Source organism: Marinomonas hwangdonensis (assembly GCF_003721245.1).
Classification (GTDB): domain Bacteria; phylum Pseudomonadota; class Gammaproteobacteria; order Pseudomonadales; family Marinomonadaceae; genus Marinomonas; species Marinomonas hwangdonensis.
The window spans coordinates 1-55,939 of sequence record NZ_RIZG01000012.1; the positions used below are offsets into that span (position 1 = coordinate 1).

The 55,939-nt window shown below is 45.6% G+C and carries 62 protein-coding genes and 4 tRNA genes (1 of these 66 cut by a window edge); 59 read left to right on the plus strand and 7 right to left on the minus strand.

Going from position 1 to position 55,939, the window contains the following annotated elements; all coding sequences use genetic code 11:
• Positions 1-978: CPBP family intramembrane glutamic endopeptidase (locus tag EBI00_RS14485; RefSeq protein WP_206612596.1), on the plus strand; the 978-nt coding region annotated here is incomplete at its 5' end.
• Positions 979-1,047: 69 nt separating this feature from the next.
• Here EBI00_RS14485 and EBI00_RS14490 read toward each other — a convergent pair.
• From EBI00_RS14490 to EBI00_RS14500, 3 genes are all read right to left on the minus strand, one after another.
• Positions 1,048-2,289: a uracil-xanthine permease family protein gene (locus tag EBI00_RS14490; protein ID WP_123096670.1), complete on the minus strand. Its 1,242-nt coding sequence runs from the start codon at positions 2,287-2,289 to the stop codon at positions 1,048-1,050.
• Positions 2,290-2,455: 166 nt separating this feature from the next.
• Positions 2,456-3,799, minus strand: a complete 1,344-nt coding sequence (locus EBI00_RS14495; protein WP_123096671.1) for a GH1 family beta-glucosidase — start codon at positions 3,797-3,799, stop codon at positions 2,456-2,458.
• A gap of 118 nt (positions 3,800-3,917) precedes the next feature.
• Positions 3,918-4,412, minus strand: coding sequence for a GNAT family N-acetyltransferase (locus tag EBI00_RS14500; RefSeq protein ID WP_241557057.1), 495 nt, complete (start codon positions 4,410-4,412; stop codon positions 3,918-3,920).
• A 60-nt stretch (positions 4,413-4,472) separates the two neighbouring features.
• Here EBI00_RS14500 and EBI00_RS14505 point away from each other — a divergent pair, with 60 nt between their 5' ends.
• The 48 genes from EBI00_RS14505 (at position 4,473) to rplQ (ending at position 38,904) form a co-directional block, all read left to right on the plus strand.
• Positions 4,473-5,666 carry an alpha/beta hydrolase gene (locus EBI00_RS14505; protein WP_123096726.1) on the plus strand — a complete coding sequence of 398 codons (1,194 nt, stop codon included), beginning with the start codon at positions 4,473-4,475 and terminating at the stop codon, positions 5,664-5,666.
• 88 nt (positions 5,667-5,754) lie between these two features.
• Positions 5,755-6,708 (plus strand): biotin--[acetyl-CoA-carboxylase] ligase, encoded by a 954-nt coding sequence (locus tag EBI00_RS14510; RefSeq protein ID WP_123096673.1) that lies wholly within the window; start codon positions 5,755-5,757, stop codon positions 6,706-6,708.
• The gene (locus tag EBI00_RS14515) at positions 6,692-7,426 is read left to right on the plus strand and encodes a type III pantothenate kinase (protein WP_123096674.1); all 735 of its coding nucleotides are present in this window, start codon (positions 6,692-6,694) and stop codon (positions 7,424-7,426) included. The genes EBI00_RS14510 and EBI00_RS14515 overlap by 17 nt, the downstream gene beginning before the upstream one ends.
• Positions 7,423-8,127, plus strand: coding sequence for an SPOR domain-containing protein (locus EBI00_RS14520; RefSeq protein ID WP_123096675.1), 705 nt, complete (start codon positions 7,423-7,425; stop codon positions 8,125-8,127). Before EBI00_RS14515 ends, EBI00_RS14520 begins: the two co-directional genes overlap by 4 nt.
• Positions 8,128-8,201: 74 nt before the next feature.
• Positions 8,202-8,285, plus strand: a tRNA-Tyr gene (locus EBI00_RS14525).
• Positions 8,286-8,289: 4 nt separating this feature from the next.
• Positions 8,290-8,364 (plus strand) — tRNA-Gly (locus tag EBI00_RS14530).
• 2 nt (positions 8,365-8,366) lie between these two features.
• A tRNA-Thr gene (locus EBI00_RS14535) sits at positions 8,367-8,442 on the plus strand.
• A gap of 116 nt (positions 8,443-8,558) precedes the next feature.
• Positions 8,559-8,634 (plus strand) — tRNA-Trp (locus EBI00_RS14540).
• A gap of 40 nt (positions 8,635-8,674) precedes the next feature.
• Positions 8,675-9,043, plus strand: a complete 369-nt coding sequence (gene secE, locus EBI00_RS14545) for a preprotein translocase subunit SecE (RefSeq protein ID WP_123096676.1) — start codon at positions 8,675-8,677, stop codon at positions 9,041-9,043.
• A 9-nt stretch (positions 9,044-9,052) separates the two neighbouring features.
• Complete coding sequence (gene nusG, locus EBI00_RS14550) at positions 9,053-9,586, plus strand: transcription termination/antitermination protein NusG (protein ID WP_123096677.1); 534 nt, start codon at positions 9,053-9,055, stop codon at positions 9,584-9,586.
• 48 nt (positions 9,587-9,634) lie between these two features.
• Complete coding sequence (gene rplK, locus EBI00_RS14555) at positions 9,635-10,069, plus strand: 50S ribosomal protein L11 (protein ID WP_111608618.1); 435 nt, start codon at positions 9,635-9,637, stop codon at positions 10,067-10,069.
• Positions 10,069-10,770 (plus strand): 50S ribosomal protein L1, encoded by a 702-nt coding sequence (gene rplA / locus EBI00_RS14560; protein ID WP_123096678.1) that lies wholly within the window; start codon positions 10,069-10,071, stop codon positions 10,768-10,770. The genes rplK and rplA overlap by 1 nt, the downstream gene beginning before the upstream one ends.
• Before the next feature lie 230 nt (positions 10,771-11,000).
• Positions 11,001-11,501: a 50S ribosomal protein L10 gene (gene rplJ, locus EBI00_RS14565; protein WP_123096679.1), complete on the plus strand. Its 501-nt coding sequence runs from the start codon at positions 11,001-11,003 to the stop codon at positions 11,499-11,501.
• A gap of 82 nt (positions 11,502-11,583) precedes the next feature.
• Positions 11,584-11,955: a 50S ribosomal protein L7/L12 gene (gene rplL / locus EBI00_RS14570; RefSeq protein ID WP_123096680.1), complete on the plus strand. Its 372-nt coding sequence runs from the start codon at positions 11,584-11,586 to the stop codon at positions 11,953-11,955.
• A gap of 188 nt (positions 11,956-12,143) precedes the next feature.
• Complete coding sequence (gene rpoB, locus EBI00_RS14575) at positions 12,144-16,244, plus strand: DNA-directed RNA polymerase subunit beta (protein WP_123096681.1); 4,101 nt, start codon at positions 12,144-12,146, stop codon at positions 16,242-16,244.
• Between the two features lie 65 nt (positions 16,245-16,309).
• Positions 16,310-20,512, plus strand: coding sequence for a DNA-directed RNA polymerase subunit beta' (rpoC, locus tag EBI00_RS14580; protein WP_123096682.1), 4,203 nt, complete (start codon positions 16,310-16,312; stop codon positions 20,510-20,512).
• Positions 20,513-20,649: 137 nt separating this feature from the next.
• Complete coding sequence (gene rpsL, locus EBI00_RS14585) at positions 20,650-21,021, plus strand: 30S ribosomal protein S12 (RefSeq protein ID WP_013659444.1); 372 nt, start codon at positions 20,650-20,652, stop codon at positions 21,019-21,021.
• Positions 21,022-21,120: 99 nt separating this feature from the next.
• Positions 21,121-21,594: a 30S ribosomal protein S7 gene (rpsG, locus tag EBI00_RS14590; RefSeq protein ID WP_123096683.1), complete on the plus strand. Its 474-nt coding sequence runs from the start codon at positions 21,121-21,123 to the stop codon at positions 21,592-21,594.
• A 21-nt stretch (positions 21,595-21,615) separates the two neighbouring features.
• Complete coding sequence (gene fusA / locus EBI00_RS14595) at positions 21,616-23,709, plus strand: elongation factor G (protein WP_123096684.1); 2,094 nt, start codon at positions 21,616-21,618, stop codon at positions 23,707-23,709.
• A 35-nt stretch (positions 23,710-23,744) separates the two neighbouring features.
• Positions 23,745-24,968 (plus strand): elongation factor Tu, encoded by a 1,224-nt coding sequence (gene tuf / locus EBI00_RS14600; RefSeq protein WP_123096685.1) that lies wholly within the window; start codon positions 23,745-23,747, stop codon positions 24,966-24,968.
• A gap of 207 nt (positions 24,969-25,175) precedes the next feature.
• Complete coding sequence (rpsJ, locus tag EBI00_RS14605) at positions 25,176-25,487, plus strand: 30S ribosomal protein S10 (RefSeq protein WP_012071937.1); 312 nt, start codon at positions 25,176-25,178, stop codon at positions 25,485-25,487.
• Positions 25,488-25,613: 126 nt separating this feature from the next.
• Positions 25,614-26,252 carry a 50S ribosomal protein L3 gene (rplC, locus tag EBI00_RS14610; RefSeq protein WP_123096686.1) on the plus strand — a complete coding sequence of 213 codons (639 nt, stop codon included), beginning with the start codon at positions 25,614-25,616 and terminating at the stop codon, positions 26,250-26,252.
• A 12-nt stretch (positions 26,253-26,264) separates the two neighbouring features.
• Complete coding sequence (rplD, locus tag EBI00_RS14615; RefSeq protein ID WP_123096687.1) at positions 26,265-26,870, plus strand: 50S ribosomal protein L4; 606 nt, start codon at positions 26,265-26,267, stop codon at positions 26,868-26,870.
• A complete protein-coding gene (gene rplW, locus EBI00_RS14620) occupies positions 26,867-27,163 on the plus strand; it encodes a 50S ribosomal protein L23 (protein WP_012071934.1) in 297 nt (98 codons plus the stop codon). The genes rplD and rplW overlap by 4 nt, the downstream gene beginning before the upstream one ends.
• Before the next feature lie 14 nt (positions 27,164-27,177).
• Complete coding sequence (gene rplB, locus EBI00_RS14625) at positions 27,178-28,002, plus strand: 50S ribosomal protein L2 (protein WP_123096688.1); 825 nt, start codon at positions 27,178-27,180, stop codon at positions 28,000-28,002.
• Positions 28,003-28,017: 15 nt separating this feature from the next.
• On the plus strand, positions 28,018-28,293 hold the full coding sequence (rpsS, locus tag EBI00_RS14630) for a 30S ribosomal protein S19 (protein WP_036163121.1): 276 nt from the start codon (positions 28,018-28,020) through the stop codon (positions 28,291-28,293).
• 14 nt (positions 28,294-28,307) lie between these two features.
• Positions 28,308-28,640, plus strand: coding sequence for a 50S ribosomal protein L22 (gene rplV / locus EBI00_RS14635; RefSeq protein ID WP_110577367.1), 333 nt, complete (start codon positions 28,308-28,310; stop codon positions 28,638-28,640).
• A gap of 14 nt (positions 28,641-28,654) precedes the next feature.
• The gene (gene rpsC, locus EBI00_RS14640; protein WP_123096689.1) at positions 28,655-29,335 is read left to right on the plus strand and encodes a 30S ribosomal protein S3; all 681 of its coding nucleotides are present in this window, start codon (positions 28,655-28,657) and stop codon (positions 29,333-29,335) included.
• A gap of 10 nt (positions 29,336-29,345) precedes the next feature.
• Positions 29,346-29,759 carry a 50S ribosomal protein L16 gene (rplP, locus tag EBI00_RS14645; RefSeq protein WP_123096690.1) on the plus strand — a complete coding sequence of 138 codons (414 nt, stop codon included), beginning with the start codon at positions 29,346-29,348 and terminating at the stop codon, positions 29,757-29,759.
• Entirely contained in the window at positions 29,760-29,951 is a 192-nt protein-coding gene (gene rpmC / locus EBI00_RS14650) for a 50S ribosomal protein L29 (protein WP_110577370.1), read from the plus strand.
• A gap of 1 nt (position 29,952) precedes the next feature.
• Positions 29,953-30,213 carry a 30S ribosomal protein S17 gene (rpsQ, locus tag EBI00_RS14655; RefSeq protein ID WP_013797833.1) on the plus strand — a complete coding sequence of 87 codons (261 nt, stop codon included), beginning with the start codon at positions 29,953-29,955 and terminating at the stop codon, positions 30,211-30,213.
• 51 nt (positions 30,214-30,264) lie between these two features.
• Entirely contained in the window at positions 30,265-30,633 is a 369-nt protein-coding gene (rplN, locus tag EBI00_RS14660; protein ID WP_123096691.1) for a 50S ribosomal protein L14, read from the plus strand.
• A gap of 17 nt (positions 30,634-30,650) precedes the next feature.
• Entirely contained in the window at positions 30,651-30,968 is a 318-nt protein-coding gene (gene rplX, locus EBI00_RS14665) for a 50S ribosomal protein L24 (RefSeq protein ID WP_123096692.1), read from the plus strand.
• A 17-nt stretch (positions 30,969-30,985) separates the two neighbouring features.
• Positions 30,986-31,525: a 50S ribosomal protein L5 gene (gene rplE / locus EBI00_RS14670; RefSeq protein ID WP_123096693.1), complete on the plus strand. Its 540-nt coding sequence runs from the start codon at positions 30,986-30,988 to the stop codon at positions 31,523-31,525.
• Between the two features lie 12 nt (positions 31,526-31,537).
• Positions 31,538-31,843, plus strand: a complete 306-nt coding sequence (gene rpsN, locus EBI00_RS14675) for a 30S ribosomal protein S14 (protein ID WP_123096694.1) — start codon at positions 31,538-31,540, stop codon at positions 31,841-31,843.
• Positions 31,844-31,972: 129 nt separating this feature from the next.
• Positions 31,973-32,365, plus strand: coding sequence for a 30S ribosomal protein S8 (rpsH, locus tag EBI00_RS14680; RefSeq protein WP_123096695.1), 393 nt, complete (start codon positions 31,973-31,975; stop codon positions 32,363-32,365).
• Positions 32,366-32,373: 8 nt separating this feature from the next.
• The gene (gene rplF / locus EBI00_RS14685; protein WP_123096696.1) at positions 32,374-32,907 is read left to right on the plus strand and encodes a 50S ribosomal protein L6; all 534 of its coding nucleotides are present in this window, start codon (positions 32,374-32,376) and stop codon (positions 32,905-32,907) included.
• Between the two features lie 10 nt (positions 32,908-32,917).
• Positions 32,918-33,268, plus strand: a complete 351-nt coding sequence (gene rplR / locus EBI00_RS14690) for a 50S ribosomal protein L18 (protein ID WP_024023513.1) — start codon at positions 32,918-32,920, stop codon at positions 33,266-33,268.
• A gap of 10 nt (positions 33,269-33,278) precedes the next feature.
• The gene (gene rpsE / locus EBI00_RS14695; RefSeq protein WP_110577377.1) at positions 33,279-33,779 is read left to right on the plus strand and encodes a 30S ribosomal protein S5; all 501 of its coding nucleotides are present in this window, start codon (positions 33,279-33,281) and stop codon (positions 33,777-33,779) included.
• A gap of 6 nt (positions 33,780-33,785) precedes the next feature.
• The gene (gene rpmD / locus EBI00_RS14700; protein ID WP_012071918.1) at positions 33,786-33,971 is read left to right on the plus strand and encodes a 50S ribosomal protein L30; all 186 of its coding nucleotides are present in this window, start codon (positions 33,786-33,788) and stop codon (positions 33,969-33,971) included.
• Between the two features lies 1 nt (position 33,972).
• The gene (gene rplO, locus EBI00_RS14705) at positions 33,973-34,407 is read left to right on the plus strand and encodes a 50S ribosomal protein L15 (RefSeq protein ID WP_123096697.1); all 435 of its coding nucleotides are present in this window, start codon (positions 33,973-33,975) and stop codon (positions 34,405-34,407) included.
• Positions 34,408-35,739, plus strand: a complete 1,332-nt coding sequence (gene secY, locus EBI00_RS14710; protein ID WP_123096698.1) for a preprotein translocase subunit SecY — start codon at positions 34,408-34,410, stop codon at positions 35,737-35,739.
• Positions 35,740-35,759: 20 nt separating this feature from the next.
• Complete coding sequence (rpmJ, locus tag EBI00_RS14715) at positions 35,760-35,873, plus strand: 50S ribosomal protein L36 (RefSeq protein WP_123096699.1); 114 nt, start codon at positions 35,760-35,762, stop codon at positions 35,871-35,873.
• A 124-nt stretch (positions 35,874-35,997) separates the two neighbouring features.
• Complete coding sequence (rpsM, locus tag EBI00_RS14720) at positions 35,998-36,354, plus strand: 30S ribosomal protein S13 (protein WP_123096700.1); 357 nt, start codon at positions 35,998-36,000, stop codon at positions 36,352-36,354.
• A gap of 64 nt (positions 36,355-36,418) precedes the next feature.
• Entirely contained in the window at positions 36,419-36,811 is a 393-nt protein-coding gene (rpsK, locus tag EBI00_RS14725) for a 30S ribosomal protein S11 (protein ID WP_009836290.1), read from the plus strand.
• Between the two features lie 14 nt (positions 36,812-36,825).
• Positions 36,826-37,446, plus strand: a complete 621-nt coding sequence (gene rpsD / locus EBI00_RS14730; RefSeq protein WP_123096701.1) for a 30S ribosomal protein S4 — start codon at positions 36,826-36,828, stop codon at positions 37,444-37,446.
• Between the two features lie 33 nt (positions 37,447-37,479).
• Positions 37,480-38,484 carry a DNA-directed RNA polymerase subunit alpha gene (locus EBI00_RS14735; protein ID WP_123096702.1) on the plus strand — a complete coding sequence of 335 codons (1,005 nt, stop codon included), beginning with the start codon at positions 37,480-37,482 and terminating at the stop codon, positions 38,482-38,484.
• Between the two features lie 42 nt (positions 38,485-38,526).
• A complete protein-coding gene (gene rplQ / locus EBI00_RS14740) occupies positions 38,527-38,904 on the plus strand; it encodes a 50S ribosomal protein L17 (protein WP_123096703.1) in 378 nt (125 codons plus the stop codon).
• A 180-nt stretch (positions 38,905-39,084) separates the two neighbouring features.
• Here the strand turns inward: rplQ and uvrA are convergent, their stop codons facing one another.
• Positions 39,085-41,907, minus strand: a complete 2,823-nt coding sequence (gene uvrA / locus EBI00_RS14745) for an excinuclease ABC subunit UvrA (protein ID WP_123096704.1) — start codon at positions 41,905-41,907, stop codon at positions 39,085-39,087.
• Between the two features lie 152 nt (positions 41,908-42,059).
• Between uvrA and EBI00_RS14750 the strand changes: the two genes are divergently transcribed.
• The 6 genes from EBI00_RS14750 (at position 42,060) to EBI00_RS14775 (ending at position 49,880) form a co-directional block, all read left to right on the plus strand.
• Positions 42,060-43,418, plus strand: coding sequence for an MFS transporter (locus EBI00_RS14750; protein ID WP_123096705.1), 1,359 nt, complete (start codon positions 42,060-42,062; stop codon positions 43,416-43,418).
• Positions 43,419-43,458: 40 nt separating this feature from the next.
• The gene (ssb, locus tag EBI00_RS14755) at positions 43,459-44,187 is read left to right on the plus strand and encodes a single-stranded DNA-binding protein (RefSeq protein WP_123096706.1); all 729 of its coding nucleotides are present in this window, start codon (positions 43,459-43,461) and stop codon (positions 44,185-44,187) included.
• Between the two features lie 94 nt (positions 44,188-44,281).
• Positions 44,282-44,863: a DNA endonuclease SmrA gene (gene smrA, locus EBI00_RS14760; protein WP_123096707.1), complete on the plus strand. Its 582-nt coding sequence runs from the start codon at positions 44,282-44,284 to the stop codon at positions 44,861-44,863.
• 165 nt (positions 44,864-45,028) lie between these two features.
• Positions 45,029-47,950 (plus strand): insulinase family protein, encoded by a 2,922-nt coding sequence (locus EBI00_RS14765; protein ID WP_123096708.1) that lies wholly within the window; start codon positions 45,029-45,031, stop codon positions 47,948-47,950.
• Positions 47,951-48,001: 51 nt separating this feature from the next.
• Positions 48,002-49,114: a 1-acyl-sn-glycerol-3-phosphate acyltransferase gene (locus EBI00_RS14770; RefSeq protein ID WP_123096709.1), complete on the plus strand. Its 1,113-nt coding sequence runs from the start codon at positions 48,002-48,004 to the stop codon at positions 49,112-49,114.
• 13 nt (positions 49,115-49,127) lie between these two features.
• Positions 49,128-49,880 carry a lysophospholipid acyltransferase family protein gene (locus tag EBI00_RS14775; RefSeq protein ID WP_123096710.1) on the plus strand — a complete coding sequence of 251 codons (753 nt, stop codon included), beginning with the start codon at positions 49,128-49,130 and terminating at the stop codon, positions 49,878-49,880.
• Between the two features lie 86 nt (positions 49,881-49,966).
• Here the strand turns inward: EBI00_RS14775 and fabB are convergent, their stop codons facing one another.
• Positions 49,967-51,181 carry a beta-ketoacyl-ACP synthase I gene (gene fabB, locus EBI00_RS14780; protein ID WP_123096711.1) on the minus strand — a complete coding sequence of 405 codons (1,215 nt, stop codon included), beginning with the start codon at positions 51,179-51,181 and terminating at the stop codon, positions 49,967-49,969.
• A 26-nt stretch (positions 51,182-51,207) separates the two neighbouring features.
• Positions 51,208-51,723: a bifunctional 3-hydroxydecanoyl-ACP dehydratase/trans-2-decenoyl-ACP isomerase gene (gene fabA / locus EBI00_RS14785; protein WP_123096712.1), complete on the minus strand. Its 516-nt coding sequence runs from the start codon at positions 51,721-51,723 to the stop codon at positions 51,208-51,210.
• 300 nt (positions 51,724-52,023) lie between these two features.
• On the opposite strand from fabA, the gene EBI00_RS14790 reads away from it, so the two are divergent.
• Positions 52,024-52,926, plus strand: a complete 903-nt coding sequence (locus EBI00_RS14790; protein ID WP_123096713.1) for an alpha/beta fold hydrolase — start codon at positions 52,024-52,026, stop codon at positions 52,924-52,926.
• Here EBI00_RS14790 and ispB read toward each other — a convergent pair.
• Complete coding sequence (gene ispB, locus EBI00_RS14795; RefSeq protein WP_123096714.1) at positions 52,910-53,890, minus strand: octaprenyl diphosphate synthase; 981 nt, start codon at positions 53,888-53,890, stop codon at positions 52,910-52,912. The two genes, EBI00_RS14790 and ispB, sit on opposite strands and share 17 nt — an antisense overlap.
• A gap of 282 nt (positions 53,891-54,172) precedes the next feature.
• On the opposite strand from ispB, the gene rplU reads away from it, so the two are divergent.
• The 3 genes from rplU to cgtA form a co-directional block, all read left to right on the plus strand.
• Positions 54,173-54,481: a 50S ribosomal protein L21 gene (rplU, locus tag EBI00_RS14800; protein WP_123096715.1), complete on the plus strand. Its 309-nt coding sequence runs from the start codon at positions 54,173-54,175 to the stop codon at positions 54,479-54,481.
• 31 nt (positions 54,482-54,512) lie between these two features.
• Positions 54,513-54,770: a 50S ribosomal protein L27 gene (rpmA, locus tag EBI00_RS14805; RefSeq protein WP_123096716.1), complete on the plus strand. Its 258-nt coding sequence runs from the start codon at positions 54,513-54,515 to the stop codon at positions 54,768-54,770.
• 108 nt (positions 54,771-54,878) lie between these two features.
• Positions 54,879-55,939 carry the 5' portion of an Obg family GTPase CgtA gene (gene cgtA, locus EBI00_RS14810; protein ID WP_123096717.1) on the plus strand. 130 nt of this gene lie beyond the right edge of the window, so only the first 1,061 of its 1,191 coding nucleotides appear in the window; its start codon is at positions 54,879-54,881; its stop codon lies beyond the right edge, outside the window.

The window sequence follows — 55,939 nt, forward strand, 5'->3', positions numbered from 1 at the left end:
GGCTCAACGCGTCAGCGCGCATCGGCGACTAAGGGGAGAGACTATACCAAAGAGCTGAATGTGCCGTACCTGCGACCTACGCTGCAGTATGTAAGGTCTTTTAACTTTAATGTGAGAAAAAGTATGTCGTTTTATCTCTTAGGGTTGTCTATCCTGTTAGTTTTTGTGCCTTATAGGTTCTCGTTTTTAAGAGTGCCTTTATGGTGTATGTCGTTTTTTGTAACGGTAATATGTGCTTTTTACGAAGGCGTGCTCGATGTTCAAGGCGTGGCTATTTTGGCGACTTACTGTCTGCTCTTATATGGGGCGATTCATCTCCGGAAAGACCTTCTACGTAAGTTATGTGTAGTGGTGTTTGGTGTTGTCTCTTTAGCGCTTGCGATGCATTTACTGCCAGGCTTTTATAACCTTCTTATTGTTCAACCTCATAATATTACTGACGATGCTGTGCCATTTAAGTTGTACGCTAATTTTGATAAAGGGTTAGTTGGTTTGTTTTTACTTGGGTATATTTTCAGAGGCCAAATTAACCGAAACTATTACCAAAAACGACCGAACGTTAAATTAATAGGGGCGATATTTTGCGTTACACCGATTCTTGTATTTGCGTGTGCGTTTCTGCTGGGGTTGATTCAATTTGATCTTAAATGGCCTAGTTTTTGGCTGTATTTTTTGGGTACCAATTTGCTTTTTACGTGTGTTGCAGAAGAGGCCTTTTTTCGGGGGTATCTACAGCAAGGGCTGTCCAGTTGGCTACATGAAAAGCCTTACTTATTTATAGTGCCTTTCATATCAGGTGTGACTTTTGGTGTTGCCCACTTTGGTGGTGGGGCGGGGTATGTGCTTACAGCGAGTCTAGCAGGAGTGGGTTATGCTTTGCTTTACCATAAAACACACAGAATTGAGCTGTCTATCTTATGCCATTTTTTGCTTAATGTTTTGCATCTGTTTTTGCTTACGTACTCTATGCTTGCATAGTTAATATGTACAAAAAAGCGGCTCCTCTCGAGCCGCTTTTTTGTACGCATTGAAAATTAGTTTGGTGCGCTATTCTTCCATCTGTGCATTATCAACAAGCTGACTGTCACCAATATCTTTTGGAAGGATTAAGTTCAAGGTGATGGCAACAATTCCGCATAAGCTGATGCCCTGCAGGCTAAATTCGCCAATACCAAACGCCATGCCACCGATACCAAATACCAGAGTGACGCCCACAATAATGAGATTGCGTGATTTATGTAGGTCGACTTGGTTTTTAATAAGCGTATTAAGCCCGACAGCAGCGATAGAGCCAAACAGCAAAATCATGATGCCTCCCATGACCGGGAGAGGGATAGTTTGCAGTACTGCTCCTAGTTTACCCACCCAGGCAAGAATAATAGCGGCGATAGCGGCCCAGGTCATGATGACTGGGTTAAAGGCTTTAGTGAGCATAACAGCACCTGTCACTTCACTGTAGGTGGTGTTTGGAGGAGCACCAAACATGGAGGCTGCCATTGTTGCGACACCGTCTCCTGTCATCGTTCTATGTAGGCCAGGCTTTTTCAGGTAATTTTTTCCGGTAACGTTTGAAATGGATAAAATATCTCCGACGTGTTCCACTGCTGGAGCAAGTGCGACAGGTAACATGAACAAGATGGCGTTTATGTTAAATTCTGGCGCCGTAAAGTTAGGAACAGCGAACCATGCCGCTTCACTGACGGAGGTGAAATTGACTATGCCAAAGAATAAGCTAAGTATGTAGCCTACCAATATGCCAGCAAAGACAGGGAGCAGTCTAAAAAAACCTTTGGCAAACACGCTGACAAGAATCGTGGTTAGCAAGGACGCTAGGGCGATCCATATTGCGATGCTACCGTCCACTATTTGTATGGCACCATCGCCGCTTTTACCCAGGGCCATATTGACAGCGACAGGCGCTAAACCAAGTCCAATCACCATAATAACAGGCCCTATGACGACGGGAGGTAAAAGTTGATGAATGAATCCAGCCCCTCTGATGCGAATAAGTCCTCCTAGAAGGACGTAGACGAATCCTGCCGCTATTAATCCCCCCATGGTGGCGGGGATGCCCCAAGTTTGTACGCCATACATGATAGGGGCAATAAAAGCGAAAGAAGAGGCCAGAAAGATAGGGACGGTACGTCGAGTGATAAATTGAAAGATCAGCGTGCCAACTCCCGCCCCAAACAAGGCGACACTGGGATCAAGACCGGTTAGTAGAGGAACAAGTACAAGGGCGCCAAATGCCACAAACAACATTTGAGTGCCTAAGAGGGCATTTTTCATAAGATAGGTCCAAGCAAGCTATATTGAGTGCGTGGATTTTATAGACAACTTGATTTGAGCGCCATAAAACGCTTCAAATTACTCAGAATAAGGCGTTTTAAATAAGACGGGACTGCTGCTATGAACTGACGCCATCCGTCATGGAAATGACGGATGGCGTAGGTATTTATCGTATACGAGCATTTAGCATGGCCTGATAAGCATAACCACTTCGCTTTATGGTTCTTTGCTGGGTGTGGTAGTCCACATAGGTCAACCCAAATCGTTTGCTATAGCCTTCTGCCCATTCAAAGTTATCCATTAAGCTCCAAGCAAAATACCCACGAATATCAACGCCAGCGTCAATGGCTCGATGTACGGCGTTGAGGTGCCCATCGAGATAGCGAACACGTTGTTCATCATTGATTTCACCCGCAATAATATGATCATCACACGCGGCACCATTTTCGGTGATGTAAATAGGTGGTAGCTCATATTGTTGGTGAAGGGTGACTAATAGCTCAGTGAAAGCCTGTGGCGCAATCTCCCAACCTATATCTGTAAATTCAACATTTTGGCTACTTTGAACATTTTTGAATAGGCTATCGGCGTCGTACGCGTTGTGATTGCAGGTATAAAAGTTCAATCCTAAAAAGTCGATGGGTTGTGAGATGATTTCCATGTCGCCGGGCAAGACAGTTGGTAAATATTGTGGCGCAACAGTTTTGAGTAACTGAGGGTATTGTCCTTTCATTAGCGGTTCAATAAAGAATTGATTGTCTAGTGTTTCGCGTAGCAAACAGGCAAATTGGTCTTCTACTTTTTCACTGGCAGCGTAAGAGCGATTCATATTGAGCACTATGCCCACTTTTGAATGCGGTGCGTTTTTGCGGATGATCGGCAGCGCGAGGCCATGAGCAAGCAAGATGTGGTGAGCGGCTTGTCTGCCGTATTCCGGTTTATTTAAACCAGGAGCATGTATGCCTAATTCGTAGCCTAGAATAGCGGCGCAAAAAGGCTCGTTAAAGGTTGCCCAGCTGTCGACCCAGTCTGCGAATTCTGTCGTGACTAAATCTGCGTACTGTTGGAATCGGTATGCGGTTTCACGACTTAACCAGCCCCCTTTGTCTTCAAGATGCTGTGGTAGATCCCAGTGATATAGAGTGACAAATACCGTTAAACCTTCAGCCTTAAGTTTTTTGAGCAGGTTGCGATAGAAGTCGAGCCCAGCTTGGTTGGCCTCTCCTTGTTCATTCATGACTCTAGGCCATGCAATGGATAAGCGGTAAGCGTCAACGCCTAGTTCTTTGATTAGTTGGATATCTTGTTCCCACAAATGATAGTGGTCACACGCTATATCACCATTGTCCATGCCTTTGACCTTGCCAGGCGTTGCACAAAAGGTGTCCCAAATCGATGGAAGGCGATTGTCCGCTTTTGCTGCTCCTTCTATTTGGAAGGCCGCTGTGGCGACCCCGAAGATAAAATCGGGTGTAAGCATTTTCGAGTTTGATGGTAAAGTAATCGACATGATTTCCTCGGTGTTCTTAAGAGTTCCCTGAAGGGAACGTGAGTAATGTCATCAAAGGTACTGGAGGAGACAGAAAAGGGTCAACAACGACCGGGTTGTTTTAGTGATTTAAAGATTTTTAAGTGCTTTTTAAGTACTTTTCATCACAAATATACCGCATTGGGGTGAGGTTGCGGCCTTGGGATGTGTAGGCTTGAAAGCGGCTCCTGAGCTCTTCTGGTAAGATGCTGGCCGAAATCACGGTAAAATGGTTAGCTTGATAAAAAGGCACAAGATGAGAGAACGCAAAGCAATAACTTTGTTTTGTGCTTAATGCGTTATGAATGTTGTGAATTAAATGACTGCCTAGACCCATATTGCGATGGGAAGGCTCTGTCACCATCGCGGTCAGAAGTTGAGCGTCGGTAAACTGTTTTAGCCTCACCGCACAAAGGATTTTGCCATTGTTTCGGATTACCCAAATAGGGTCTGCTTTGTTAGGTTTTCCGCTAGGATAATGGCTCTGGTAAAACTTTTTTACTAACGGAAACCAAAACGATGGCACTTGTTCGGCATCAGGATAAACAGTCTTCATATTGCCAAAGTGTGATGAGTGAATGAGCGATATTAGCATGGCTTAGGCTTGTCGAAAACGTAAGTTAGATTGAATTATTTTATGATGAGAGAAATGATCATGCGGCAAAAAATAGGGTTGTGGTGCTTTTGTCTTTTGATGCTGTTGATTTCCGTAAAAGGAAGCGCAGCAGAAAAACACGCGTCGTTTGTTTTTGAACAGGGAGAATCTTTTGCAGATTACTTGGTGAGAGCCGAGCGATACATTACTGACAATAAAGTGTGGTTGAACGAAGAGGATAAGCCGCGAGAGCTCAGTGCGGTGATGCCATTCGAGCTATTACCAGATACAAAGGCCTGTGCTGGACGACCAAATATAGGGGTATTATTGTCCCATGGCTTATCGGATTCGCCTTTTTCTATGCGAGATTCTGCTCTTGCATTACAAGCCGCTTGCTTTCAAGTTCGAGTCATTTTATTGCCAGGTCACGGTACGAAAGCAGAGGATTTATTGCACGTATCTCGTCAGGATTGGCGGAATACGTTTCGCCATGCCGCTGACCAATTTGCTAAAGAAGTCGATGCGCTATACGTCGGAGGCTTTTCTACAGGCGGCGCATTAGCGACCGAGTACGCTTGGCAGAATAGCGATAGCGTGGCTGGCGCTGTGTTGTTTTCTCCTGTATTTAAAGTAAACAGCGGTATTGATTGGCTTGCCCCTTGGCTGGCTCTGGTTAAAGATTGGTTAGATCAGGATTCCAGTGATGATTTTGCCAAGTACGCCTCCATTCCACTTCCTGCGATTGCTCAGGTGTATAAGTTGTCCAAAGAAGTGCGTCATCTCGTGTTAGATAATCCGAAAGACGTCCCTGTTTTTATAGCGCTGTCAGAAGACGATCAAACGGTTGATTCATCGGTAACGGAAGAGGTGTTTAAGCAAGGGATGATAGGGTTAAAAAGTCAGATGCTGGTGTATAGCAGAGATCAAGTCAGCGCTAATACAGACCGCATTAAGGTTTATAATACCGATTGGCCTGAGTTAAAAATATTTGGACTTTCGCATATGGCGGTCCATGGAAACCCGAACAATCCCTACTATGGTGAGTCAGGTGAATATCGAGTTTGTGGTTGGCATAGGTCGGATGACGCCTTATATCAAACGTGTCGTTCTGATCAAGCTAATTGGTTTGGTGAGAAGTCGGATGCTCTGCTAGAAAAAAGCCCTCATGCAGCAAGGGTATCTTGGAACCCAGAGTTTGATTCTTTAATGCAATCGCTAAAGCGATTTATTGAAGAAAATGTTCGCGCGGATTAGTCACGAAGACGCCCATAGTAAGAGGCAAGGTAAACGCATTTTGGGAGATCAATTTTAATATGACGCAAATAAACCTGGAGAAACATCAATGCAAGCGGTTTTAGCTCTGCTCAGCGATAATCAATTCCACTCTGGAGAAGAGCTGGGTGCGACTTTAGGGGTAACCCGTGCTGCTGTCTGGAAGCAGCTGAAGAAGCTAGAATCTATCGGTGTGACCGTCCATTCGGTCAAAGGACGAGGGTATCGTCTTCCATCGACCATGGAGTTGTTGTCAGAAGATGCACTACGATTGAATGGCTTGCCGAGCAGTGTGAATCTTCAATTGGCATTTGAGACCGAATCGACCAATGGGGACGCGAAGCGCTACTTGGCTCAGGGATTGCCTCTGCCAGCGCTATTTGCTGTAGAGCGCCAAACCCAAGGAAAGGGGCGTCGTGGACGTCAATGGGAATCGGGTGTTGCAAAAAATATTACCTGCTCATTTGTATGGCGCTTTGAGAATGGCCCTAGTGTGATCGAAGGATTAAGTCTTGCGGTGGGTGTAGCGGTAGCGAGAGTGCTGAAAAAAGTAGGGATCCCAAACCCAGGTTTAAAATGGCCAAATGACGTGCAGGTCGATGGACAAAAAATGTGTGGCATTTTACTGGAGATGGTGGCTGATCAAGACGTGTGCCATGTGATTATTGGTGTTGGGCTGAATGTTGAGATGGATAGTGCCGTCATGGCTCATGTTGATCAACCCTGGACGGATCTGGTCTCTCGTCTACCAAATCGCCCAAGCCGTAACCACATTTTGGCCGAACTATCGAAAGAGCTTATAGAGGTATGTCAACGGTTTGAGGACGGTAACGGAATGAAGCACTTTCGACATCAATGGCAGGCTTATGATGTGTTATTTAATCAAGCCATTACGGTCAGTACTGTCTCTCAGCAACGACAGGGCATTGCAAGAGGAATTGATGATAAGGGTGCCTTGATTCTTGAGGAGAACGGCAAGCTAGAGGCTTTACACGGGGGAGAAATCAGTGTCCGTCGTACCTAATGTGCTGGTCGTTGATGCCGGTAATACAAGTATTAAATTTACCGCTTGGGTAGAAAATCAAGTTGTGTGGGTTGAGCGTGGTGACACTTGCCCACTTGATTCAGGCTTCATTCCTGACAGAATTTATTTTGCCAGTGTGCGATCAAAAGAGTTAAGTGCTTTGCTGCACGCGGATATTCAGGCGCAATTTCCGCAAAGTGAGTGGCTGACGCTAAGCAGTCAGGCGCAAGCTTGTGGTGTGCGCAATGCTTACTTTGAGCCTGAACGTTTAGGTATTGATCGTTGGCTGGGTGTGGTCGCTGCACATCATCTAATACAGCATGATGTTGTTACAGTGGACGCAGGAACGGCCATTAAAATAGATATCGTTAAGCAGGATGGGGCGCATTTAGGTGGTTACATTACACCTGGGCTCGTTATGATGGAAAACGCTTTGCTGTCCAAAACAGCAAGAATACGCTATGACGCACATGAAAAAATAGCAGGTTGCGGCGTGCCTAACTCAACAGCAAGGGCGGTGACAGAGGGATGTCAGGAAATGGCGCTGGGCTTTTTGGAGCGTATTTACCATCGTTATCCGACGTTTAAGTGGGTAGTGACAGGGGGCGATGCTGAAGCGTTACTCAATTCGCTTGGGATTGCATTAGAATGTCAGCCTAATCTTGTGGCTTTAGGGGCAAAGCTGGTTGGCGATGAGTTCATGAGAGGCAACAAATGAAGTGGCTGTTTCTTTTTATAGTGTTGCTTAATGCTGCGTTTTTGAGTTGGCATAGTTTTGTGCAAGACACGACTGAGAGAACAACAGAAGTGGTATATGCGCCGCCTGTGAGTGAAAAGGTGTATTTGCTTTCCGAGAGAGTCGCCAATGACGTACCACAAGAGCTTGTGAGTAGTGATCAAAGGGTGAGTTTAGAAGAGGCTTTAAAGAAGGCGATGGATCAGTCTAAGACGGATCAAAATATCGCCTTTTGCGCGCGTATTGAAACAGAAAAAACGGAAGACGCTAAGCAGGTTGTTCAGGCCTTAACGGCGTTTAACTGGGCTTATGAAAAGACGGAAGTATCAGGTAAACGCTCGAAGTTTTGGTTGTACATTGCAGCGCCTGAAACGCCTGAAATGGCGAGAAATATAGTATCAGACTTGTCATCAAAGTCGATTGACAGCTTTGTGATTAATCGAGCAGAAATGAAAAATCGCATTTCTTTAGGGTTGTATTCATCGAGTGAGCGAGCTGAGCAAGCAAGACAGCGTATTCAAGATGTATCGGGTTATCAAGTAGACATCTACGAACATCTACGCACCGTGCCATTAGAGCAGTTTGATGTGACACAATCCATTCAAGAGAAAGAGTGGGAACGTTTTGTCTCAAGGCTTGATTTAAGTAAAATGATGATTAAATTAGAAAAAAAGTCTTGCTAACGCTTGCAATTGAGAAAGCGATAAATATAATGGCACCCACCTTTAGAGGTGTTGCGTTGTAGCGCTGAGTACGTGGAGGGGTTCCCGAGTGGCCAAAGGGAGCAGATTGTAAATCTGCCACGAAAGTTTCGGTGGTTCGAATCCACCTCCCTCCACCAAATTGCGGGTATGGTATAGTGGCTATTACCTCAGCCTTCCAAGCTGAAGAGGCGGGTTCGATTCCCGCTACCCGCTCCAAAGCTCATGTAGCTCAGTTGGTAGAGCACACCCTTGGTAAGGGTGAGGTCGGCAGTTCAAATCTGCTCATGAGCTCCAGCATTTCAAATGCAAAAGATAGGTGGTGAAACCACCTTTTTTATTGTCTGTTTTTTGGGCAGATACCCTTGCTTAATAAAGCTTGTTTAGGTATCATCCTCCGCCCATACGAATGTAGGCCAATAGTTCAATTGGTAGAGCACCGGTTTCCAAAACCGGCTGTTGGGGGTTCGAGTCCCTCTTGGCCTGCCATCTTTCGTATCCTATTTCTTAGTTAGGGATCACCTGAAGTATGAGTTCGAGTACTGAAGCTCAATCATCTCGCGGAGATGTGTTAAAGTGGGCGATTGTTGTTCTGCTGATTGCGGTAGGCGTGATTGGTAATAACTATTATTCTGCTGAGTCACTATTGTATCGCTTAATCGCTATCTTAGTGTTGGCTGGTGTCGCTGGTTTTGTTGCGTTGCAAACTGCTAAAGGGAAAGCTTTTTTTACTCTTGCAAAAGAAGCTAAAACTGAAATACGCAGAGTTGTATGGCCGACAAGACAAGAGACGACGCAGACGACCTTGATTGTGTTAGCGGTTGTTATTTTTATGTCTCTCGTGCTGTGGGGGGTGGATTCGCTCCTTGGTTGGATCGTTTCCTCGGTAATTAGTTAGGAGTTGCTCGTGACCAAACGATGGTATGTAGTACAAGCGTACTCAGGGTATGAAAAGCACGTAATGCGTTCGCTAATAGAGCGAGTGCAGGTTATGGGGCAGGAAGAGAATTTTGGTGACATCTTGGTGCCGACTGAAGAAATAGTTGAGATTCGAGATGGTAAAAAGCGCAAGAGTGAAAGAAAGTTCTATCCAGGTTATGTATTGGTTCAGATGGATATGAATGACGCCTCTTGGCATTTGGTAAAAGGTACTTCTCGTGTGCTTGGCTTTATTGGTGGTACGGCTGATAAGCCATCGCCAATTACCAGTCGTGAAGCAGATGCAATTTTGCAGCGCGTTAGTGACGGCGTTGACAAGCCACGTCCTAAGACTTTGTTTGAAGTGGGTGAAGTGGTTCGTGTTAATGAAGGGCCGTTTGCTGATTTCAATGGTGTTGTGGAAGAAGTGGATTACGATAAAAGTCGAATCAAGGTGGCGGTGCTTATTTTTGGGCGCTCAACGCCAGTTGATTTGGGATTTGGTCAGGTCGAAAAAGCCTGATTATGTTGAACGGGTAGCCTTAGGGCGATGACCCATCTGGAGTTAAAAATGGCTAAGAAAGTCCAAGCTTATATCAAGCTACAAGTAAAAGCGGGTCAAGCGAACCCAAGTCCACCAGTTGGTCCAGCACTTGGTCAGCACGGTGTGAACATCATGGAGTTCTGTAAAGCGTTTAATGCGAAAACTCAAGGCCTAGAGCCTGGTCTTCCAACGCCTGTTATTATCACTGTATACAGTGACCGTAGTTTTACATTCGAAACGAAATCTACTCCTGCTGCCGTGTTGCTTAAAAAAGCAGCTGGCTTGAAGAGTGGTTCTCCACGTCCAAACACTCAAAAAGTGGGTACGGTTACTCGTGCTCAGCTAGAAGAGATTGTTGTTGCTAAGCAGGCTGATTTGACTGCTTCTAACATGGATGCAGCAGTTCGTACTATTGCTGGTAGCGCACGCGCTATGGGTCTAGAAGTTGAGGGTGTTAACTAATGGCTAAATTAACGAAACGCGCTCGCTTGATCGCTGAAAAAGTAGAAGCAACGAAGTTTTACTCTGTTGAGGAAGCGGTTGCTCTATTGTCTGAGCTTTCTACTGTTAAGTTTAAAGAATCTATCGACGTATCTGTTAACCTAGGCGTTGACCCACGTAAATCTGATCAGGTTGTTCGTGGTTCTACTGTATTGCCTCACGGTGCTGGTAAAGATGTTCGTGTTGCAGTATTTGCACAAGGTGCAAACGCTGAAGCAGCGAAAGCAGCTGGTGCAGACGTAGTAGGTTTCGAAGATTTGGCTGAGCAAGTTAAAGCTGGTAACCTTGATTTTGACGTTGTTATTGCTTCTCCTGATGCAATGCGCATCGTTGGTCAGCTAGGTCAGATCTTAGGCCCGCGTGGTCTAATGCCTAACCCTAAAGTTGGCACAGTAACGCCTGATGTTGCGACTGCGGTTAAAAACGCAAAAGCAGGTCAAGCTCGTTACCGTACAGATAAAAATGGTATCATCCACGCAGCTGTTGGCTCTATCGAGTTCGCTGCAGATGCTATCAGAGGTAACTTGGAAGCGCTTTTGTCTGACTTACGTCGTGCTAAGCCAGCGTCTTCTAAGGGTGTTTACCTGAAAAAAGTGACCTTGTCCTCTACAATGGGACCTGGTCTACAAATTGATCTAGGCGCGCTTAACGCTACTAAGTAAGTTCGTTTAGATCATGAGCTTTGGGGTCTGCCTTCATGTATTTGTTGAGCAGGCCGTCAAAGACCGCAGGAACTGTGAAGTTTAATAAAACGTTGAGAAATGTTTGTCCTGCGCAGATGGTGTGGCCCGATTCAGATTAACTGGATCTAACTCACCAGCAAGTACTTCGAGTAATCGGAGAGTTGGTAAAAATAGGGGAATTTGTTCCCTGCTAATCCAGGAGAAAACCAGTGGCATTAGGTCTAGAAGACAAAAAAGCCATTGTCGCCGAAGTTAGCGAAGTTGCTAAAACTGCTCTATCTGCAGTAGTTGCTGATTCTCGCGGTGTTACCGTGAGTGATATGACAGCACTACGTAAAGAAGCGCGTGAAGCGGGTGTTTATGTACGTGTAGTACGTAATACCTTAGCGCGTCGTGCAGTTGAAGGTACTGACTTCGAATGTCTAGCAGAAAGTTTTGTTGGTCCTACGTTGATTGCTTTCTCAAACGAGCACCCAGGTGCGGCAGCCCGTTTGTTGAAAACATTTGCGAAAACAAACAAAAACTTTGAAGTTAAGGCGTTGGCGTTCAACGGTGAGTTGATCGCAGCTGGCGACATTGATAGATTGGCAACACTGCCTACATACGACGAAGCAATTGCGAGACTGATGAGTGTTATTCAGGGCGCAACAAGCAAGTTTGTACGTACTCTTGCAGCGGTTCGCGATCAAAAAGAGCAAGAAGCGGCATAATACGGTTTTCCGTATCCCTTCTTGATAAATATTTTGTTTTATTACCTTCGGGTAATTTTAAAGAATGCTAGGAATCTGAGTCATGGCTCTAACTAAAGAAGATATCATCAATGCAGTAGCAGAAATGTCTGTGATGGACGTTGTTGAATTAATTTCTGCAATGGAAGAAAAATTCGGCGTATCTGCAGCAACTGCTGTAGCAGCAGGTCCTGCTGCTGACGCTGGTGTAGCTGCTGAAGAACAAACTGAATTTGACGTTGTTCTAACTGCTGCTGGCGACAAGAAAGTTAACGTAATCAAAGCTGTTCGTGCAGCAACTGGTCTTGGCTTGAAAGAAGCTAAAGCTATTGTTGACGGCGCTCCAACGACTGTTAAAGAAGCCGTATCTAAAGAAGATGCAGCCGCTCTTAAAGCAGCGCTTGAAGAAGCTGGTGCATCTGTCGAAGTCAAGTAATGATACTTGTATTTCCAGATTTCGGCCAATAGTCGAAATGGCTGGTGACATTATTGTCACCGGCCTTTTTGGGTTTGTAAAACTCAAATAAATCTTAAAAGAATTTTCAAGTGGGAGATAATGCTCCCATATATGGTAAGGCCTGATTTGGGCCTTTTGCGTCAATGTGCACAAGCTGGGGAATGCTGATGGCTTACTCATACACTGAGAAAAAACGTATCCGTAAGGATTTCGGTAAACTGCCGCCCGTTTTGGATGTGCCATACTTGCTGGCAATTCAGCTTGAATCCTACCGTAATTTTCTGCAGGAAGGTAAAAGTCTTGCAGAGCGTGGGGAATTAGGTCTGCATGGGGCCTTTAAATCTGTCTTTCCAATGGTCAGCTTTTCCGGCAATGCGGCGCTAGAATACGTCGATTACCGTTTGGGCAAGCCAGTATTTGATGTTAAAGAGTGTCAGTTGCGTGGTATTACCTATGCGGCACCTTTACGTGTTCGCGTACGACTGATCATTTATGATAAAGAGTCGTCCAACAAGGCCATTAAAGACATCCGCGAGCAAGAAGTCTACATGGGCGAAATTCCGCTTATGACAGACAATGGTACTTTTGTTATTAACGGAACTGAGCGAGTAATTGTTTCTCAATTACACCGTTCTCCTGGTGTGTTCTTCGACCACGATCGTGGTAAGACACATTCTTCAGGCAAGTTATTACATTCTGCTCGTATAATTCCTTATCGTGGTTCTTGGTTGGACTTCGAGTTTGATCCAAAAGATTGCGTCTTCGTACGAATTGACCGTCGTCGTAAACTACCAGCAACAATTTTGTTGCGCGCGTTAGGTTACAACACGGAACAAATTCTAGATAACTTCTTTGAAACAACACGTTTTTATCTAAACCGTGATGGATTCGAGATGGATCTAGTGGCGAATCGTCTGCGTGGCGATACAGCGCTATTTAATATTGCGGATGCCAATGGTGAATTAATTGTTGAAGAAGGTCGCCGTATTACGGCTAAGCATATTCGCGTTTTAGAGAAAGCGGGCATTGAGCGTTTATCCGTTCCTCTCGAATACATGCTTGGTAAAGTGACTGCGAAAAACCTTGTTCATCCTGCAACAGGTGAATTGATTGCAGAGGCGAACACAGAGTTATCTGTGGATTTGCTAGAGGCCTTAGTTGCTTCCGGTATTAGAGAAGTAGATACCCTTTATACCAATGATCTAGATAATGGTCCGTTCATTTCAGACACCTTGCGTATTGACCCGACAAGCAACCAATTGGAAGCTTTGGTCGAAATTTATCGTATGATGCGCCCAGGCGAGCCACCGACCAAAGAGTCGGCTGAAGGCTTGTTCCAAGGTTTGTTCTTCTCAGAAGATCGTTATGATCTGTCTGGTGTTGGTCGAATGAAATTCAACCGCCGCCTAGGTCGTGAAGAAGATACGGGTGCTGGCGTTCTTGATCACGATGACATTGTTGCTGTTCTAAGAACCTTGCTAGATATCCGTAATGGTAATGGCATGGTGGATGACATCGACCACTTGGGTAACCGTCGAGTTCGTTCTGTTGGTGAAATGGCCGAGAACCAATTCCGTGTTGGCCTTGTGCGTGTTGAGCGTGCCGTGAAAGAGCGTTTGTCTATGGCAGAAGCTGACGGTCTGATGCCGCAAGATCTTTTGAATGCGAAGCCAGTTGCTGCCGCTATTAAAGAGTTTTTCGGTTCAAGTCAGTTATCTCAGTTTATGGACCAAAACAATCCGTTGTCTGAAGTTACGCATAAGCGTCGTGTTTCAGCGTTAGGGCCTGGTGGTCTTACTCGTGAGCGCGCGGGCTTTGAAGTACGTGACGTGCACGCCACTCACTATGGTCGTGTTTGTCCGATCGAAACGCCTGAAGGTCCAAACATCGGTTTGATCAACTCGCTATCGACGTATGCGCGCACTAACAGCTACGGCTTCTTAGAAACGCCATACCGTAAGATTATCGACGGCAAGATGACGGATGAAACGGTCTACATTTCTGCGATCGATGAAGCGAAATATGTTATTGCCCAAGCGTCGGCTAATGTTGATGCGGAAGGTCGTTTGGTTGATGAGTTGGTTCAGGTTCGTCACATGCACGAAACCACTTTGATTCCAAAAGAAAAAGTAAATCTAATGGACGTGTCTCCTCGTCAGGTTGTTTCTGTAGCGGCGTCTTTGATTCCGTTCCTTGAGCACGACGATGCTAACCGTGCATTGATGGGTTCGAACATGCAACGTCAGGCTGTACCAACGCTTAAGGCCGATAAGCCTGTTGTAGGTACGGGGATGGAACGCAATGTAGCAAAAGACTCTGGTGTTTGTATCGTTGCGAATCGTGGCGGTGTGATTGAGTCGGTTGATGCAAGTCGTATCGTGGTTCGTGTGAATTCAGAAGAAACGATTGCTGGTGAAGCGGGTGTAGATATCTACAACCTAACGAAATACGTTCGTTCTAACCAGAATACTTGTATTAACCAGCGTACCTTGGTTATGAAAGGCGAGAAAGTGGCTTCTGGCGACATTATGGCGGATGGTCCTTCTGTTGATATGGGTGATTTGGCTCTTGGTCAAAACATGCGTATCGCGTTCATGCCTTGGAATGGTTTCAACTTCGAAGACTCGATTCTGGTTTCTGAGCGTGTGGTAGAAGAAGATCGCTTCACGTCTATTCACATCCAAGAGTTAACGTGTGTTGCACGTGATACTAAGCTTGGGCCTGAAGAGATTACCGCTGATATCCCTAACGTGGGTGAAGGCGCGCTTTCTAAGTTGGATCAGTCTGGTATCGTTTACATCGGTGCTGAAGTAGAGCCTGGCGATATTCTAGTTGGTAAAGTAACGCCTAAGGGTGAAACTCAGCTGACTCCTGAAGAGAAGCTTTTGCGAGCTATCTTTGGTGAAAAAGCGTCTGACGTAAAAGATACGTCTCAGCGCGTTAAGACCGGCACACGTGGAACCGTTATCGATGTTCAGGTCTTTACTCGTGATGGTATTGAAAAAGACGAGCGTGCTAAATTCATTGAGAAATCTCAACTTGATCAGGTTCGCAAAGACTTAAACGAAGAGTTCCGCATCGTTGAGAAAGCCACTTTTGAGCGTTTAGCTGAAGCTTTGGTTGGTCAGCAAGCAGAGGGCGGACCAGGTTTAGCTCGTAATGCGATCATTACAGAAGAGTACTTGGCGAACTTAGACCACCCAGAGTGGTTCAAAATTCGTGTAGCGAATGAAGAAGCGAGTGAACAGCTTGAGAAAGCGCAAGCCGCTTTGATTGAACGCCGTAAAGAACTTGATGCGAAATTTGAAGATAAGAAGCGCAAGTTACAAACAGGTGATGATCTAGCGCCTGGCGTGCTTAAAATTGTTAAGGTTTATGTGGCTATTAAACGTCGCATCCAGCCAGGTGATAAAATGGCCGGTCGTCATGGTAACAAGGGTGTAATTTCTAAGATTATGCCAGTGGAAGACATGCCTTACGACGAAAATGGTGATCCAGTAGACATCGTATTGAACCCGCTAGGTGTTCCTTCGCGAATGAACGTTGGTCAGGTTCTAGAGACTCACTTAGGTGCGGCTTCTAAGGGCTTGGGACGTAAAATCAACGAAATGCTTAACGCAGAGCGTGAGAAAGCAGAAGCGGTTGCAGAACTGCGTAGCTTCCTTGACGAAATCTACAACGGCTATGAAGGTGATTTGCGTTGCGCCCGCACGGAAGATTTAGACAGCTTTACAGATGAAGAAATTTTAACTTTGGCCTCCAACCTAACGGGTGGTGTTCCAATGGCGTCTGGTGCCTTTGATGGTGCGAAAGAGTCTGAAATCAAACGTATGTTGCGCCTAGCTGGCATTAATGAAAGTGGCCAAGTTAAGTTGTTCAACGGTCGAACTGGTGATGCTTTTGAGCGTCCTGTAACCGTCGGTTACATGTACATGCTCAAATTGAACCACTTGGTTGATGATAAAATGCATGCCCGTTCTACCGGCTCTTATAGCTTGGTTACTCAGCAGCCGCTGGGTGGTAAAGCTCAGTTCGGTGGTCAGCGTTTCGGGGAGATGGAAGTATGGGCACTAGAGGCATACGGTGCCGCTTATACACTTCAAGAAATGTTGACAGTGAAATCGGATGATGTGAATGGCCGTACTAAGATGTATAAAAACATCGTAGATGGTGACCACCGTATGGAACCTGGCATGCCTGAGTCCTTCAACGTGTTGGTGAAAGAGATTCGTTCTCTTGGTATCGATATCGAGCTGGAAAACGAATAAGCACGAATCACATTTGACCTGCTGGGGAGCAAGACTCCCCAGCCTTACGAGTGGGGCGAATATACATGAAAGACTTATTAGGTCTTCTAAAATCACAGGGACAATCTGACGAGTTTGATGCAATCCGTATTGGTTTGGCATCACCCGATCTGATTCGTTCATGGTCTTATGGCGAAGTTAAAAAGCCAGAAACCATCAACTACCGTACGTTCAAACCAGAGCGTGACGGTTTGTTCTGTGCCAAAATCTTTGGTCCTATTAAGGACTACGAATGCTTGTGTGGTAAATACAAGCGTTTAAAACACCGTGGTGTTATTTGTGAGAAGTGTGGCGTTGAAGTGGCGTTGTCAAAAGTGCGTCGTGAACGCATGGGTCACATTGAGCTTGCATCGCCTGTTGCACATATTTGGTTCTTAAAGTCTTTACCGTCACGTATTGGTCTTATCATGGATATGACATTGCGTGATATTGAGCGTGTTTTGTATTTTGAATCTTTCATTGTGATTGATCCAGGTATGACAACGCTAGATAAAGGCCAGTTGCTAAATGACGAACAGTATTTTGAAGCATTAGAAGAATTTGGTGACGAATTTGATGCTCGCATGGGTGCTGAAGCAGTACAAATGCTGCTGCGTGATTTGGATATGCCTGCTGAAATTAACAGCATGCGTGAAGAGTTAAGCAGCACAAATTCTGAAACCCGTATTAAAAAGCTTTCTAAGCGTTTGAAACTGGTTGAGGCTTTCCATCATTCTGGTAACAGCCCAGAGTGGATGGTATTAGATGTGCTACCTGTTCTTCCGCCTGATCTTCGTCCTTTGGTACCGCTTGAAGGCGGCCGTTTTGCGACGTCTGATTTGAATGATCTTTACCGTCGTGTGATTAACCGTAACAACCGTCTTAAGCGCCTGTTAGAGCTTTCTGCTCCAGATATCATCGTACGCAACGAAAAGCGTATGTTGCAAGAATCTGTTGATGCATTGCTTGATAACGGTCGTCGTGGTCGCGCTATTACTGGTTCTAACAAACGTCCCCTAAAATCTTTGGCTGATATGATCAAAGGTAAGCAAGGTCGTTTCCGTCAGAACTTGCTAGGTAAGCGTGTTGACTACTCTGGTCGTTCTGTAATTACTGTAGGCCCATCACTGCGTCTACATCAGTGTGGTTTACCTAAGAAGATGGCACTTGAGCTATTCAAGCCATTCATTTTCTCTAAACTTGAGCTTCGTGGCATGGCGACGACGATCAAAGCAGCGAAGAAAATGGTTGAGCGTGAAACGCCGGAAGTGTGGGATATCCTTGATGAGGTTATCCGCGAACATCCAGTGATGTTGAACCGTGCGCCAACACTTCACCGTTTGGGTATCCAAGCGTTTGAACCCATGTTGATCGAAGGTAAAGCGATTCAGTTGCACCCATTAGTGTGTGCGGCATACAACGCTGACTTCGACGGTGACCAAATGGCGGTTCACGTTCCGTTGACGATTGAAGCACAGCTTGAAGCGCGTGCCTTGATGATGTCGACGAACAACATCTTATCACCTGCAAACGGCGAACCTATCATCGTGCCTTCTCAGGACGTTGTATTGGGTCTGTACTACATGACACGTGAGAAAATCAATGCCAAAGGTGAAGGCATGGCGTTTTCTGACATCAAAGAAGTACACCGTGCGTATGGTGCGCAGCAAGTTGAATTGCATGCCAAGGTAAAAGTACGCATCAGTCAGATTGATACTACGTTAGAGGGTGAAAAAGTGCCTTCTACCTTCATTGCTGATACTACGGTTGGTCGTGCGTTGTTGTTTGATATTGTTCCTGATGGCCTACCTTTCTCTGTGGTTAACCAAACCATGAAGAAAAAAGCCATTTCTAACCTTATCAATGAGTGTTATCGAAAAGTTGGCTTGAAAGAAAGCTGTGTGTTTGCTGACCAGCTGATGTACACAGGTTTTGCTTATGCAACGGCATCTGGTTCCTCTGTTGGTGTTGATGACTTTGTTATTCCACCAGAAAAAGCGGCGATCATTGCCAAAGCGGAAGAAGAAGTTAAAGAAATCGAATACCAATATGCTGATGGTCTTGTAACGCAAGGCGAGAAGTACAACAAGGTAATCGACTTATGGTCTCGTACTAACGAAACCGTAACAGAAGCCATGATGAAAAACTTGGCAAAAGAGATGACTATCAATAAAGCGGGCGAAGAGGTTGAGCAACAATCTTTTAACTCGGTTTACATGATGGCCGACTCCGGTGCCCGTGGTAGTGTTGCCCAGATGCGTCAGCTAGGTGGTATGCGTGGTTTGATGGCGAAACCTGATGGTTCCATCATCGAGACACCAATTACGGCGAACTTCCGTGAAGGTCTGTCTGTACTTCAGTACTTTACCTCGACTCACGGTGCCCGTAAGGGTCTTGCTGATACGGCATTGAAAACAGCGAACTCTGGTTACTTGACGCGTCGTCTTGTTGACGTAGCACAGGATTTGGTTATTACCGAAGTAGACTGTGGCTCAACAAAAGGCATTACCGTTGCTGCGATGATTGAGGGAGGGGATGTTGTTGTTCCTCTAGGTCAGCGTGTGTTGGGTCGTGTTGTAGCGCAAGACGTTATTGACGCAAAAGGCAATGAGATTTTGTCGGCAGGCACTTTGATTGACGAACATAACGTTCGTGCTATCGAGGCGGCGGGTGTTGACGAAATGTTGATTCGTTCTGTTATCACTTGTGATACGCGTCATGGCGTGTGTGCTAAGTGTTACGGTCGTGACTTGGCTCGTGGTCATCAGGTTAACATTGGTGAAGCGATTGGTGTTGTCGCAGCTCAGTCTATCGGTGAGCCAGGTACACAGTTAACAATGCGTACCTTCCACATCGGTGGTGCCGCTTCGCGAGCATCTGCTGTAGATAGCGTTCAAGTGAAGAGCGCAGGTACGGTTCGTTTTAACAAGATGAAGAGTATCGAACGCCACACTGGACATCTAGTGGTTGCCTCTCGTTCTTCTGAGTTGGCCATTGCTGACGAAGCAGGTCGTGAGAAAGAGCGTTATAAACTTCCTTACGGTGCAGTATTGAGTGTACGTGAAGGCGATCAAGTAACGGCGGGTCAAATCGTCGCTAACTGGGATCCACATACACACCCAATCGTATCTGAGATGGAAGGTCGTCTTGAGTTCAGTGGTATGGAAGAGAACGTGACTATTCGTCGTCAATCTGACGAAATGACGGGCTTGACTACGATTGAAGTTATGGAGATGCGTGACCGTCCTGCTGCTGGTAAAGACATACGTCCGATGATTGCCGTTGTTGATGCAGAGGGTAACCCTGTATTAATTCCTGGTACGGAATCTCCAGTACAGTACATGCTTCCTGAAAAAGCATTGTTAAGCCTAGATCATGGTGCGACAGTGAAATCCGGTGAGGTTCTTGCGCGTATTCCTCAAGAATCTATCGGTAACAAGGATATTACCGGTGGTTTGCCACGAGTGGCCGACCTATTTGAAGCGCGTCGTCCAAAAGATCCTGCTGTTATGGCAGAGACAAGCGGTGTGGTGAGCTTCGGTAAAGAGACAAAAGGTAAGATTCGTTTGGTGATCACACCACAAAATGGTGATGAGCCAGTTGAGACATTGATTCCTAAATGGCGTCAAATCAACATCTTTGATGGTGAAGAAGTGGCAAAAGGTGAAATTATCGCCGATGGTCCATTGAGCCCTCATGACATTTTGCGTCTTCAAGGTGTAGAGGCTTTGGCTGATTACATTACGAATGAAGTGCAAGAAGTTTACCGCTTACAAGGCGTAGTAATTAACGATAAGCATATTGAAGTTATTGTTAACCAAATGTTGCGTAAAGTGGAAGTTGGAGAGTCTGGTGATACGGATCTTATCCAAGGTGATCAGGTTGAGTTTACTCATCTGCTAGATGCAAACGAAAAAGCTCTCGCTGAGGGTAAATTCCCAGCGAAGTATGAGCGCGTGCTTCTAGGTATCACGAAAGCTTCTTTGGCTACTGAGTCCTTTATATCAGCAGCATCTTTCCAAGAGACAACTCGAGTTCTTACGGAAGGTGCGGTAACTGGTAAGAAAGATCACTTACGTGGCTTGAAAGAAAACGTTGTAGTAGGTCGTTTGATACCGGCAGGTACAGGCTTGGCTTACCACAATGAGCGCAAGAGAAAGAAAGAGCTTGCGCTAGCAGCAAAAGAAGGAAGTTCAACAGTGAGTGCATCCGATGTGGAAGAAGCATTGAGTGCAGCACTGAAAGACTAGTTATTTGCTGTTAAATCGTAAGGGAGGTGATTTTTTAGTCGCCTCCCTATTGACTGTTTTATAGGCGCAAATTAAACTTGCGCCTCCTTAATTTTGGCGATTTCCGTCATAAGAATTGGATTTGTGGAGCTTGTCTAATGGCAACCGTTAACCAGTTGGTTCGTAAACCACGTAAACGTAAAGTGGCAAAGAGTGACGTTCCTGCGTTACAAGCTTGTCCGCAACGCCGCGGTGTCTGCACTCGCGTATATACTACTACACCTAAAAAGCCTAACTCGGCTTTGCGTAAAGTATGTCGTGTTCGCTTGACTAACGGCTTCGAAGTTACTTCCTACATCGGTGGTGAAGGTCACAACCTACAAGAACACAGCGTCGTGCTGATTCGTGGCGGTCGTGTAAAAGACCTTCCTGGTGTTCGTTACCACACAGTGCGTGGTAGTTTGGATACTTCAGGCGTACAAAATCGTAAGCAAGGCCGTTCTAAATACGGTACTAAACGTCCTAAGTAAGCTAGCGCTGCTTAATTCATCGTTTAGACATAATTTTTTAATACAGTAAGGCCGAGCAATAATTGTATTGTCTCGGGCTAACCTGAAGAGGATATAGATATGCCAAGAAGACGCGTCGTCGCGAAGCGGGAGATCCTTCCGGATCCAAAACACGGAAGCCAACTCCTAGCTAAATTTATCAACCATGTAATGGTTAGCGGTAAAAAATCTGTTGCAGAAAGTATTGTTTACAATGCTCTAAATACTGTAGCAACTCGCGCTAAGACTGAAGAGCCAATGGCTATCTTTGAAAAAGCACTTGAATCAATCCAACCAATGGTTGAGGTTAAATCTCGCCGTGTTGGTGGTGCTACCTATCAAGTTCCTGTTGAAGTTCGTCCAGCACGTCGTGCAGCATTATCTATGCGCTGGTTGGTTGATGCTTCTCGTAAGCGTGGTGAAAAATCCATGGCTTTGCGTTTGGCTGGTGAAATCATGGACGCTGCTGAAAACAAAGGTTCTGCTGTTAAGAAGCGTGAAGACGTGCATCGCATGGCAGAAGCTAACAAAGCATTCTCTCACTACCGTTTCTAATCACCCGTTTAAGGATTCACAGTGGCACGTAAGACACCTATCAACCGCTACCGAAATATTGGTATTTGTGCGCATGTTGATGCAGGTAAAACGACGACAACTGAGCGCGTTCTTTTTTATACTGGTTTATCTCATAAAATTGGTGAAGTGCACGATGGTGCGGCAACAATGGATTGGATGGAACAAGAGCAAGAGCGTGGAATCACCATAACTTCAGCGGCGACAACATGCTTCTGGAGTGGGATGAATAAACAGTTTGATGAGCATCGTATTAATATTATTGATACGCCTGGACACGTAGATTTCACTATAGAAGTGGAGCGTTCTTTACGTGTTTTGGATGGTGCTGTTGTTGTGCTATGTGGTTCTTCAGGTGTGCAGCCTCAAACAGAGACCGTTTGGCGTCAAGCAAATAAATATGAAGTGCCTCGTATGGTATTCGTCAATAAGATGGATCGTACGGGTGCGGATTATTTTTCTGTGGTTCGTCAGTTGAAAACACGTCTTGGCGCTAATGCTGTGCCAATTCAAATCAACATTGGTTCTGAAGAAGATTTCAAAGGTGTTATTGATTTAGTATTGATGAAAGCCATCATGTGGGATGAAGAAGACCACGGGATGACATTCTCTCTTGAAGAAATACCTGATGATCTTGTTGATGAAGCAAATGAATGGCGTGAGTTGATGGTAGAGGCCGCTGCAGAAGCGAATGATGAGCTAATGGATAAATACCTTGAAGAGGGTGAGTTGTCTGTTAGTGATATAAAAGCAGGATTGCGCGCTCGCACATTATCTAGCGAAATAGTTTTGGTGATGTGTGGGTCTGCCTTTAAAAATAAAGGTGTGCAGGCTGTTTTGGATGCAGTTGTAGAATACTTGCCTTCTCCGCTTGAAGTAAAGGCGATAGAAGGAACGCTTGAAGATGGTGAAACAGTTGTTCATCGTGTGGCTGATGACGAGGCTCCTTTTTCGGCTTTGGCTTTCAAGATAGCGACAGATCCATTTGTTGGGACATTGACTTTCATGCGTGTTTACTCTGGGATGCTACGTTCTGGTGATGCGGTTTATAATTCTGTTAAGCAGAAAAAAGAGCGCATTGGTAGAATGGTTCAGATGCACGCTAACAACAGAGAAGAGATAAAAGAAGTTCTCGCTGGTGACATCGCTGCCGCTATAGGTATGAAGTTTGTCACTACAGGCGATACGCTTTGCGACATGAATGATATTGTCGTGCTGGAGCGTATGGAATTTCCAGAGCCTGTTATCTCTGTTGCGGTAGAGCCAAAGTCTCAAGCAGATCAAGATAAAATGGCTATTGCGCTGGGTAAATTAGCGCAAGAGGACCCTTCGTTCCGTGTGGAAACGCATGAGGAGACGGGTCAAACAATTATTTCCGGTATGGGTGAGCTGCACCTTGAAATTCTTGTCGACCGCATGCGTCGTGAATTCAAAGTGGAGGCGAACATTGGTAAGCCTCAGGTTTCTTATCGGGAGAAAATTCGCAAAGAAGTGGTGGTTAATCACAAATTTGTGCGTCAATCCGGTGGTCGTGGTCAATACGGTCACGTCGTGATGAAGTTAATCCCAACTGAAAAAGATGGGCTTGAGTTTGTTAACGAGATTGTTGGTGGTGTTATTCCAAAAGAATACATCCCTGCGATAGAAAAGGGTGTTTCAGAGCAAATGAAGAATGGCGTAATCGCTGGTTACCCTTTGTTGGGTATCAAGGTTGTGCTGATCGATGGTTCATTCCATGATGTTGACTCTAATGAAATGGCCTTTAAAATTGCAGCTTCTCAAGGATTAAGAAAAGGGGCGGTTGACGCTGACCCTTGTGTTCTTGAACCTGTAATGAAAGTGGAAGTTGTGACTCCTGAAGAATACATGGGTGATGTGATGGGTGACCTGAATCGTCGTCGTGGTCTTGTTCAGGGGATGGACGATTCCCCATCGGGGAAAATTATCCGAGCAGAAGTTCCTCTAGGGGAAATGTTTGGATATGCAACCGATGTGCGTAGCTTGTCGCAAGGGCGTGCAAGTTATGCAATGGAGTTTGAGAAATACGCTGAAGCACCGGCTAGTGTGGCAGACGCGATCATCAAAAATGAAGATTAATCATCATACTTACTAATTCTTAAGGTGTATGTATCATGGCAAAGAGTAAATTTGAACGTAGTAAACCACATGTAAACGTTGGCACAATTGGTCACGTTGACCATGGTAAAACAACGTTAACTGCAGCATTGACTCGTGTTTGTGCAGAAGTATTCGGCGGTACAGCTGTTGCTTTTGACGGTATCGATAATGCTCCTGAAGAGCGTGAGCGTGGTATCACAATTTCAACTTCTCACGTTGAATACGATTCTCCAGTGCGTCACTACGCGCACGTTGACTGTCCTGGACACGCCGATTATGTTAAAAACATGATCACTGGTGCTGCTCAGATGGACGGCGCTATCCTAGTTTGTGGCGCGACTGATGGTCCAATGCCTCAGACTCGTGAGCACATCTTGCTTTCTCGTCAAGTAGGTGTTCCACACATCGTTGTTTTCCTAAACAAAGCTGATTTGTTGGCTGAAGACTGTGGCGGTGCGGATTCTGAAGAATACGCTGAAATGCTAGAGTTGGTTGAGATGGAATTGCGTGACCTTCTTTCTGAATACGACTTCCCAGGTGATGATACTCCAATCATCCCAGGTTCTGCGCTAATGGCGTTGAAAGGCGAAGACGACAACGAAATGGGTACAACCGCTGTTCGTAAACTTGTTGAAACTCTAGACGCTTACATTCCTGAGCCAGAGCGTGCAATCGATGGTGCTTTCCTAATGCCAATCGAGGACGTATTCTCTATTCAAGGCCGTGGTACTGTAGTAACTGGTCGTGTAGAGCGCGGTATCATCAAGATTCAAGAAGAAGTTGAGATTGTTGGTATTGTTAACACTGTCAAGACTACTTGTACTGGTGTTGAGATGTTCCGTAAGCTGCTTGACGAAGGTCGTGCTGGTGAGAACTGTGGTATCCTTCTTCGTGGTACTAAGCGTGAAGATGTACAGCGTGGCCAAGTATTGGCTAAGCCTGGTTCTATCACTCCTCACACAACGTTTGAAGCAGAAGTTTACGTTTTGGGTAAAGATGAAGGTGGACGTCATACGCCATTCTTCAAAGGCTACCGTCCTCAGTTCTACTTCCGTACAACTGACGTAACTGGTGCTTGTTCTTTGCCAGAAGGCGTAGAGATGGTTATGCCTGGTGATAACGTGCAAATGACTGTTGAACTAATTCACCCAATCGCAATGAACGATGGTCTTCGTTTCGCGATCCGTGAAGGTGGCCGTACAGTTGGTGCTGGTGTTGTTGCTAAAATCATCAAATAATTGAGTATTAGCTCAATCCATTTGGATTTTCTCAAAAAAGGGCTGCCCAATAGGGTGGCCTTTTTATTTTATGGTTTATTTTGCGTGTTCGGAGTTGGTTACTTGACAACCAGTTTTTGAATGGCTAATATTCGCCGTCCTTAAAAAAGGATTGTGGCTTGATAAATGTACTGTTGAGTCATACAAACATTGTATTTGGAGTTGGAAATGCAAAGCCAAAAAATCCGTATTCGTCTGAAAGCATTCGATCACCGTCTGATTGATGCTTCAACACAAGAAATTGTGGACACAGCGAAACGTACAGGTGCGCAAGTGCGTGGACCGATTCCACTTCCTACTCGCAAAGAACGTTATACAGTATTGATTTCTCCACACGTGAACAAAGACGCGCGTGATCAGTATGAAATCCGTACTCACAAACGTGTTCTAGACATCGTTGAGCCAACTGAAAAAACAGTTGATGCTTTGATGAAGCTAGACCTTGCGGCAGGCGTGGAAGTACAAATTTCTTTAGGTTAATAGCCTAAATTGGGGTGCGAGAACCGGCTGGTAATCAGTCGGCTATATGCACAATAGTGGAATGATCTGGAATGATCAGCCGTAGCGGGTGATAGCCCCTTACACAACTGGCAAATGAGGTAGAAAATGACTATTCAATTAGTCGGACGTAAAGCCGGAATGACACGTATCTTCACAGAAGAAGGTGTATCCGTGCCAGTAACCGTCATCGAGGTTGAACCGAACCGCGTTACTCAGGTGAAAACGACTGATACTGATGGCTACCAAGCTATTCAAGTAACAGTTGGTACTCGCCGTTCGAGCCGTGTAAACAAAGCTGCTGCGGGTCATTATGCAAAAGCGAATGTTGAAGCTGGTCGTGGTTTGTGGGAGTTCCGCCTTTCTGGTGATGAAAAAGAAATCAATGTTGGTGATGAACTGACTGTAGCTGATTTCGAATCTATCCAAATGGTTGATGTAACTGGTCAATCAAAGGGTAAAGGATTCCAAGGTGCCATCAAGCGTCATAATTTCAGTATGCAAGACGCTACACATGGTAACTCATTGTCTCACCGTGCACCTGGTTCCATCGGCCAATGTCAAACACCTGGTCGTGTTTGGAAAGGCAAGAAGATGGCTGGCCATATGGGTGCTGCACAAGTTACTACGCAATCACTAGAAGTGGTTCGTGTTGACACAGAACGTAACCTTATCCTTGTGAAAGGTGCCGTGCCTGGTGCAGTAAATGGTGATGTTATTCTTCAATCAGCTGTTAAAGCTCGCTAAGAGGGGTAGACAATGAACTTGAATCTAACAGGCGCAGAAGGGACTGTTGAAGTTTCTGATGTAGCCTTTGCACGTGAATACAACGAAGCGCTGGTACACCAAGTAGTAACATCTTACTTGGCCGGTGGTCGTCAAGGTTCGCGCGCGCAGAAAACACGCTCTGAAGTAGCTGGTGGTGGACGCAAACCTTGGAAACAAAAAGGTTCTGGTCGCGCACGTGCTGGTACCATCCGTAGCCCATTGTGGCGTTCTGGTGGTGTTACATTTGCAGCAAAACCACAAGATCACTCTCAGAAAGTGAATAAGAAGATGTACCGTGCAGCAATGCGCACCATCTGGTCTGAGCTTGTACGTCAAGACCGTTTAGTTGTAGTTGAAGATCTTAAGTTAGAAGCTCCAAAAACTAAGCTCTTTATAGCAAAAATGGCAGAATTGAATATTGTGAATGCTTTGATCGTTTCTCACGAATTGGATGACAATTTGTTTTTGGCGGCTCGAAATATTCCTAACGTAGATGTACGCGATGCGGCGTCTATCGATCCTGTTAGCTTGATTGCTTACGACAAAGTGTTGTTGACAGTTGGTGCTCTGAAACAAGTTGAGGAGGCACTAGCATGATCGGCGAACGCATTTATAAAGTTCTGTTGGGGCCACACATTTCCGAAAAAGCTACTATCGTTGCCGAAGGTAATGGTCAGTACGTATTTCGTGTAACTGGTGATGCAACAAAACCTGAAATCAAACAAGCTATCGAAGCGCTTTTTGAAGTCAAAGTTGAGTCTGTTCGTACGTTGAACCACAAAGGTAAAACAAAACGCACAGTGCGCGGTCTAGGTAAACGTAAAGACGTGAAAAAAGCGTATGTACGTTTGGCTGAAGGCCAAGACATTGATTTCATGGTCGCTGAATAAGGGGAGATAGGTCAATGGCTGTTGTAAAAAGTAAGCCAACGTCTGCAGGCCGTCGTCACGTTGTTAAAGTTACTAACAACGATTTGCACAAAGGCGCACCATATGCTCCTTTGCTTGAGAAAAACAGCAAATCGGGTGGACGTAACAACAATGGACGCATCACTACGCGTCACGTAGGTGGTGGTCATAAGCAGCATTACCGTTTGATAGATTTTCGTCGTAACAAAGACGGAATTCCTGCGGTGGTAGAGCGTTTGGAATATGATCCAAACCGTTCTGCAAATATTGCATTGATTAAATATGCTGATGGTGAGCGTCGTTATATTATCGCTTCCAAAGGTATGGCAGCTGGCAATGTTGTTTTTAGTGGTGCAGAAGCGCCTATCAAGTCTGGTAATACTTTGCCTCTGCAAAATATCCCAGTTGGTAGTACCGTTCACTGTGTCGAGCTTAAGCCTGGTAAGGGAGCACAAGTTGCTCGTTCTGCTGGTGCATCAGCTCAGCTAGTTGCTCGTGAAGGTCGATACGTTACTCTTCGCTTGCGTTCAGGCGAAATGCGTAAAGTGTTGACAGAATGTCGCGCTACTTTAGGTGAAGTATCAAACTCTGAGCATAGCTTACGAGTTCTTGGTAAAGCTGGTGCTACGCGTTGGCGTGGTGTTCGTCCTACCGTTCGCGGTGCGGCGATGAACCCAGTGGATCACCCACATGGTGGTGGTGAAGGTCGTAGCAAAGGTGGTCGTCACCCAGTTACGCCATGGGGTGTGCCTACTAAAGGGTACAAAACGCGCAGCAACAAGCGTACAGATAAACTTATTGTACGTCGCCGTACTAAGTAATAAGAGGAAACGACTGTGCCACGTTCACTAAAAAAAGGTCCTTTTATCGACCTTCATTTGTTGAAAAAGGTAGAGGCTGCGGTAGAGAAGAAAGATCGTCGTCCAATTAAGACTTGGTCACGCCGTTCAACTATCTTCCCTGATTTTGTAGGGTTGACTATCGCTGTCCATAATGGTCGCCAGCATGTTCCAGTTCTTGTAACTGAAGATATGGTAGGTCATAAATTGGGTGAGTTCGCTCCGACCCGTACATATCGTGGTCATGCTGCGGACAAGAAAGCCAAACGGTAATAAGGGGTATTAACATGAGTGAAGTAAGCGCTTCATTGAAGGGTGCTCGCCTCTCAGCGCAGAAGGCCCGTTTGGTTGTAGATCAAATCCGCGGCAAATCTGTTAGCGAAGCACTGAACATTTTAACGTTCAGTCCTAAGAAGGCGGCAGTAATTGTCAAGAAAGTACTAGAGTCTGCGATAGCTAATGCTGAGCATAACGAAGGTGCTGATGTAGATGACTTGCGTGTGTCTACGGCTTACGTTGATGAGGCAATGACTCTGAAACGTATTATGCCACGTGCCAAAGGCCGTGCTGACCGTATTCTAAAACGCGGTTGCCATATTACAGTTAAAGTCGCTGACTAATTAGGAGAAACCCAATGGGTCAGAAGGTTCATCCAACTGGTATACGCCTAGGGATAGTTAAAGATCATACTTCTACTTGGTATGCTAATAATCAAAACTACTCTAAGTTGTTATTAAACGATCTTCAGGTTCGTGCGTTCTTGGAGAAAAAATTGGTCCAGGCTTCTGTTTCTCGTATTGAGATTCAGCGTCCTGCTCAAACAGCTCGTATTACGATTCACACAGCCCGTCCGGGTATTGTGATTGGTAAGAAAGGCGAAGATGTTGAGAAGCTACGTAATGCAGTTTCTACAATGATGGGCGTACCAGTCCACATTAACATCGAAGAAATTCGCAAGCCTGAAATGGATGCAAAGTTGGTTGCGCAAAATATTGCAAGTCAACTTGAGCGTCGCGTTATGTTCCGTCGTGCAATGAAACGTGCCGTACAGAATGCAATGCGTGCAGGTGCTAAGGGTATCAAGGTTCAGGTAAGTGGTCGTTTAGGCGGTGCTGAAATTGCACGAGCTGAGTGGTACCGTGAAGGCCGTGTGCCTCTACACACTCTACGCGCTGACATTGACTACGCTACTTATGAAGCAAACACAACTTACGGCATCATTGGTGTCAAAGTGTGGATCTTCAAAGGCGAAATCTTGGGCGGTATTGAGCAAGTGCGTGCTGATAAAGGCGCACAAAAGAAGAAGTCTAAGTAGGGGGTAAGTCATGTTACAACCGAAACGTACTAAGTTCCGCAAGATGCAAAAAGGCCGTAACCGCGGTCTAGCACTTCGCGGAAACCAAGTTAGCTTTGGTGAATTCGGATTGAAGTCCACTGAACGTGGTCGTCTAACTGCCCGTCAGATCGAGTCTGCACGTCGTGCAATGACTCGTCATATTAAACGTGGTGGTAAAATCTGGATTCGTGTGTTCCCTGATAAGCCGATTACTCAGAAACCTCTAGAGGTTCGTCAGGGTAAAGGTAAGGGTAGCGTAGAATACTGGGTTGCTCAGATTCAACCTGGAAAAATGCTTTATGAAGTTGAGGGCGTTTCAGAACAGTTAGCACGCGAAGCGTTTGCGTTGGCTGCTGCTAAGCTTCCTCTGTCCACAACTTTCGTAACGCGTACGGTGATGTAGATGAAAGCAAAAGAACTGCAAGAAAAGTCTGTAGCTGAGCTACAAGCGACCTTGATTGAACTGCTACGTGAGCAATTTACTCTGCGCATGCAGAAGGCCACTGGTCAGTTAGCGCAAACTCATTTGCTCTCGCAAGTTCGCCGCAATATCGCACGTGTTAAAACCGTGCTAAATGATAAGGCAGGTAACTAAGATGGCAGAAACAAAAGCGCGCACAGCTACTGGTAAAGTAGTAAGCGATAAGATGGATAAAACCATTACAGTACTTGTTGAGCGTACGGAAAAACACCCTCTATATGGTAAGTTTGTACGTCGTTCAACAAAATTACACGCTCATGATGAAAACAATGAGTGCCAGATCGGTGATACCGTTAAGGTCGTGGAAACACGTCCTTACTCTAAGTCTAAGACTTGGAATCTGGTCCAAGTTGTTGAGAAAGCAGCAGCTGTATAAGCTGCTCCTTCCTTCTTGAGACTTGTTATCTAATTTGATTGGAGAGCAGAAATGATTCAAACAGAATCGATGCTTGATGTTGCAGATAACAGCGGCGCGAAGCGTGTTCAGTGTATTAAAGTACTGGGTGGCTCACATCGTCGTTATGCTGCTATTGGTGACATCATTAAGGTCACAGTGAAAGAAGCGATCCCTCGTGGTCGTGTGAAAAAAGGGCAGGTTCTTAACGCAGTTGTCGTTAGAACTAAGAAAGGTGTTCGTCGTCCAGATGGCTCTATAATCCGTTTTGATGTAAACTCTGCGGTATTGTTGAATGCGTCAGGACAGCCGATTGGTACTCGTATCTTTGGCCCTGTAACACGTGAATTGCGTACTGAGCAGTTCATGAAAATTGTTTCTCTTGCACCAGAAGTGCTGTAAGAGGGAGAGGGGACATTATGCGTAAAATCAAACGTGACGACGAAGTTATCGTTATTGCTGGTAAAGACAAAGGCAAACGTGGCAAAGTTGTTAAAGTAGTAGACGAAAACCGAGTTCTTGTTTCTGGCATTAATACTGTTAAGAAGCACGAAAAGCCAAACCCTATGAAGGGTTCAACTGGCGGTATCGTTGAACAAGAAGCACCAATCCAGGTTTCAAACGTAGCCATTTACAACAGTGCTACTGGAAAAGCGGATCGCGTCGGCTTTAAATTGAACGAAGACGGTACGAAAGTGCGTGTTTTTAAATCAAATAGTGAAGCGATTGACGCCTAAGAGCGAGAATTATAGCCATGGCGAGACTTAAGCAAGTATATAAAGATCAAGTTGTAGCAAAACTTTCTGAAGAGTTTAGCTACAAAAACGTGATGGAAGTGCCGAAAATCACTAAAATCACTTTAAATATGGGTGTTGGTGAAGCTATCGCAGACAAGAAACTTCTTGAAAGTGCGGTAAAAGATCTTGAAGCACTTAGCGGCCAAAAAGTTGTAGTGACTAAGGCTCGCAAATCTGTAGCTGGCTTTAAAATCCGTGACGGTTACCCGATCGGTTGTAAAGTGACGCTACGTGGCGAGCGTATGTGGGATTTCTTCGACCGTTTGGTTGACGTTGCTATCCCACGTATTCGCGACTTCCGTGGACTTAACCCTAAGTCTTTTGACGGTCGTGGTAACTACAGTATGGGTGTTAAAGAGCAGATCATCTTCCCTGAAATCGATTACGATAAAGTGGATCGTGTGCGTGGTATGGACATTACCATCACAACGACTGCTCGTACCGACGAAGAAGGTCGTGCTTTGCTAGCCGCCTTTAGTTTCCCTTTCAAGAAATAAGAGGTAGGAATCATGGCAAAAATTTCAATGATTCAGCGCGAAGCAAAACGCACTAAATTAGTGGCTAAGTACGCTGAAAAGCGTGCTGCCCTAAAAGCGATCATTAGCGACGTTAATGCATCGGACGATGAAAAATGGGAAGCTTCGCTTAAATTGCAAGCACTTCCACGTGATTCATCTTCTTCTCGCCAGCGTAACCGCTGTCAAATCACGGGTCGTCCGCACGGTGTTTACCGTCGCTTCGGCTTGTCTCGTATCAAACTGCGTGAAGCAGCGATGCGCGGTGATGTACCAGGCTTGAAGAAAGCTAGTTGGTAAGCAAGTAGATCACGATCATAATACATGGCAGTGAGAGGGGTGTCTAAATACTGGACATTCGTCTCGCTGCTGTGTACTATGCGCGAGCTCTATTTGCTGCACAATGGTTTTTAAATTAGGAGCTCTTAAATGAGTATGCAAGATACCCTTGCGGATATGTTTACACGTATTCGCAATGCACAGATGGCTGCAAAGACTTCTGTGAGTATGCCTTCATCAAAAATGAAGTCATCTATTGCTGCTGTTCTACGTGAAGAAGGTTACGTTGGTGACTTTTCCGTAGATGACGCAGTAAAACCTACTCTTACAATCGAGTTGAAATACTACGAAGGTAAGCCGGTTATTGAACAAATTAAACGCGCTTCTCGCCCAAGCTTGCGCCAATACAAAGGCACAACTGCTCTACCTAAAGTAGAAGCTGGCCTTGGTGTTGCGATCATTTCTACCTCTAAAGGTGTGATGACAGACCGTGCAGCACGTGCTGCTGGTATTGGTGGCGAAGTAATCTGCACTGTATTCTAGGAGTTAGTATGTCTCGAGTTGCTAATAGTCCCGTGACGCTTCCTAGTGGTGTAGATTTGACTCTTAACGGCCAAACCGTCATCGTAAAAGGCGGCAAAGGTTCTTTAGAGTTTAATGTTCACACAAGCGTTGTTGTGTCTAAAGAAGAAAATGTTATTACCTTCGCTGCGCGCGATGGTGCAAAACAAAGCCGTGCCTTAGCTGGTACTACTCGTGCTCTTGTTAACAACATGGTTGTTGGTGTTAGTCAAGGTTTCGAGAAACGTTTATATCTTCAAGGTGTCGGTTACCGTGCTGCGCTTAAAGGCAGTGTGCTTAACCTATCTCTGGGTTTTTCTCACCCAGTAGATTACGAATTACCCGAAGGCATAACAGCTGAATGTGCTTCTCAAACAGAAGTTGTGATCCGTGGCATTGATAAACAAGCCGTTGGTCAAGCTGCTGCAGAAGTTCGCGGTTTCCGTCCGCCTGAGCCTTATAAAGGTAAGGGTGTTCGTTATGCTGACGAAGTTATTCGTCGTAAAGAAGCTAAGAAGAAGTAGGTAGGCATTCATGAACACTAAAAAACAATCTCGGATTCGTCGTGCACGTCGTGCTCGTTTGCATATTCGTGACTTAGGTGCGAATCGTCTAACTGTACATCGCACGCCACGCCACATGTATGCTCAAGTGATTTCTCCTTGCGGTAGTAAAGTGCTTGCTAGCGCCTCTACTCTTGAGGAAGCGCTTCGCGGTACAGCGACTGGTAATAAAGTAGCAGCTAAAGAAGTTGGTACTTTGATTGCTACTCGTGCTAAAGAAGCAGGTGTCACTTCGGTCGCATTTGACCGTTCTGGCTTCAAATATCATGGCCGCGTTCAGGTTCTTGCTGACGCTGCTCGTGAAGCCGGTCTAGAGTTCTAAGGGGTAGCAAATGGCAGTTAATGATCAACAAACTAGCGACCTCCAAGAGAAGCTAGTACAAGTAAACCGCGTTGCTAAAGTAGTGAAGGGTGGTCGTATCTTCTCTTTCACAGCTTTGACAGTCGTTGGTGATGGTAATGGTAAGGTTGGCTTTGGTCGTGGTAAAGCACGCGAAGTGCCTCAAGCTATCCAAAAAGCAATGGAACAAGCTCGTCGTAACATGGTTTCCGTTAAGCTAGATGGTGATACTTTGCAGTATCCTGTTAAAGCAAACCACGGTGCCTCTAAAGTTTACATGCAGCCTGCGTCTCAAGGTACTGGTATCATCGCCGGTGGTGCAATGCGTGCGGTTCTAGAAATCGCTGGCGTTCACAACGTATTGGCGAAATGTTACGGCTCTACAAACCCAGTAAACGTAGTTCGTGCTACGATCAAAGGTTTGCAGGATATGAAAGCACCTGAACAAATCGCGGCAAAACGCGGTAAGTCAGTCGATCAAATTTTGGGGTAATGTGTTATGGCGAATAATACCATCACAGTTCAACTAACCCGCAGCCCGATCGGTCGTCTTCCAAAGCACCGTGAAACTGTTAAAGGCTTGGGTTTGCGCAAAGTTGGCCAGACACGTGAATTAGAAGATACACCTTCTGTTCGCGGCATGGTTAATAAAGTTTATTATATGGTTAAAGTGGTAGGAGAATAACATGTTCTTAAATACACTTCGTCCTGGCGAAGGTAGCAAGCATGCTCCTAAACGTGTTGGTCGCGGCATTGGTAGCGGCTTGGGCAAAACTGGCGGACGAGGCCATAAAGGTCTTAAATCTCGCTCAGGTGGCTCAGTAAAACCTGGTTTTGAAGGTGGTCAAATGCCTTTGCAGAAACGTCTGCCAAAATTCGGTTTTACTTCACGTCAGGCAAAGTATGTTGCTGAAGTTCGTTTAAACGAACTTGCTGCTGTAAATGCTGAAGTTGTAGATTTAGCTGCTCTTAAAGGCGCTGACATTCTAGGTCATCAGATTAAGACTGCACGTGTAATTTTGTCAGGTTCAATCGACAAAGCGATTACCGTTCGTGGCCTTAAAGTGACTAAAGGTGCTCGTGCCGCTATTGAAGCAGCTGGCGGAAAAGTCGAGGAATAAATGGCAAAGCGTGGCTCACTACCTGCTGGAGTACAAAACGGTTTAGGCGAGCTGTGGGCTCGCATTCGTTTTGTCTTTATGGCAATTATTGTATACCGAATCGGTGCGCATATTCCTGTTCCAGGTATTAATCCTGACAGGTTATCAGCGTTGTTTGATCAAAATGAAGGCACTATTCTGAGTTTATTTAACGTATTCTCAGGGGGCGCGCTTGAACGCATGAGTATTCTTGCGCTTGGGATTCTGCCCTATATTTCTGCCTCTATTATTATGCAGTTATTGACGGTTGTGAGTCCTCAGCTTGAGCAGTTGAAAAAAGAGGGTGAAGCGGGACGTCGTAAGATTACCCAATACACTCGCTACGGTACCGTACTACTCGCTCTTATTCAGTCAGCTAGTATGGCTGTGGGTCTTGCTAGTCAAGGTATTTCTTTTAGCAGCGGCATTGAGTTCTACGCTGTTGCTGTGATTACTTTGGTTGCTGGTACTGTTTTTCTTATGTGGTTGGGTGAGCAAGTTACCGAGAAGGGGATTGGTAATGGTATTTCCATTCTAATCTTTGCGGGTATTGTTGCTGGCCTTCCCTCTGCTTTAGGTCGTTCATTTGAATCGGCTCGTCAAGGCGATATTAATATTTTAGCTCTGTTGCTCATTGGTGTGTTAGCCATAGCGACTGTCGCTTTCGTTGTTTTCATCGAACGTGGTCAGCGCCGAATTACGGTTAATTATGCTAAGCGTCAACAAGGCAAAAAAGTGTTTGCTGCACAAAAGAGTCATTTGCCGCTTAAAGTGAATATGGCTGGTGTTATACCACCTATCTTCGCTTCAAGTATTCTTCTGTTTCCTGCTTCAATCGGACAATGGTTTGGGCAGGGCGAAGGTATGGAATGGTTGCAAAACACTTCCTTGGCATTGGCCCCCGGGCAACCACTCTATGTGCTGTTGTTTGCGATAGCAATTGTCTTCTTTTGCTTTTTCTACACAGCCTTAGTGTTCAACCCTAAAGATGTGGCAGATAATTTAAAAAAATCCGGTGCCTTTTTGCCGGGTATTCGTCCAGGTGATCATACCGCTCGATATATTGATGGTGTAATGACTCGTTTGACACTGTTTGGTGCTTTGTACATCACACTTGTGTCCCTGATGCCTCAGTTCTTTGTTGTTGCGTGGAATGTTCCATTCTACTTTGGCGGTACCTCTATGTTGATCGTAGTGGTTGTCGTTATGGACTTTATGTCGCAAGTTCAAAGTCACCTGATGAGTCAGCAATACGAGTCATTAATGAAGAAATCTAATCTGACTGGTTATGGTCCAAATGGCCTAATGCGCTAAGCGTAAGGTTGGAGTTGAACATGAAAGTACGTGCATCTGTAAAGAAAATCTGTCGTAACTGTAAAGTCGTTCGTCGTAACGGTTCAGTTCGTGTGATCTGTATTGAGCCTCGCCACAAACAGCGTCAAGGTTAATTGCGAGATCACTCAATGATAGGTAAGGGTGGTTGATTTTTGTCCTAAAGATAGGCATAATCTGCCGCCCTCATGAAAGTAAAATGATGGTTGGTTGATCATCAATAACAACGGAGTAAAATGAATGGCTCGTATAGCCGGTGTCAATATTCCTGACAATAAACATGCGGTCATTTCTCTGACTTACATCTTCGGAATTGGTCGCACTCGTTCGCGCGCTATTTGCGCCGCTACTGGTGTTGCAGAGACTGCTAAAATTGGCTCTCTAAGCGATGAAACGCTTGACTTACTTCGTGGAGAAGTTGGTAACTACACTGTAGAAGGTGACTTGCGTCGTGAAGTCAGTATGTCTATCAAACGTCTGATGGACCTAGGCTGTAACCGTGGTATCCGCCACCGTCGTAGCCTACCTGTTCGTGGTCAACGTACCAAAACGAACGCTCGTACACGAAAAGGTCCTCGTAAACCTATTCGTAAGTAATTTAAACGCGTTTCGCTCTAGTCACAAGTTTACTAGAGCTGAGCATTAAATAGGAAAGTGCAATATGGCTAAGCCAGCTACGCGCAACACCAAGAAGAAAGTCAAAAAGACGGTCGTCGATGGTGTTGCTCATGTACATGCGTCATTCAATAACACGATTGTGACGATTACAGACCGCCAAGGTAATGCCTTGTCTTGGGCTACTGCCGGTGGTTCTGGTTTCCGTGGTTCTCGTAAAAGTACTCCATTCGCTGCTCAGGTAGCGGCTGAACGTGCCGGTGCTGTCGCACAAGAATTCGGCCTTAAAAACGTTGACGTAATGATCAAGGGCCCTGGTCCTGGTCGTGAGTCCGCAGTCCGTGCATTGAATGCATTGGGTCTGCGTATCAATAACATCACAGATGTGACGCCAATTCCGCACAACGGTTGCCGTCCACCTAAGAAACGTCGCGTTTAAGAGGAGACAGATACATGGCTCGTTATATAGGTCCAACTTGTAAGTTGTCTCGTCGTGAAGGTACCGACTTGCAATTGAAGAGCGGTTCACGCGCTCTTGAGTCGAAATGTAAAGCAGAAACGGTTCCAGGTGTGCACGGTGCACGTCGTGGTCGTCTTTCTGATTACGGCTTACAGTTACGTGAAAAACAAAAAGTTCGCCGTATGTATGGCATTCTTGAAAAGCAATTCCGTAATTACTACAAATCTGCTGCTCGTCTTAAAGGTGCTACTGGTGAGAACCTTCTGCAACTTTTGGAATCACGTTTAGATAACGTTGTTTATCGCGCAGGTTTTGGTTCTACACGTGCTGAAGCTCGTCAACTAGTTGGCCATAAAGGCATTCTAGTAAATGGCGCTTCTGTTAACATTCCGTCTTACCAAGTGAAAGCTGGTGACGTAGTGTCGATCCGTGAAAAAGCTAAAAAGCAATTGCGTGTACAGAACGCACTAGAGCTATCTAAAGGTCGTGCACCAATCCATTGGATTGAGGTTGATTCAACCAAGCTGGAAGCAACTTACAAAGCTGTTCCAGAGCGTGCCGATTTGTCAGCAGAAATTAATGAGAACCTAATTGTCGAACTTTACTCTAAGTAATTTGATGATTAGGATTATGAAATAGGTGGATCTATGCAGCGTTCAGTGAGCGAATTGTTAACCCCACGCAACATTGAAGTACAAGAGCTAAGTAAGACGCGTGCTAAAGTAACACTGCAACCGCTTGAACGTGGTTTTGGTCATACGCTTGGTAATGCTCTTCGCCGTATTCTTTTGTCTTCGATGCCAGGTTGTGCGATTGTTGAAGTTGAAATCGACGGTGTGTTGCATGAATACAGCGCAATCGAAGGGGTTAAAGAAGATGTAATTGAGATTCTTCTTAACCTGAAAGGAGTTGCGATCGCTCTACACGGGCAAGATGAAGCAACTCTTACTTTAAGTAAAAAGGGTCCAGGTGTCGTAACAGCAAGTGATATTCAGCTTGTTGCAGATGCTGAGATTGCTAACCCAGATCATGTTATTGCTCACTTAGATGATACTGCTGAATTAACTATGCAGATCAAAGTAGCCCGTGGTCGTGGTTATGAGCCTGCTGATGTCCGTATTGCGAGCGACGATGAGACTCGTCCTATTGGTCGCTTGCAGCTGGATGCCTCATTCAGCCCTGTTCGTCGTGTTGCTTATAATGTTGAAAATGCTCGTGTTGAGCAGCGTACTGATCTAGATAAGTTGGTTTTAGACATCGAATCTAACGGTACTATTGATCCAGAAGAAGCCATTCGTCGTGCAGCGACTATTCTTCAACAGCAAATCGCCGTCTTTGTCGCTCTTGAAAGCGAAAGCGAAGCGCCTGTTGTTGAAGAAGAAGATGAGATTGATCCAATTTTGCTACGCCCGGTCGATGATCTTGAATTGACCGTTCGCAGTGCTAACTGTTTAAAAGCAGAGAACATTTATTACATCGGTGATTTGATTCAACGCACTGAGGTTGAGCTTCTTAAGACGCCTAACCTTGGTAAGAAGTCGTTAACTGAAATCAAAGATGTTTTAGCACAGCGTGGTTTGTCTTTGGGAATGCGTCTAGAAAACTGGCCACCTGCTAGTTTGAAAGACGATAGCAAAGTTCTAGCTCGCTAGGTCATTGTTCCCTGACCACCGTAGTTTGGTAAGGAATGTAAAATGCGTCATCGTAAGAGTGGACGTCACTTAAACCGTACTAGCTCACATCGCAAAGCGATGTTTAAAAATATGGCTGCTTCTTTGTTTGAGCACGAAGTTATTAAGACGACGTTGCCAAAAGCAAAAGAATTACGCCGTGTTGCTGAGCCTTTGATCACATTGGCGAAAATCGATTCCGTTGCGAATCGTCGTCTTGCTTTTGCTCGTACTCGTAGCAAAGATGCAGTGGGTAAATTGTTTACTGAACTTGGTCCTCGTTACCAAGCTCGTCCTGGTGGTTACATTCGCATTCTTAAATGCGGTTTCCGTTCAGGTGACAACGCGCCTATGGCTTATGTCGAATTGGTCGATCGTCCAGTCGCAGAAGCCGCTGAGTAATATCAGTTTGTAATAAAAAGCCGAGCTTTATAGCTCGGCTTTTTTTTGTTTTTTTTGGACTTTCGGATTTTTTTATTTCATCTATTTTATCGTGTTTTGAGTTTCTCCAAAAAATGCACAAAAAACCCCGACTAGATTAACTTGTCGGGGTTTTTGATCTATTAGGTCATAGCGACTTGATCAGGCAAGCATATTTTTCAAGAATCGACCGGTATGGGAGTTGGTCGCTACAGCAATGTCTTCAGGTGTCCCTTCTGCAACAATGTAGCCGCCACCGCTACCTCCTTCAGGACCAAGATCGACAATCCAGTCTGCGGTTTTTATGACGTCAAGATTGTGTTCGATTACTACTACCGTGTTGCCATGGTCTCTTAAACGATGAAGTACTTTCAATAATTGCTCTATGTCGGCAAAGTGCAATCCTGTTGTTGGTTCATCCAGTATGTAGAGCGTGGTGCCAGTATCTCTTTTGGACAATTCTTTGGCCAGTTTGACGCGTTGAGCCTCACCGCCCGATAAGGTTGTCGCTGCTTGACCAAGACGAATATAACCTAAACCTACATCCATTAGAGTTTGTAATTTTCTAGCAATAGAAGGTACAGGGTCAAAAAATTCTCGTGCATCTTCGATGGTCATTTCAAGACAATCGTGAATATTTTTGCCCTTATAATGTATTTCTAATGTCTCACGATTGTAGCGTTTACCTTTACAGGTATCACAAGGCACGTAAATGTCTGGCAGAAAATGCATCTCTACTTTGATAACACCATCTCCCTGACAAGCTTCACATCGTCCGCCTTTTACGTTAAAGCTAAATCTTCCCGGTTTATAGCCCCGAGAGCGCGACTCTTGGGTCGCTGAGAAGAGTTCTCTCATGGGAGTAAAGATACCCGTATAGGTCGCTGGGTTTGATCTTGGTGTGCGTCCAATTGGGCTTTGATCAATATCCACACACTTATCGAACAGGTTAAGCCCCTCGATACGTTCGTGTGGGGCGGCTTTAAGAGTTGTGGCGCCGTTTAAGGCGGTTGCCGCCAGGGGATACAAGGTACCATTAATGAGTGTGGATTTGCCTGAGCCAGAGACACCGGTAATGCAGGTCATTACGCCAACAGGAATCTTCAAATTCACTGTGTTCAGGTTGTTGCCCGTTGCACCAATAAGAGTCAGGAACTGTTCGTTTTTGGCTTTGTGTCGAATGCTAGGTATTTCAATTTTACGTTTACCGGTGAGAAACTGTCCAGTCACCGACTCTTCACAATCCATGATGTCTTGAGGCGTACCACTGGCGATAATCTGTCCCCCATGAACACCCGCCCCTGGACCGATATCGACCACAAAGTCGGCTACCCGAATGGCATCTTCGTCATGTTCGACAACAATCACGGTATTGCCCAAATCTCTTAATCTCGTCAAGGTTGCAATGAGTCGTTCGTTATCGCGCTGGTGTAAACCAATGGATGGTTCATCAAGGATATACATGACACCAACGAGACCCGCTCCAATTTGGCTGGCAAGCCTGATACGTTGTGCTTCACCGCCTGAAAGCGAGTCCGCTTTACGATCGAGCGTGAGGTACTCTAAACCGACGTTGACTAAAAAGGTTAAGCGATCACGAATTTCCTTGAGTATTTTGGACGCTATCTCCCCGCGGGAGCCTGGTAAGTCTAATGCTTCAAAGTACTTTAGACATTCCGCTATAGGGTAGGTAACGACTTCAGGGAGTGTTTGTTCAGCGATAAAGACGTTGCGAGCAGAGCGGTTAAGCCGTGATCCATGGCAATCTGGACAGGGTTGTACGCTAATGTATTGTGACAGGTCATCGCGAACGCTTTCTGATTCGGTTTCATGGTAGCGGCGTTGTAAATTTGGGATAACACCCTCAAAGGAATGAGAGCGTGTCATTTTATCGCCGCGTTCATTAATGTAAACAAAATCGATTTTGTCTTTTCCAGAGCCTTGTAAAATACGTTTTTTGAATTCATCAGGGATGTCTTGATATTTTGTTTCAATATTAAAATTGTAATGCTTTGCTAGGGCGCTTAACTGCTGGTAATAAAAAATGCTGCGGCGCCCCCAGCCTCGAATCGCGCCTTCTGCTAACGTCAGTGTTTCATCTTGAATGATTCGATCTGGATCGAACATTTGATGTGTGCCAAGCCCATCGCAAGTCTGACAAGCACCGTTAGGGTTGTTAAAGGAAAAGAGTCGCGGCTCGAGCTCAGTCAAACTGTAACCACAAACAGGACAAGCGAATTTACTGGAAAATACATACTCTTCTTTTTCGTTATCCATGTTGATGACTTTAGCGATGCCATCGGATAAGCCAAGACAGGTTTCAAACGACTCTGCCAAGCGTAATTGCAAATCTGAGCGTACCTTGAAGCGGTCAATCACCACTTCGATGGTATGTTTTTTGTTTTTTTCAAGCGTCGGTGCGTCGTCTAAATCCACCACTATTCCGTCGATTCTTGCACGTATAAAGCCTTTTGATAGCAGGTCACTAATAGTGTGTAAGTGCTCACCTTTTCGATCTTTGATGATGGGCGCAAGTAGCATCATCTTGGTGTCTTCTGGCAACGACAAAACATTATCGACCATCTGGGATACAGTTTGTGCCTCTAGAGGCTCGCCATGATCTGGGCAACGTGGCTGCCCCGCTCTGGCAAATAACAATCGTAGATAATCATAGATTTCTGTTATTGTACCAACGGTTGATCTGGGGTTGTGGGACGTGGATTTTTGCTCAATCGAGATGGCCGGAGACAGGCCCTCAATATGGTCAATGTCGGGCTTTTCCATCATGGATAAGAATTGTCTGGCGTAAGTAGACAAAGATTCTACGTAACGTCGTTGACCTTCAGCGTATAATGTATCGAAGGCGAGAGAGGATTTACCTGAGCCTGAAAGGCCAGTTATCACCACAAGTTTGTCTCTTGGGATGTCTAAGTCCACATTTTTCAGGTTGTGAGTGCGGGCCCCGCGTAGGGTAATGGTATCCATGAGTCTCCAATAAAAGTCGAGCAACAAAAATGAATCAGCAAGTAAATAAAATAACTGTCTATTTTTACAGTAGTTGAAATGGAGCTTCAACGCTATTTTAAGTAAAATGCTACCTTTTTTAAGTTCCTAAGTTAAACGGTTGTAATTCCCATATGGATCTACTCGAGCGACGTTCTGTTCTTGCCTTGGCAACCATCTATTTATTTAGAATGCTCGGGCTCTTTCTCATTATGCCCATTATCAGTGTGGCGGCGGATGACATGTCTGGTGCGACAGCGGCTTTAATCGGTCTAGCTATTGGTGTTTATGGCCTGACTCAAGCGGGTCTGCAAATTCCAATGGGGATGTGGTCTGACAAGATTGGCCGCAAGCGAGTCATTGTTATTGGCTTGCTGCTGTTTGCTGTGGGCAGTCTGATTTGTGCGAATGCTGACGATATATTCACGCTCATTGTTGGGCGAGCCGTACAAGGGGCGGGAGCGATAGCCAGCACCCTAATGGCGTTATTAAGTGATGTGACAAAAGAGCAAAACCGTACCAAGGCGATGGCGCTTGTAGGCGTCAGTATAGGGGCTTCTTTTATGTTGTCTTTGGTGCTGGGGCCATGGCTTTATGCGCTTATTGGTCTTGCTGGCTTGTTTTACTTATCGCTTGTCTTGTCGTTACTGGGCATCGTTCTCATTCTTTTTGCCGTGCCTAATATAGTGCAGCACACGTTTCGTCGAGACACGACGCCCAGTCTGCAGGCTCTAGGGGCTGTTTTAAAAGATACACGCCTGCGCTTTTTGAATATCAGTGTTTTACTTCTACATGCCAGTTTAACGGCTTTGTTTGTGACGGTGCCAAGTTTGTTGATTCAGCAGTTTGATTTTCCATTGGCACAACATAGTTGGTTGTACCTTGTCATTATGGGTTTTGCTTTTATAGGTATGCTACCATTAGTGATTATTGCTGAATCCAAAAATAAGATGAAAGAAGTGCTGGTTATCGTCCTTGTTCTGCTTGGCGTCAGCTCTATTTCGTTGCATTGGGCGCCTTATTTATGGGTGTTTGGTGTCTTGTTATGGTTGTATTTTGTTGGTTTTAATTCTCTAGAGGCTGTATTACCGTCTTTAGTGAGCAAACTTGCTCCTGTTGGTTACCGTGGAACGGCAATGGGGGTATTTTCAACACACCAGTTTATGGGATCTTTTCTGGGGGGGGTTAGTGGCGGTTGGCTGCTGCAATATCACCCAGAGGGTGGTGTCTTTTGGGTCGTGGGCGTGGTCTTTCTAGCGTGGTCGCTTGTCTGCTTGACGCAGCCTGCTCCTCGACAGTTAAGCAGTATTGCGTTTAGCTTGCCTAAAATGACAAATGAAGAAGTCACGAAGTTGGCGGATCAACTTTCTGAAATCCAAGGAGTGGAAGGTATGCAAATTTTCGAAGATGAGCAGACGGCTTATCTTAAAGTCGATAAAAAAAGATTAGATAAGGACACTTTGTTGCGCTTAGCGCCGCAGGTAACCCTTTAAAGCAGAACGTATTTTTATATTTAATTTGGAGAAGAACGTCATGGCACGTGGAATAAACAAAGTCATCTTGATTGGCAACGCAGGCAACGATGCCGAAGTGCGTTTTATGCCATCGGGCGCCGCCGTTGCGAACGTGAACTTAGCAACTTCAGAAAGCTGGCGTGATAAGCAAACAGGCCAGATGCAAGAGCGCACTGAATGGCACCGAGTCGCTTTTATGGATCGCGGCAACTATCGTCTTGGACAGATTGCAGGCGACTTTATTAAAAAGGGCTCAAAAGTCTACATTGAAGGCTCTTTGCGTACTCGTGAATGGGAAAAAGACGGCATTAAGCGTTACACAACAGAAATCATAGCGAATGAAATGCAGTTGCTTGATGGGCGTGGCGACGGTGCTGGACAGCAAAGTGGTGGTTACGATTCTATGCAAGGCGGTGGCGGCTACGGCAATGCGCCACAACAGTCTGCTCCTCAACAAGGTGGATATGGTCAAGTGCCAGTGCAACAGGCACCACAACAGCACGCACCTCAAGGTGGCTTTAATCAGCCTCAAGGTGGTTATGGTCAAGCACCACAGGCGCCTGCTCATCAGCCTGCGTCAGCACCGCAACCACAATCTTTTGGTAGTTGGGGAAATCAGCCACAGCAAGCACCGGCTCAAGCCGCACCGCAGCAACGTGCGCCACAGCAACCGACTCCGAAAGCGCCTGAGCAAAAGCCTCAGCCCGCGCCGAATTTTGACGACTTCGACGATGACATTCCATTCTGAGGCGACGGTTAGATAAAAAAGGCTCCTGTTAGGGGCCTTTATTGTTTTATAGTGCTTTTACAGAGAAGATGCGTAAACCAAAGAGGTATCTACAGTGAACGACGAAGATGAAACGTCTTTGTTTGCTCAGGAAGTGGCGGGCATAAAGCCACTTAGAAAAAGCGAAGTCTATTTAAGTAAGAAAGGGCCAGAAGTCAATTTTATCGCACGTCAACAGGCGGCCTTGATTGCAAAAGAAGCCGATAGGAATCATTTGTCACAAGATTACGTGGAAAAAGTGGAGCCTACTGATGTGCTTGAGTATAAGTGTTCGGGCGTTCAAGATGGGGTTTTTAAACGCTTAAGGCAAGGTAAGTATGGCATTGAGGCGCGTTTAGATCTGCATCGTCACACGGTGGCGCAGGCACGGGACCAAGTGTATCAATTTGTGGATGATTGTGTGCGCAATGACATTCGTGTGGCGATTATTGTCCACGGTAAAGGCGATCGTACACCGGACCCAGAAATGCGCGCCATGCTTAAAAGTCACATTAATAAGTGGCTAAAAGAGCTGGACGCGATTATGGCTTTTCACAGTGCACAGCGCCATCATGGTGGCTTAGGTGCTGTGTATGTCTTGTTTAAAAAGACAGAGCAAGCGCGTTTAGAAAACTGGGAAAAACATCAAAAACGTTAAGGTGCTGCGCTGCCTTAGCTGTGCAATCACGTTAGTTCGTGCAGTAAAAGCCATGTTTTTGCTATAATCTCGCCACTTTGCTGTCTTGGGCCTATGTTGTCTTAAGTGTATCCAAGCTGCCCAAAACATGATTGTTATCGTATTCTAATTTTATCGAGGTAGAGAATGGCAAATCGCACCGCGCACCATCCTGCATTTACGTTTCTTCGCAGTGAGTTTATCGACGCTCTTAATGTTACTGTTCAAGAGTTCGAACACACCGTAACCGGTGCTAAACACTTTCATATTGCCTCCGAGAACGACGAAAACGTTTTTCTGGTGGGCTTAAAAACGGTACCAACCGATTCTTGCGGCGTGGCCCATATTCTTGAGCACACGGTGTTGTGTGGTTCTGAGCGTTTTCCGGTACGAGATCCTTTCTTTATGATGATCCGCCGTTCGCTGAATACCTTTATGAATGCCTTTACGTCGTCTGATTGGACGGCTTATCCATTTGCTAGCAAAAACAAGAAAGACTTTCACAACTTGCTGGGTGTTTATCTGGATGCGGTATTCTTTTCTCGCTTAGATGAATTGGATTTCTCCCAAGAAGGCCATCGTTTGGAGTTTGCTGAGCCGGATAATGCCGAGTCAGAATTGACCTTTAAAGGCGTGGTATTCAATGAAATGAAAGGGGCGATGAGTTCCACTACGTCAGTATTATGGCAATCTCTAACTAAGTATCTGTTCCCAAATAATACCTATCATTTTAATTCCGGTGGTGAGCCAACGGACATTCCGGATTTGTCTTATGACGATCTATTGGCGTTCTATCGCACTCACTATCATCCTTCTAATGCGGTGTTCATGACCTTTGGCGACATCCCTGCGGAAACACTGCAAGCGGAATTTGAAGATAAAGTTTTGAGTCGTTTCGAGCGTTTGCAAACACAGGTCCGCGTGCCGAATGCGAAGCGTTATTTTTCTCCTGTGCGGGTAGAAGAAGGTTACGCGGCGGATGAAGTCAAAGAGGACGGTAGCCACGTGGTTGTTGGTTGGCTGCTTGGTGAAAGTACCGATTTGAATCAACAATTTGAAGCGCAATTGTTGTCCAGTGTGTTGCTGGATAACAGTGCTTCGCCACTGCTTCGGGTGTTAGAAAACAGCGAGTTGGGTCGCGCACCATCGCCATTATGCGGTCTTGAAGACAGCAACAAAGAAATGAGCTTTATGTGCGGCCTTGAAGGGGTTAAACGAGAAGACGCTGCGAAAGTCGAAGCGTTGGTGTTGTCGACGCTGGAAAATATTGCCGAGAAAGGGGTGCCACAAGAGATGGTGGATGCCATGTTGCATCAATTAGAATTGAGTCAGCGTGAGATTGGCGGCGGCAGTTACCCATATGGTTTGCAGTTGATCTTAGCGGGCTTGTCGACCGCTGTTCATGCGGGAGATGTGATCGCCCAGTTGGATCTAGACCCGGTTATCAATGCGATGCGCGAAAAAGTCCAAGACCAAGCGTATATTCCAAATCTAATTAACACCTTATTGCTCTCTAACGCTCACCGAGTCACGTTAACATTAAGCCCGGATGACGCCCTTGAAGCCCGCCGAAATCAGGCTGAGAAAGACCGTTTGAGCCAAATAAAAGCGGCGTTGAGTGACGAAGAAAAGCAACACATTATTACTCGCAGCGCGGCTTTAAAGGCGCGTCAGGCACAAGTTGATGACATGAGTATTTTACCCAAGGTGGGGTTAGAAGACGTACCAGCGCGTTTGCCAGAATATGAGCACAAAAAATTAACAGGCAAATTGCCTATGACCTTCTATCCACAAGGTACCAATGGCTTGGTCTATCAGCAGTTGGTGATTGATTTGCCTGAATTGGATGAAGAAGAGGTAGAGTATCTGCCTTTATTTTCTTCCATGATGACCGAATTGGGTATTGGCGAAGACGACTATTTGGCGGTTCAAGAGCGTCAAGCTCAGGTTTGTGGTGGTTTAGGGGCATCGAACTCCATTCGTGCAACGATAGCAGATCGTCAGTCATTGAGCGGCTATTTCATATTATCGACTAAAGCGCTAGTGCCCAACGTGAAGGCGATGAGCCAGTTACTGAAAGACACCATGTTACATGTTCGCTTTGATGAGGTGAGTCGAGTCAAAGAGTTAGTGGCCCAACGCCGTGCTCGCCGTGAGCAATCGATCACAGGCCAAGGTCATTCGTTGGCGATGTCTGCGGCGTCTAGTGCTTTGTCTGGTTTGGCGCAGCAGCAGGAGAAGTGGAGTGGTATGTCTGGTATTCGCTCTGCCATTGTGCTGGATGATGCAATAAAAGCCGACAGCAGCAAGGCTGCTGATGTTTTGGCGGTTTTCAAACGTTTGCATGAAAAATTATTACAAGCCAACAAGCAAATCTTGCTGGTGGCCGAACCTCAGCATGAAGCCAGTGTTCTGCATGATGTGCAAGCGGTTTTTGCGGACCTGCCAATAGGCAGTACACACAGCCCCTTCGCATTGGCACCGGTAGATGCGAATGTCAACGTGGCGTGGTTAACGTCTACGCAAGTGAACTTTTGCAGTAAGGCTTTTCGTGCGGCGTACGGAGAGCACCCAGATGTTGCCGCTTTAGTGGTATTGGGCGGCTTTTTGCGCAACGGTTTCTTACATCGCGCCATCCGCGAACAGGGCGGTGCCTACGGTGGTGGTGCTAGCTTTGACGGTGGTTCGGGCTCATTCCGCTTTTATTCCTACCGTGACCCTCGTCTGACCGAAACCTTGGCAGATTTTGATGCGTCTATTGAGTGGATGTTGAATGAGGCACACAGTGAGGACGCCCTTGAAGAGGCCATTCTTGGTGTGATTGGCTCCATGGATAAACCGAGCTCACCCGCAGGCGAGGCACAGAGCGATTTTTATGTGCATCTGCATGGTCGTAGTTTGGCCTACCGGGAAGCGTTTCGTGCCAAGATTTTGGCGGTTACCATTGAGCAGCTGAAGCAGGTTACCAAGACGTATTTGATAAAAGAAAATGAAAGTGTGGCCGTGGTGACGTCGCCGTCTAAGCGTGCAGAATTAGAAGCGCTTGGTTTTGATATCCAAACCTTGTAGACACTAAATAACGATACAAAAACAACCCAGTTTTTACTGATGGAAAAAGCAATGGATCAGTTTCATGACATACGGCCCTACAACGACGAAGAGGTCGCCGAGGTGCTGCACAATCTGGTGGAGTCACCGGATTTTATTAATACTATTATGGGCTTTCGTTTTGCGAAATGGCCCGCATTTTTGCATGCGCCAATCGCCTTCTGTGTCAAAATTGCGTTAAAGCGACAGATTGCGAATATTTCCAGCGTTGATGAGTTTCAAATGCGTGTGGCCAGTTACATGGAGCGCATGATTAAAACCACAACGACCAATGTGGAATACAGAGGCATTGAAAAATTAGCGAAGGGGAAAGGATATTTGTTCCTATCTAACCATAGGGACATCGCAATGGACCCTGCCTTTGTGAATTACGGTTTGTATCTTGCTGGGTTAAACACGGTTCGTATCGCTATAGGCGATAATTTACTGCGTCGCCCATTTGTGTCGGACCTGATGCGCTTGAATAAAAGCTTTATCGTGAAGCGTTCTGCGAATGGTATTCGTGAAATGATGGCGGCTTTTGGGCAGTTATCTGCTTATATTTCAACGTCGTTGACTAAAGATAAATGCAACATTTGGATTGCTCAAAAAGAAGGGCGCGCTAAAGATGGATTGGACCAAACGGATCCTGCCATTATAAAAATGTTTTATATGAGCCAGAAGAAAGAGAAAGTGCCTTTTGCGGAAGCAATGGCAAACTTAAACATTGTGCCAGTTTCTATTTCTTATGAATATGATCCCTGTGCCTTTGAAAAAGCGCGGGAATTGCATCAAAAGTCGACAACAGGCAATTATGAAAAAGCCGAATTTGAAGACATCGACAGCATTAAAAACGGCATTGTGGGTCAGAAAGGAAAAGTGGTGGTGACCTTTGGTGATGTCATCAAAGAAGGTTTTGAAACACCTGAAGAATTTGTGGCTGAGGTAGATCGCCAAATCATTACGAATTATGCGATTCAACCGACGAATGAAGCCGCGCTTGCGCTGCAGCAAGGCTTACCTTCAGCAGACAGTGCTTTTTCAAGTTATCTTGAGCGCTGCCCAGATAATTTAAGAGAAACGGTCTTAGCAATGTACGCTAATCCCCTCAAGCAACAACAAAAGTTTTTAAGCAAAGAATCGTAGGGAGCAGGAGCCAATGAATGTTTGGGAGTCATCGAGATCGTGGGTCGGCTCAACGGTTTTCTTTATTTATTACATGGTATCGACACTGATATTTGGTGTATTAGCGCCTTTCGCGACAATTTTATTGCCGAAAGCGTATCGCCAACCTGTGCTCAATTTGCATAACAAAGGTTTGCTTTTTGTTTTTCGAGTGGCCTGCGGCGTTAAGGTGGAGATAATAGGGCGCGAACACATCAATAAAGAGCGACCTGTCGTGCTGGTGGCCAATCATCAAAGCGAATGGGAGACCTATGTCTTACAAGTGTTGATGGCCCCCGTTTCGACTGTGCTCAAAAAAGAACTGCTTGCCGTGCCTTTTTTTGGTTGGGGCTTACGCATGGTTCAGCCGATTGCCATTGACCGATCGCAACGTACTAATGCGCTCAAGCAAATTATTAGTCAAGGCAAAGAGCGTTTAGAAGATGGTCGCTCTGTGTTGATTTTTCCTGAAGGGACGAGAATTGCCCCTAACCAAGAGCAAGCCTTTAACAAAGGCGCCGCTATGTTGGCCACCTCAGCAGGTGTGCCCATCTTGCCTGTAGTTCATAATGCGGGTTACGTGTGGCCAGGTAAACGTTGGCGTAAGTTCCCAGGAACAATTCGTGTTGTGATTGGCCCTATTATCGAATCGGAAGGGAAAAAAACATCGGCCTTGCATGAAGAGATGGATGTTTGGATGCGAGCTGAAATGGCGAAGCTTCCTAAAGGAAACGATTTTTTGTTTTAATGCGTTTGTTATTAAGTCTGAAAACAGTTCAGAGAATAAAAAAGCCGCATCCATGATGCGGCTTTTTTGATGGCTTCAAAGACGTTTTAAGCTGTGTATTTTTTGAATACCAAGCTGGCGTTGGTGCCGCCAAATCCGAAGCTGTTAGACATGATTAAATTCAAATCAACGTTGTCTTGACGAGTGAGGACAACAGGGATGTCACCCGCTGCTGGGTCAACTTCGTCAATATTTGCTGAAGCAACAATAAAATTATTTTCCATCATCAGTAGGCAGTAAATCGCTTCATGAACGCCCGCGGCTCCTAATGAGTGGCCAGACAAAGATTTTGTCGAGCTGATCGCTGGAATCTTGTCACCAAACGTTTCATTAACCGCTTGCAGTTCTTTCATGTCGCCAGCAGGTGTGCTTGTGCCGTGAGTATTGATGTAATCGATGTCGCCATCAATCGTGCTCATGGCCATTTGCATGCAGCGCACAGCGCCTTCGCCAGAAGGTGCTACCATGTCGTAGCCATCGGATGTCGCACCGTAGCCGACTAATTCTGCGTAGATTTTTGCACCGCGTGCTTTAGCGTGCTCAAGCTCTTCAATGACGAGCATGCCGCCACCGCCTGCGATAACGAAACCGTCACGGTTTGCATCGTAAGCACGAGACGCTTTTTCAGGTGTATCGTTATACTTGGACGACAAGGCGCCCATGGCATCAAACATACAAGTCTGAGTCCAGCTTTCTTCCTCACCACCACCGGCAAAAACGATATCTTGTTTGCCTAGTTGGATAAGTTCCATAGCGTTACCAATACAGTGCGCACTGGTAGAACAAGCCGATGTGATGGAGTAGTTTACACCCTTAATTTTAAAAGGCGTCGCTAAACATGCGGAAACCGTACTGCCCATAGTTTGAGTAACACGATATGGACCGACACGTTTTACGCCTTTTTCGCGTAGGGTATCCGCAGAATCTACTAGATTTCGCGCAGAAGCGCCACCAGAGCCAGCCACTAAGCCAGTACGGATATTGGAAACTTGATCTTCTGTTAAGCCAGCGTCTGCAATAGCTTGCTGCATGGAAACATAAGCGTAGGTGGCGGCGTCACCCATGAAACGGCGAACCTTACGATCAATGCCTTCTGCATCTAAATCAATACGACCACAAACATGGCTGCGAAAGCCATGCTCTTTGTAATCTTCAGCAAAACGAATGCCAGACCGACCTTCAAGCAAGGAGTTTAAAACGCTCTCTTTATCGTTGCCTAGGCAACTGACAATGCCAAGACCTGTTACTACTACACGACGCATAAATGTGCCTCTTTCATTCTTAATCTTTAGAAGTTGTCCGTTGAGGTAAACAAACCAACACGCAAATCTTTTGCAGTGTAAATTTCACGACCATCAACTTTAACGCTTCCGTCTGCAATCCCCATTACTAATTTACGCTCAATAACGCGTTTTAGCTGGATATGGAAGGTTACTTTCTTTGAAGTAGGTAAAATTTGCCCAGTGAATTTTACTTCACCTGAACCCAGTGCGCGTCCGCGACCTTTGTTGCCTTTCCACCCAAGAAAAAATCCTACCAGCTGCCACATCGCATCTAGGCCAAGACAGCCAGGCATAACAGGGTCGCCAGGGAAGTGGCACGCAAAAAACCAAAGGTCTGGGTGGATGTCGAGTTCGGCAACGATTTCGCCTTTGCCATGCTCTCCACCGTCCGATGATATATGAGTGATTCGATCCATCATTAGCATGTTGCCAACAGGAAGTTGTGCATTACCTGCACCAAACATTTCGCCGTGGCCGCATTTTAATAGTTCGTCTTTTTCAAAAGATGAAGCTGTAGTCATTATAGTCCTATATCCACATCCGGCCGCTGACTAAAAGTGGTCTGGCGGATTGTCGTGGTCCAATTTGCAGTAGAAAAATCCATCTGATTATATCGGTTTGAAACCTTAATATGAATGTTTGAAGGGAAAAAAACCAAATTACCTGCATGAAAATTGATCATATTTACATCGAATACCGTATTAGCGTGGGTCTTGCTGTTAATAAAGTGCTTTTTGGTGAAAATGACATTACTTATTTTTCTAGAAGTCTCTGTTAAGATATTTGTTTGGGTTATGTCTGGTTAAGCTTGAGAAATCGTGATGAGTATAAAAAACAACGTAGATTTAGTGCCATGGCGACATTATCAAGGCGAGGAATTCATTCAAGGTTACCGCCAATATTCTGACGGTAGTAAAGCCAGTATTCATTTTTTACATGGCAATGGGTTCGCGGCGTCAACCTATCTTTCTTTTCTGCAGCAACTGAAAGGTTATGATGTCATTTTACAAAATGCACCAGGTCATGGTGGATCAACTGCCGGTAAGGCTTTTATCGGTTGGAACAGAACCGCTTCTCGTTTGGTCGAGTCATTACGTTCTTTGTCTCGTCAGCCGTCGGGTCATGAATTGATTGGTGTGGGCCACAGTTTTGGTGGGTGCATTACGGTGCTGATGAACGATCAAGAGCAAAACTTGTTTGATCGAATGGTGCTGCTTGATCCTGCTTTGTTTCCACCGCGTCTGATTTGGATGATGCGTGGCGTCAAACTCACAGGGTTAAAGAGCCAAATTCCTTTGGCGAGGCAAGCGCGGCGGCGACGCACCCAGTGGGAAAGCTTGGCGCAGGTAAAAAACAGTTTTTATGAGAGAGGCACGTTTAAAGGCTGGCAAGCTGATTGCTTAGACGACTATATTGCTTCTTCGCTGCAGCGAGACCATAAAGGCCACTATCAGCTGTCTTGTCCCACTTGGATGGAAGCCGCGATTTTTTCAAGTTATCCAAAAGGACTGTGGCGCGCGATCGCCAATATTTCTGTGCCGACATACATTCTTCAGGGCAAAGGTACGTTTGATTACTTCAAGGAGGCTTATCAACTGGCCGCCAAGATGAATTCAAATATTCAGATTATCGAGGTTGAGGGAGGCCACTGTTTTATGCAGCAGCATCCCTGGGCAACGGCGCAGACAATAACCGAGATACTAGACCCTAGTTGCGACGTTTAACGGACGCGTGAGCTAGGGCGATCAGCGCGGCTTTGTAGTCTGAATCGGGAAGTGGCTCTATAGCAGCAATAGCGAGGTCAGCTTGTTGTTGCGCCTTTTGCTCAGTGTATTGAATAGCACCACAGCGTTGTACATCATCGATAATGGTGTCTAGCTGTTCAAGTCCACCCGTTTCTATGGCGGTTCTTACGCGTTTTACAGCGCCTTCTGTTCCATGCTTCATGGTGTAAATGAGCGGTAGAGTCGGTTTGCCTTCAGCAAGATCATCACCGACACTTTTGCCCATTTCTTCTGCTGTGCTGGTGTAATCCATCACGTCGTCGATAAGCTGAAACGCTGTGCCAACGTACATACCGTAATCTTGCAATGCTTTTTGATGCGGGAGGCTGGCATTAGCAACCACGGCACCGCAAAGTGCTGCGCCCTCAAAGAGCTTAGCGGTCTTGTATTGGATGACTTTTAAGTAACTTTCTTCTGTTGTATCTGGATCGCCGCAGTTGATAAGCTGTTGCACCTCACCTTCTGCAATTATATTGGTGGTTTTGGCTAGAATGCTCATACATTGCATGCTGCCAACGTCGACCATGATTTGAAAGGCCCGTGAATACAGAAAATCACCCACGAGTACGCTCGGTGCATTGCCCCATTCTTCATTAGCGGTTTTTTTGCCGCGTCGCATGTCGGATTCATCCACTACGTCGTCGTGAAGTAAGGTGGAGGTGTGAATGAATTCTATAATGGTCGCCATTTGAATGGCTTGGTCGAGCTTTTTTTGATCAAGCTCTGCACTGGCCTTTGCGGCAAGTAGAACGAGCAGTGGTCTGAGACGTTTGCCACCGTTGCTGATGATGTAATAGCCAATTTGCTCAATAAGCGGAATATCGCTGCTTAATTGTGAGATGATATAGTCATTAACTTGGCCAAATTCAGTGGCCACAACGTCATGTATTTGTGTAGGTTGCATGCAATTTCCGAAGCTAAAAAAGTCTTAAGCTGATCAGCGGGTGTGCCCATGCTAGGTAAGCCCAATGTAATGGTCAACCTAAAACGCGAAAAATATACAAAGGTGTTGCTTTTGGCTTGTATTGGGTGGTTTGATTTTGTACAATCTCGCGTCCGATTTACCTACATTTTGCTCCCTACCATATGGTTACGGTCTTTTTGTGTTTTTTCACCAAAAGTCATTGCCACTAGAAATAGGTCAAATTCAAATTCAGTAGCCGGGTAAATCTTATTGGAGAAGAACATGTTTGCAGTGATCAAAACTGGCGGTAAGCAATACCGTGTACAAGAAGGCCAAACCCTTAAGGTTGAAAAATTAGCGGTTGAAGAAGGCGGCGCGATTCAGTTCGATGACGTTCTTCTTGTATGCAACGGCGACGACGTTAAAGTTGGTGCACCAGTTGTAGAAGGCGCTAAAGTAACAGCTGAGGTTGTTGCTCATGGTCGCGGAGACAAAGTGAAAATTTTGAAATTCCGTCGTCGTAAGCACTCTATGAAGCGTATGGGTCATCGTCAGTGGTTCACAGAAGTGAAAATAACTGGCATTAACTAAACGCTAACTATTCAAATTTAAGGAGTAAGTCATGGCTCATAAAAAGGCGGGTGGTAGTACTCGTAACGGTCGCGATTCCGAGTCGAAACGATTAGGTGTCAAACGTTTTGGTGGTCAAGTTGTGATCCCAGGTAACATTCTTGTACGTCAGCGTGGTACTCAGTTCCACCCAGGTGTTGGTGTTCAGATTGGTAAAGATCACACTTTGTTTGCTGTCGTTGAAGGTCAAGTGAAGTTTGAAGTGAAAGGTAAGTTTAAGCGTCGTACGGTTTCTGTCGTAGCGGCTTAATTGCTTATTTAAAACTTAAAAAAAGCTCCGCGACGCGGGGCTTTTTTTTTGGAAGAATTCTATAATCAGAGTTTGTTGATTCTGATAGTCCACCGAAGAGGTGTTATTGTGAAATTTGTTGATGAAGCCAGTATCTATGTAAGAGCGGGTAAAGGTGGAAATGGAGCGCTGAGTTTTTGGCGCGAAAAATTTGTCGCTAAAGGTGGTCCTGATGGCGGTGATGGCGGTAATGGCGGCAGTGTAATACTGGTTGCTGATGAAGCGTTAAACACGCTGATCGATTTTCGTTTTACGAAAAAATACATTGCTGAAAGCGGTGAGAGTGGTCAAGGTCGGGATATGACCGGCGCGAAAGGGGCGGATCTTGAGATTAAGGTGCCGATCGGTACAACCGTGATTGATGAGGATACCGGCGAGACGTTGGGTGATCTTGTTCGTGATGGGCAGACATTAAAAGTCGCTCAAGGTGGTCATCATGGTTTGGGGAATACTCGATTCAAATCCAGTACCAACCGTGCTCCGAGACAGACGACAAAAGGCACGATAGGTGAAGAGCGTACGCTCAAGCTGGAAATGAAGGTGTTGGCAGATGTCGGGTTGCTTGGTCTTCCTAATGCGGGTAAGTCGACCTTTATTCGTGCGGTGTCCTCTGCTAAGCCAAAGGTGGCAGATTATCCGTTCACCACCTTGGTGCCAAACCTGGGTGTGGTAAAAGTTAAGAAACATCAAAGCTTTGTTATTGCTGATATTCCTGGAATTATTGAAGGGGCATCTGAAGGCGCAGGTCTGGGTATTCGTTTCTTGAAACACTTGGTGCGTAACCGTATTTTGTTACACATTGTTGATTTGGCGCCTTGGGATGACATTACTCCAGCGGAAGCAGCGGTCATTGCGGTTAACGAATTGCATCAGTTCAGTCCTGCATTAGCAGGTCGAGATCGTTGGTTGGTATTAAATAAAACCGACATGGTGCCAGAAGATGAGTTGGAAGAGCGTTGCCAAAGCGTGATTGACGCCCTTGGGTGGGAAGGCAAAGCCTATCGCATTTCAGCGATATCGGGTGAGGGCACAGAGGTCTTGTGTTTGGATCTGATGACGGCGCTGGATGAAAAACGTGAATTGTTGTTAGAAAGCCCAGAAGCGCGTGAAAAAGAGAAAGCCTTGCGTAC

Excerpts from the sequence above, each read along its gene's own strand:
- EBI00_RS14490 (WP_123096670.1), bottom strand. The coding sequence starts at position 2,289 with ATGAAAAATGCCCTCTTAGGCACTCAAATGTTGTTTGTGGCATTTGGC.
- EBI00_RS14495 (WP_123096671.1), bottom strand. The coding sequence starts at position 3,799 with ATGTCGATTACTTTACCATCAAACTCGAAAATGCTTACACCCGATTTT.
- EBI00_RS14500 (WP_241557057.1), bottom strand. The coding sequence starts at position 4,412 with ATGCTAATATCGCTCATTCACTCATCACACTTTGGCAATATGAAGACT.
- EBI00_RS14505 (WP_123096726.1), top strand. The coding sequence starts at position 4,473 with ATGCGGCAAAAAATAGGGTTGTGGTGCTTTTGTCTTTTGATGCTGTTG.
- EBI00_RS14510 (WP_123096673.1), top strand. The coding sequence starts at position 5,755 with ATGCAAGCGGTTTTAGCTCTGCTCAGCGATAATCAATTCCACTCTGGA.
- EBI00_RS14520 (WP_123096675.1), top strand. The coding sequence starts at position 7,423 with ATGAAGTGGCTGTTTCTTTTTATAGTGTTGCTTAATGCTGCGTTTTTG.
- secE (WP_123096676.1), top strand. The coding sequence starts at position 8,675 with ATGAGTTCGAGTACTGAAGCTCAATCATCTCGCGGAGATGTGTTAAAG.
- rplK (WP_111608618.1), top strand. The coding sequence starts at position 9,635 with ATGGCTAAGAAAGTCCAAGCTTATATCAAGCTACAAGTAAAAGCGGGT.
- rplA (WP_123096678.1), top strand. The coding sequence starts at position 10,069 with ATGGCTAAATTAACGAAACGCGCTCGCTTGATCGCTGAAAAAGTAGAA.
- rplL (WP_123096680.1), top strand. The coding sequence starts at position 11,584 with ATGGCTCTAACTAAAGAAGATATCATCAATGCAGTAGCAGAAATGTCT.
- rpoB (WP_123096681.1), top strand. The coding sequence starts at position 12,144 with ATGGCTTACTCATACACTGAGAAAAAACGTATCCGTAAGGATTTCGGT.
- rpoC (WP_123096682.1), top strand. The coding sequence starts at position 16,310 with ATGAAAGACTTATTAGGTCTTCTAAAATCACAGGGACAATCTGACGAG.
- rpsL (WP_013659444.1), top strand. The coding sequence starts at position 20,650 with ATGGCAACCGTTAACCAGTTGGTTCGTAAACCACGTAAACGTAAAGTG.
- rpsG (WP_123096683.1), top strand. The coding sequence starts at position 21,121 with ATGCCAAGAAGACGCGTCGTCGCGAAGCGGGAGATCCTTCCGGATCCA.
- tuf (WP_123096685.1), top strand. The coding sequence starts at position 23,745 with ATGGCAAAGAGTAAATTTGAACGTAGTAAACCACATGTAAACGTTGGC.
- rpsJ (WP_012071937.1), top strand. The coding sequence starts at position 25,176 with ATGCAAAGCCAAAAAATCCGTATTCGTCTGAAAGCATTCGATCACCGT.
- rplC (WP_123096686.1), top strand. The coding sequence starts at position 25,614 with ATGACTATTCAATTAGTCGGACGTAAAGCCGGAATGACACGTATCTTC.
- rplD (WP_123096687.1), top strand. The coding sequence starts at position 26,265 with ATGAACTTGAATCTAACAGGCGCAGAAGGGACTGTTGAAGTTTCTGAT.
- rplW (WP_012071934.1), top strand. The coding sequence starts at position 26,867 with ATGATCGGCGAACGCATTTATAAAGTTCTGTTGGGGCCACACATTTCC.
- rplB (WP_123096688.1), top strand. The coding sequence starts at position 27,178 with ATGGCTGTTGTAAAAAGTAAGCCAACGTCTGCAGGCCGTCGTCACGTT.
- rplV (WP_110577367.1), top strand. The coding sequence starts at position 28,308 with ATGAGTGAAGTAAGCGCTTCATTGAAGGGTGCTCGCCTCTCAGCGCAG.
- rpsC (WP_123096689.1), top strand. The coding sequence starts at position 28,655 with ATGGGTCAGAAGGTTCATCCAACTGGTATACGCCTAGGGATAGTTAAA.
- rplP (WP_123096690.1), top strand. The coding sequence starts at position 29,346 with ATGTTACAACCGAAACGTACTAAGTTCCGCAAGATGCAAAAAGGCCGT.
- rpmC (WP_110577370.1), top strand. The coding sequence starts at position 29,760 with ATGAAAGCAAAAGAACTGCAAGAAAAGTCTGTAGCTGAGCTACAAGCG.
- rpsQ (WP_013797833.1), top strand. The coding sequence starts at position 29,953 with ATGGCAGAAACAAAAGCGCGCACAGCTACTGGTAAAGTAGTAAGCGAT.
- rplN (WP_123096691.1), top strand. The coding sequence starts at position 30,265 with ATGATTCAAACAGAATCGATGCTTGATGTTGCAGATAACAGCGGCGCG.
- rplX (WP_123096692.1), top strand. The coding sequence starts at position 30,651 with ATGCGTAAAATCAAACGTGACGACGAAGTTATCGTTATTGCTGGTAAA.
- rplE (WP_123096693.1), top strand. The coding sequence starts at position 30,986 with ATGGCGAGACTTAAGCAAGTATATAAAGATCAAGTTGTAGCAAAACTT.
- rpsN (WP_123096694.1), top strand. The coding sequence starts at position 31,538 with ATGGCAAAAATTTCAATGATTCAGCGCGAAGCAAAACGCACTAAATTA.
- rpsH (WP_123096695.1), top strand. The coding sequence starts at position 31,973 with ATGAGTATGCAAGATACCCTTGCGGATATGTTTACACGTATTCGCAAT.
- rplF (WP_123096696.1), top strand. The coding sequence starts at position 32,374 with ATGTCTCGAGTTGCTAATAGTCCCGTGACGCTTCCTAGTGGTGTAGAT.
- rplR (WP_024023513.1), top strand. The coding sequence starts at position 32,918 with ATGAACACTAAAAAACAATCTCGGATTCGTCGTGCACGTCGTGCTCGT.
- rpsE (WP_110577377.1), top strand. The coding sequence starts at position 33,279 with ATGGCAGTTAATGATCAACAAACTAGCGACCTCCAAGAGAAGCTAGTA.
- rpmD (WP_012071918.1), top strand. The coding sequence starts at position 33,786 with ATGGCGAATAATACCATCACAGTTCAACTAACCCGCAGCCCGATCGGT.
- rplO (WP_123096697.1), top strand. The coding sequence starts at position 33,973 with ATGTTCTTAAATACACTTCGTCCTGGCGAAGGTAGCAAGCATGCTCCT.
- secY (WP_123096698.1), top strand. The coding sequence starts at position 34,408 with ATGGCAAAGCGTGGCTCACTACCTGCTGGAGTACAAAACGGTTTAGGC.
- rpmJ (WP_123096699.1), top strand. The coding sequence starts at position 35,760 with ATGAAAGTACGTGCATCTGTAAAGAAAATCTGTCGTAACTGTAAAGTC.
- rpsM (WP_123096700.1), top strand. The coding sequence starts at position 35,998 with ATGGCTCGTATAGCCGGTGTCAATATTCCTGACAATAAACATGCGGTC.
- rpsK (WP_009836290.1), top strand. The coding sequence starts at position 36,419 with ATGGCTAAGCCAGCTACGCGCAACACCAAGAAGAAAGTCAAAAAGACG.
- rpsD (WP_123096701.1), top strand. The coding sequence starts at position 36,826 with ATGGCTCGTTATATAGGTCCAACTTGTAAGTTGTCTCGTCGTGAAGGT.
- EBI00_RS14735 (WP_123096702.1), top strand. The coding sequence starts at position 37,480 with ATGCAGCGTTCAGTGAGCGAATTGTTAACCCCACGCAACATTGAAGTA.
- rplQ (WP_123096703.1), top strand. The coding sequence starts at position 38,527 with ATGCGTCATCGTAAGAGTGGACGTCACTTAAACCGTACTAGCTCACAT.
- uvrA (WP_123096704.1), bottom strand. The coding sequence starts at position 41,907 with ATGGATACCATTACCCTACGCGGGGCCCGCACTCACAACCTGAAAAAT.
- EBI00_RS14750 (WP_123096705.1), top strand. The coding sequence starts at position 42,060 with ATGGATCTACTCGAGCGACGTTCTGTTCTTGCCTTGGCAACCATCTAT.
- ssb (WP_123096706.1), top strand. The coding sequence starts at position 43,459 with ATGGCACGTGGAATAAACAAAGTCATCTTGATTGGCAACGCAGGCAAC.
- EBI00_RS14765 (WP_123096708.1), top strand. The coding sequence starts at position 45,029 with ATGGCAAATCGCACCGCGCACCATCCTGCATTTACGTTTCTTCGCAGT.
- EBI00_RS14770 (WP_123096709.1), top strand. The coding sequence starts at position 48,002 with ATGGATCAGTTTCATGACATACGGCCCTACAACGACGAAGAGGTCGCC.
- EBI00_RS14775 (WP_123096710.1), top strand. The coding sequence starts at position 49,128 with ATGAATGTTTGGGAGTCATCGAGATCGTGGGTCGGCTCAACGGTTTTC.
- fabB (WP_123096711.1), bottom strand. The coding sequence starts at position 51,181 with ATGCGTCGTGTAGTAGTAACAGGTCTTGGCATTGTCAGTTGCCTAGGC.
- fabA (WP_123096712.1), bottom strand. The coding sequence starts at position 51,723 with ATGACTACAGCTTCATCTTTTGAAAAAGACGAACTATTAAAATGCGGC.
- EBI00_RS14790 (WP_123096713.1), top strand. The coding sequence starts at position 52,024 with ATGAGTATAAAAAACAACGTAGATTTAGTGCCATGGCGACATTATCAA.
- ispB (WP_123096714.1), bottom strand. The coding sequence starts at position 53,890 with ATGCAACCTACACAAATACATGACGTTGTGGCCACTGAATTTGGCCAA.
- rplU (WP_123096715.1), top strand. The coding sequence starts at position 54,173 with ATGTTTGCAGTGATCAAAACTGGCGGTAAGCAATACCGTGTACAAGAA.
- rpmA (WP_123096716.1), top strand. The coding sequence starts at position 54,513 with ATGGCTCATAAAAAGGCGGGTGGTAGTACTCGTAACGGTCGCGATTCC.